Annotated in this window: 56 protein-coding genes and 1 tRNA gene (1 of these 57 only partly in view); 33 read left to right on the plus strand and 24 right to left on the minus strand. The window is 67.0% G+C overall.

Features of this window, described 5'->3' with window-relative positions:
- On the plus strand, positions 1 to 391 hold a 391-nt coding region (locus tag C472_RS17775), incomplete at its 5' end, for a tyrosine-type recombinase/integrase (protein ID WP_006628824.1).
- A gap of 83 nt (positions 392 to 474) precedes the next feature.
- Here C472_RS17775 and C472_RS17255 read toward each other — a convergent pair.
- Together C472_RS17255 and C472_RS05550 are read right to left on the minus strand one after the other, a co-directional pair.
- Positions 475 to 615: a hypothetical protein gene (locus C472_RS17255; protein ID WP_160162872.1), complete on the minus strand. Its 141-nt coding sequence runs from the start codon at positions 613 to 615 to the stop codon at positions 475 to 477.
- 265 nt (positions 616 to 880) lie between these two features.
- Positions 881 to 1,147: a hypothetical protein gene (locus C472_RS05550; RefSeq protein ID WP_006628825.1), complete on the minus strand. Its 267-nt coding sequence runs from the start codon at positions 1,145 to 1,147 to the stop codon at positions 881 to 883.
- A 250-nt stretch (positions 1,148 to 1,397) separates the two neighbouring features.
- On the opposite strand from C472_RS05550, the gene C472_RS05555 reads away from it, so the two are divergent.
- The 15 genes from C472_RS05555 (at position 1,398) to C472_RS05625 (ending at position 13,823) form a co-directional block, all read left to right on the plus strand.
- Positions 1,398 to 1,802, plus strand: a complete 405-nt coding sequence (locus C472_RS05555; RefSeq protein WP_006628826.1) for a hypothetical protein — start codon at positions 1,398 to 1,400, stop codon at positions 1,800 to 1,802.
- Positions 1,803 to 1,939: 137 nt separating this feature from the next.
- Positions 1,940 to 3,574, plus strand: a complete 1,635-nt coding sequence (locus C472_RS05560; RefSeq protein ID WP_241432952.1) for a hypothetical protein — start codon at positions 1,940 to 1,942, stop codon at positions 3,572 to 3,574.
- Complete coding sequence (locus C472_RS05565) at positions 3,575 to 3,964, plus strand: hypothetical protein (protein WP_006628828.1); 390 nt, start codon at positions 3,575 to 3,577, stop codon at positions 3,962 to 3,964.
- Between the two features lie 79 nt (positions 3,965 to 4,043).
- The gene (locus C472_RS05570) at positions 4,044 to 4,418 is read left to right on the plus strand and encodes a hypothetical protein (protein WP_006628829.1); all 375 of its coding nucleotides are present in this window, start codon (positions 4,044 to 4,046) and stop codon (positions 4,416 to 4,418) included.
- Positions 4,415 to 4,903: a hypothetical protein gene (locus C472_RS05575; RefSeq protein WP_006628830.1), complete on the plus strand. Its 489-nt coding sequence runs from the start codon at positions 4,415 to 4,417 to the stop codon at positions 4,901 to 4,903. Before C472_RS05570 ends, C472_RS05575 begins: the two co-directional genes overlap by 4 nt.
- On the plus strand, positions 4,900 to 5,166 hold the full coding sequence (locus tag C472_RS05580) for a hypothetical protein (RefSeq protein WP_006628831.1): 267 nt from the start codon (positions 4,900 to 4,902) through the stop codon (positions 5,164 to 5,166). Before C472_RS05575 ends, C472_RS05580 begins: the two co-directional genes overlap by 4 nt.
- A gap of 87 nt (positions 5,167 to 5,253) precedes the next feature.
- Complete coding sequence (locus C472_RS05585; RefSeq protein WP_241432953.1) at positions 5,254 to 5,940, plus strand: hypothetical protein; 687 nt, start codon at positions 5,254 to 5,256, stop codon at positions 5,938 to 5,940.
- The gene (locus tag C472_RS05590) at positions 5,940 to 6,158 is read left to right on the plus strand and encodes a hypothetical protein (protein ID WP_006628833.1); all 219 of its coding nucleotides are present in this window, start codon (positions 5,940 to 5,942) and stop codon (positions 6,156 to 6,158) included. The genes C472_RS05585 and C472_RS05590 overlap by 1 nt, the downstream gene beginning before the upstream one ends.
- Positions 6,155 to 6,592, plus strand: coding sequence for a hypothetical protein (locus tag C472_RS05595; RefSeq protein WP_006628834.1), 438 nt, complete (start codon positions 6,155 to 6,157; stop codon positions 6,590 to 6,592). The genes C472_RS05590 and C472_RS05595 overlap by 4 nt, the downstream gene beginning before the upstream one ends.
- Positions 6,592 to 6,759: a hypothetical protein gene (locus C472_RS17260; RefSeq protein WP_161612611.1), complete on the plus strand. Its 168-nt coding sequence runs from the start codon at positions 6,592 to 6,594 to the stop codon at positions 6,757 to 6,759. Before C472_RS05595 ends, C472_RS17260 begins: the two co-directional genes overlap by 1 nt.
- 180 nt (positions 6,760 to 6,939) lie before the next feature.
- Positions 6,940 to 8,442: a hypothetical protein gene (locus C472_RS05600; RefSeq protein ID WP_241432955.1), complete on the plus strand. Its 1,503-nt coding sequence runs from the start codon at positions 6,940 to 6,942 to the stop codon at positions 8,440 to 8,442.
- Positions 8,429 to 9,241, plus strand: a complete 813-nt coding sequence (locus C472_RS05605) for a hypothetical protein (RefSeq protein ID WP_152420603.1) — start codon at positions 8,429 to 8,431, stop codon at positions 9,239 to 9,241. The genes C472_RS05600 and C472_RS05605 overlap by 14 nt, the downstream gene beginning before the upstream one ends.
- On the plus strand, positions 9,238 to 10,359 hold the full coding sequence (locus tag C472_RS05610; protein ID WP_049906353.1) for a hypothetical protein: 1,122 nt from the start codon (positions 9,238 to 9,240) through the stop codon (positions 10,357 to 10,359). Before C472_RS05605 ends, C472_RS05610 begins: the two co-directional genes overlap by 4 nt.
- Positions 10,360 to 10,543: 184 nt before the next feature.
- Positions 10,544 to 13,501 (plus strand): hypothetical protein, encoded by a 2,958-nt coding sequence (locus C472_RS17265; protein ID WP_161612613.1) that lies wholly within the window; start codon positions 10,544 to 10,546, stop codon positions 13,499 to 13,501.
- A 7-nt stretch (positions 13,502 to 13,508) separates the two neighbouring features.
- On the plus strand, positions 13,509 to 13,823 hold the full coding sequence (locus C472_RS05625; RefSeq protein ID WP_006628840.1) for a hypothetical protein: 315 nt from the start codon (positions 13,509 to 13,511) through the stop codon (positions 13,821 to 13,823).
- A gap of 313 nt (positions 13,824 to 14,136) precedes the next feature.
- On the opposite strand, the gene C472_RS05630 is transcribed toward C472_RS05625, so the two are convergent.
- From C472_RS05630 to C472_RS05670, 9 genes are all read right to left on the minus strand, one after another.
- Positions 14,137 to 16,029, minus strand: a complete 1,893-nt coding sequence (locus tag C472_RS05630) for a DUF7845 domain-containing protein (protein ID WP_006628841.1) — start codon at positions 16,027 to 16,029, stop codon at positions 14,137 to 14,139.
- Positions 16,026 to 16,388 (minus strand): hypothetical protein, encoded by a 363-nt coding sequence (locus C472_RS05635; RefSeq protein WP_006628842.1) that lies wholly within the window; start codon positions 16,386 to 16,388, stop codon positions 16,026 to 16,028. The genes C472_RS05630 and C472_RS05635 overlap by 4 nt, the downstream gene beginning before the upstream one ends.
- Positions 16,388 to 16,870 carry a hypothetical protein gene (locus C472_RS05640; RefSeq protein ID WP_006628843.1) on the minus strand — a complete coding sequence of 161 codons (483 nt, stop codon included), beginning with the start codon at positions 16,868 to 16,870 and terminating at the stop codon, positions 16,388 to 16,390. Before C472_RS05640 ends, C472_RS05635 begins: the two co-directional genes overlap by 1 nt.
- Before the next feature lie 148 nt (positions 16,871 to 17,018).
- Positions 17,019 to 17,510 (minus strand): C2H2-type zinc finger protein, encoded by a 492-nt coding sequence (locus C472_RS05645; RefSeq protein ID WP_006628844.1) that lies wholly within the window; start codon positions 17,508 to 17,510, stop codon positions 17,019 to 17,021.
- Positions 17,497 to 17,676: a hypothetical protein gene (locus tag C472_RS05650; RefSeq protein WP_049906356.1), complete on the minus strand. Its 180-nt coding sequence runs from the start codon at positions 17,674 to 17,676 to the stop codon at positions 17,497 to 17,499. Before C472_RS05650 ends, C472_RS05645 begins: the two co-directional genes overlap by 14 nt.
- On the minus strand, positions 17,673 to 18,221 hold the full coding sequence (locus C472_RS05655) for a hypothetical protein (RefSeq protein WP_006628845.1): 549 nt from the start codon (positions 18,219 to 18,221) through the stop codon (positions 17,673 to 17,675). Before C472_RS05655 ends, C472_RS05650 begins: the two co-directional genes overlap by 4 nt.
- Positions 18,218 to 18,475 (minus strand): DUF7563 family protein, encoded by a 258-nt coding sequence (locus tag C472_RS05660; protein WP_006628846.1) that lies wholly within the window; start codon positions 18,473 to 18,475, stop codon positions 18,218 to 18,220. The genes C472_RS05655 and C472_RS05660 overlap by 4 nt, the downstream gene beginning before the upstream one ends.
- Positions 18,476 to 18,762: 287 nt before the next feature.
- A tRNA-Ala gene (locus tag C472_RS05665) sits at positions 18,763 to 18,834 on the minus strand.
- A gap of 80 nt (positions 18,835 to 18,914) precedes the next feature.
- Positions 18,915 to 19,508 carry an SRPBCC family protein gene (locus tag C472_RS05670; RefSeq protein WP_006628847.1) on the minus strand — a complete coding sequence of 198 codons (594 nt, stop codon included), beginning with the start codon at positions 19,506 to 19,508 and terminating at the stop codon, positions 18,915 to 18,917.
- Between the two features lie 501 nt (positions 19,509 to 20,009).
- On the opposite strand from C472_RS05670, the gene C472_RS05675 reads away from it, so the two are divergent.
- Positions 20,010 to 22,148 carry an ABC transporter ATP-binding protein gene (locus tag C472_RS05675; protein ID WP_006628848.1) on the plus strand — a complete coding sequence of 713 codons (2,139 nt, stop codon included), beginning with the start codon at positions 20,010 to 20,012 and terminating at the stop codon, positions 22,146 to 22,148.
- Positions 22,149 to 22,177: 29 nt separating this feature from the next.
- Here the strand turns inward: C472_RS05675 and gltB are convergent, their stop codons facing one another.
- The 3 genes from gltB to C472_RS16920 all read right to left on the minus strand — a co-directional run bounded on the left by gltB (position 22,178) and on the right by C472_RS16920 (position 28,694).
- Positions 22,178 to 26,914 carry a glutamate synthase large subunit gene (gene gltB / locus C472_RS05680; RefSeq protein WP_006628849.1) on the minus strand — a complete coding sequence of 1,579 codons (4,737 nt, stop codon included), beginning with the start codon at positions 26,912 to 26,914 and terminating at the stop codon, positions 22,178 to 22,180.
- A gap of 233 nt (positions 26,915 to 27,147) precedes the next feature.
- Positions 27,148 to 27,315, minus strand: coding sequence for an HEWD family protein (locus C472_RS17465; protein WP_162832662.1), 168 nt, complete (start codon positions 27,313 to 27,315; stop codon positions 27,148 to 27,150).
- 119 nt (positions 27,316 to 27,434) lie between these two features.
- Complete coding sequence (locus C472_RS16920) at positions 27,435 to 28,694, minus strand: PGF-CTERM sorting domain-containing protein (RefSeq protein WP_006628851.1); 1,260 nt, start codon at positions 28,692 to 28,694, stop codon at positions 27,435 to 27,437.
- Positions 28,695 to 28,701: 7 nt separating this feature from the next.
- Between C472_RS16920 and C472_RS16255 the strand changes: the two genes are divergently transcribed.
- On the plus strand, positions 28,702 to 28,929 hold the full coding sequence (locus tag C472_RS16255; protein WP_006628852.1) for a hypothetical protein: 228 nt from the start codon (positions 28,702 to 28,704) through the stop codon (positions 28,927 to 28,929).
- Positions 28,930 to 30,958: 2,029 nt separating this feature from the next.
- Here C472_RS16255 and C472_RS05690 read toward each other — a convergent pair.
- Positions 30,959 to 31,621 carry a DUF6517 family protein gene (locus tag C472_RS05690; protein ID WP_006628853.1) on the minus strand — a complete coding sequence of 221 codons (663 nt, stop codon included), beginning with the start codon at positions 31,619 to 31,621 and terminating at the stop codon, positions 30,959 to 30,961.
- A 139-nt stretch (positions 31,622 to 31,760) separates the two neighbouring features.
- Between C472_RS05690 and C472_RS05695 the strand changes: the two genes are divergently transcribed.
- Positions 31,761 to 32,501 (plus strand): hypothetical protein, encoded by a 741-nt coding sequence (locus tag C472_RS05695; protein ID WP_006628854.1) that lies wholly within the window; start codon positions 31,761 to 31,763, stop codon positions 32,499 to 32,501.
- A gap of 92 nt (positions 32,502 to 32,593) precedes the next feature.
- Here the strand turns inward: C472_RS05695 and C472_RS05700 are convergent, their stop codons facing one another.
- Together C472_RS05700 and C472_RS05705 are read right to left on the minus strand one after the other, a co-directional pair.
- Entirely contained in the window at positions 32,594 to 33,103 is a 510-nt protein-coding gene (locus C472_RS05700) for a DUF7097 family protein (protein WP_006628855.1), read from the minus strand.
- Positions 33,104 to 33,197: 94 nt separating this feature from the next.
- Positions 33,198 to 34,544 carry an alkaline phosphatase family protein gene (locus C472_RS05705; RefSeq protein WP_006628856.1) on the minus strand — a complete coding sequence of 449 codons (1,347 nt, stop codon included), beginning with the start codon at positions 34,542 to 34,544 and terminating at the stop codon, positions 33,198 to 33,200.
- Positions 34,545 to 34,693: 149 nt separating this feature from the next.
- Between C472_RS05705 and C472_RS05710 the strand changes: the two genes are divergently transcribed.
- From C472_RS05710 to C472_RS05755, 10 genes are all read left to right on the plus strand, one after another.
- The gene (locus C472_RS05710; protein WP_241432954.1) at positions 34,694 to 36,724 is read left to right on the plus strand and encodes an ATP-binding protein; all 2,031 of its coding nucleotides are present in this window, start codon (positions 34,694 to 34,696) and stop codon (positions 36,722 to 36,724) included.
- A 79-nt stretch (positions 36,725 to 36,803) separates the two neighbouring features.
- On the plus strand, positions 36,804 to 37,730 hold the full coding sequence (locus C472_RS05715) for a PhzF family phenazine biosynthesis protein (RefSeq protein WP_006628858.1): 927 nt from the start codon (positions 36,804 to 36,806) through the stop codon (positions 37,728 to 37,730).
- Between the two features lie 109 nt (positions 37,731 to 37,839).
- Complete coding sequence (locus tag C472_RS05720; RefSeq protein ID WP_006628859.1) at positions 37,840 to 38,034, plus strand: DUF7333 family protein; 195 nt, start codon at positions 37,840 to 37,842, stop codon at positions 38,032 to 38,034.
- Positions 38,035 to 38,113: 79 nt separating this feature from the next.
- A complete protein-coding gene (locus C472_RS05725) occupies positions 38,114 to 39,064 on the plus strand; it encodes a calcium/sodium antiporter (protein ID WP_006628860.1) in 951 nt (316 codons plus the stop codon).
- A 78-nt stretch (positions 39,065 to 39,142) separates the two neighbouring features.
- On the plus strand, positions 39,143 to 40,543 hold the full coding sequence (locus C472_RS05730) for a D-aminoacyl-tRNA deacylase (RefSeq protein WP_049906359.1): 1,401 nt from the start codon (positions 39,143 to 39,145) through the stop codon (positions 40,541 to 40,543).
- A gap of 146 nt (positions 40,544 to 40,689) precedes the next feature.
- Positions 40,690 to 41,847: a cell division protein FtsZ gene (ftsZ, locus tag C472_RS05735; RefSeq protein ID WP_006628862.1), complete on the plus strand. Its 1,158-nt coding sequence runs from the start codon at positions 40,690 to 40,692 to the stop codon at positions 41,845 to 41,847.
- Between the two features lie 75 nt (positions 41,848 to 41,922).
- Positions 41,923 to 42,099: a protein translocase SEC61 complex subunit gamma gene (locus C472_RS05740; protein ID WP_006628863.1), complete on the plus strand. Its 177-nt coding sequence runs from the start codon at positions 41,923 to 41,925 to the stop codon at positions 42,097 to 42,099.
- Positions 42,099 to 42,551, plus strand: coding sequence for a transcription elongation factor Spt5 (locus tag C472_RS05745; RefSeq protein ID WP_006628864.1), 453 nt, complete (start codon positions 42,099 to 42,101; stop codon positions 42,549 to 42,551). The genes C472_RS05740 and C472_RS05745 overlap by 1 nt, the downstream gene beginning before the upstream one ends.
- A gap of 133 nt (positions 42,552 to 42,684) precedes the next feature.
- On the plus strand, positions 42,685 to 43,647 hold the full coding sequence (artA, locus tag C472_RS05750) for an archaeosortase A (RefSeq protein ID WP_006628865.1): 963 nt from the start codon (positions 42,685 to 42,687) through the stop codon (positions 43,645 to 43,647).
- Between the two features lie 153 nt (positions 43,648 to 43,800).
- Positions 43,801 to 45,045, plus strand: a complete 1,245-nt coding sequence (locus tag C472_RS05755; protein WP_006628866.1) for an MgtC/SapB family protein — start codon at positions 43,801 to 43,803, stop codon at positions 45,043 to 45,045.
- Positions 45,046 to 45,109: 64 nt separating this feature from the next.
- On the opposite strand, the gene C472_RS05760 is transcribed toward C472_RS05755, so the two are convergent.
- The 3 genes from C472_RS05760 to dph5 form a co-directional block, all read right to left on the minus strand.
- Complete coding sequence (locus tag C472_RS05760) at positions 45,110 to 45,484, minus strand: CBS domain-containing protein (protein WP_006628867.1); 375 nt, start codon at positions 45,482 to 45,484, stop codon at positions 45,110 to 45,112.
- Between the two features lie 91 nt (positions 45,485 to 45,575).
- Positions 45,576 to 45,962, minus strand: coding sequence for a CBS domain-containing protein (locus C472_RS05765; RefSeq protein ID WP_006628868.1), 387 nt, complete (start codon positions 45,960 to 45,962; stop codon positions 45,576 to 45,578).
- An 86-nt stretch (positions 45,963 to 46,048) separates the two neighbouring features.
- Positions 46,049 to 46,846, minus strand: a complete 798-nt coding sequence (gene dph5 / locus C472_RS05770) for a diphthine synthase (protein ID WP_006628869.1) — start codon at positions 46,844 to 46,846, stop codon at positions 46,049 to 46,051.
- A gap of 174 nt (positions 46,847 to 47,020) precedes the next feature.
- Here dph5 and C472_RS05775 point away from each other — a divergent pair, with 174 nt between their 5' ends.
- The 3 genes from C472_RS05775 (at position 47,021) to lrpA1 (ending at position 50,370) form a co-directional block, all read left to right on the plus strand.
- Positions 47,021 to 48,916, plus strand: a complete 1,896-nt coding sequence (locus tag C472_RS05775) for a 2-oxoacid:acceptor oxidoreductase subunit alpha (RefSeq protein WP_006628870.1) — start codon at positions 47,021 to 47,023, stop codon at positions 48,914 to 48,916.
- A gap of 3 nt (positions 48,917 to 48,919) precedes the next feature.
- Entirely contained in the window at positions 48,920 to 49,858 is a 939-nt protein-coding gene (locus C472_RS05780; protein ID WP_006628871.1) for a thiamine pyrophosphate-dependent enzyme, read from the plus strand.
- A gap of 83 nt (positions 49,859 to 49,941) precedes the next feature.
- Positions 49,942 to 50,370 (plus strand): HTH-type transcriptional regulator LrpA1, encoded by a 429-nt coding sequence (gene lrpA1, locus C472_RS05785; RefSeq protein WP_006628872.1) that lies wholly within the window; start codon positions 49,942 to 49,944, stop codon positions 50,368 to 50,370.
- Between the two features lie 31 nt (positions 50,371 to 50,401).
- On the opposite strand, the gene C472_RS05790 is transcribed toward lrpA1, so the two are convergent.
- The 3 genes from C472_RS05790 to C472_RS05800 form a co-directional block, all read right to left on the minus strand.
- Positions 50,402 to 50,875, minus strand: coding sequence for a GNAT family N-acetyltransferase (locus C472_RS05790; RefSeq protein ID WP_006628873.1), 474 nt, complete (start codon positions 50,873 to 50,875; stop codon positions 50,402 to 50,404).
- 102 nt (positions 50,876 to 50,977) lie between these two features.
- On the minus strand, positions 50,978 to 54,130 hold the full coding sequence (gene ileS, locus C472_RS05795; protein WP_006628874.1) for an isoleucine--tRNA ligase: 3,153 nt from the start codon (positions 54,128 to 54,130) through the stop codon (positions 50,978 to 50,980).
- Positions 54,131 to 54,182: 52 nt separating this feature from the next.
- Positions 54,183 to 55,289 carry a pyridoxal phosphate-dependent aminotransferase gene (locus C472_RS05800; RefSeq protein WP_006628875.1) on the minus strand — a complete coding sequence of 369 codons (1,107 nt, stop codon included), beginning with the start codon at positions 55,287 to 55,289 and terminating at the stop codon, positions 54,183 to 54,185.
- A 151-nt stretch (positions 55,290 to 55,440) separates the two neighbouring features.
- On the opposite strand from C472_RS05800, the gene C472_RS05805 reads away from it, so the two are divergent.
- Positions 55,441 to 55,953, plus strand: coding sequence for a metal-dependent hydrolase (locus C472_RS05805; RefSeq protein WP_049906364.1), 513 nt, complete (start codon positions 55,441 to 55,443; stop codon positions 55,951 to 55,953).
- Between the two features lie 71 nt (positions 55,954 to 56,024).
- On the opposite strand, the gene C472_RS05810 is transcribed toward C472_RS05805, so the two are convergent.
- Positions 56,025 to 56,412: the 3' portion of a hypothetical protein gene (locus C472_RS05810; protein ID WP_049906365.1), read on the minus strand. The gene runs 47 nt beyond the window's last position; 388 of the gene's 435 nt are visible here — the last part of the coding sequence; its start codon lies beyond the right edge, outside the window; the stop codon is at positions 56,025 to 56,027.

Genomic DNA, 56,412 nt, shown 5'->3' on the forward strand with positions numbered 1-56,412 from the left:
GGTCCGAGTCTGGGAGGGGAAGGGCGACAAGTTCCGCGAGACGCCGGCGCCGAGCGATCTCGCGATGCGGATCCAGACGATCGGCGATGTCCGCGACGCACCGAGCGACGAACCGGTCCTGTCGGTCTCTTCGACGCGGTCGCTCCGACGCTGGCTCCAGGGCGCTCGCGAGCAGCTGGCCGAGCAGGAGGACGACATCGGCTGGGAGTTCCTCAGTACGCACGATCTCCGTCGAACGTGGGCGAGTGCGCTCGCGGACGCGGAGGTAGACCCACTCCTTGTTCTCGACTGGGGCGGCTGGGAGGATCTAGAGACGTTCCTCGAACACTACAACGGGACGTACAGCCCAGCGGCGCAGCGGCGGGCTCGCGAGAAGGTGGCGTGGCTGTAGGAACGAGCCAAATTCTTTAATACGATACCGATGGTACTTTCAGTTGCCTACGGGTGGAGACGCCGGCTAAGTGGCGTACTCCACTACTTCAACATCTCGACGAGCTTCGCGGCTGTCCTGATCGTTTCTAGGGTCAGCTTCAGCTCCTGAATCCGGTCGAGACGAGTCGATTCCTCTTCATCGCTGTCGGATTCGGAATCCGACTGGACGTTGTCGTCACTCATCGAGCGGGCTTCCGTGGAAAAGCCGGCTTAACCCTGCCTACGGGTGGAGACACCGGCTTTCCACAATCAAGCCTTGGGCGGGATCACCTAAAAAGGCACCCGATCGGACAGGTTGTATTTAAAAAAAGTGTTCTGAACCGTCGATCCGGTCCTCTGACAACAGTATAACACGCTGAGGACGAAGTCGCCGGGGGAGACAGAGTACTCTACTCCCACCTCATTTCTTCGCGTTTGTGTATGAGCGTGAACTCAGAACGAAGGAAATTCAGTCCGCCTGCGACACGCCCCGCCCGACACCGAGATCGAGCGCCCGCTTCGCTGCGAGCCGCTCGACGACCTCGCACTGTGCCAACTCCGGGAGGTCACCTCCCTCTTCAGGGATCCGGACTACGTAGGTCCGTCGCCCGAGCCGATCGACGTCGAGATGCTGTTCGTCCGGGAGCTCGCCCTCCTCTAAGAGGCCGTCCTTTTCGAGGTCGTCGCGCGGGAGCGTCACGACACCAGATCCGCCGTGGTCCTGTAGCTTCTGCATAGCAGCGCCGTACTGTCTGGGTCTCTTAAAGGTACCTCTGACATGGGCGAAAGGTTGCTTTGTTCCATTTGAGACGAGGGTTCAACGGAGGGGGACATTACAGCCGGTCTATCGTCCGATTCCGGACGATAGATAGAGATGAGCGTCCACGACGGGGTGAAAGAGTCCCCCGATTCCTCCAGTAATTCGGAGGCCGACCGCAGCGAAGTACAGCACTTTCAGGACTGGAAGAACATCGAGAGCGAATCTGATGTCTGACGGCGAGGTCGCCGTCCGGCAGGGCGGCCACGAACACGCCGTCGACGCGCCGCGCCTGAACGACCAGCTCCACGTCGATCTCGACCACGTAGAGGTCCCGCGGGTGAAGCTCCCGTCGGAGGTCGTCGTCGAGTATCAGGACGAAGACGACGTCGAGGGGGAGAATCTCCAGACAGACGGCGGGGAGACAGTTAACCGAACGTACGTCGAGATGGGCGGGTCACAGACCATCAGCGACGAGCTCGCCGTCTGGTCGATCATCGCGGCTGGTGTTCTGCTGATGTCGGCGGGTTACCTGTTCGGCATCGAGGCTAGCGGCTCCGGACTGATCGCAATGGTCGCCGGTGGCCTTCTCGGCTACATCGCGGTCCCCTCCTTCTGGAGTGAGGCGTCGTGACTGAGCGCGCCGACCCGTACGGCATCCACCTGAGCGAGGCTGCTCGGGACTACCTGACCGCGTTTCGGCGCCGCTTCCCGCGACAAGATCGACTCGAAAACCACGGACTCGCCGCCGGAAACGGCTCCTTTCAACCGATGACTGACACCAACGACACCGACAGCGACGCACAGAACTACACCAACGTCAACCTCGAGGCGGCCCACTACGCGGCGCCGGACTCGATCGCCTGGACGTTCCTCGTGAGGACCGACGGCAAGCTCTCCCGGGATGTCGGCCGCCGGGCGTTCATGGCGGCTGCGGGCGCAACGCTCGCCGCCGGCATGGCGGGCGGCGCGGCCGCACAGAGCGGCGGTAGCCAGCTGAACTTCGGCTACGACCTCCTGTCTGACCCGTGGATCACCGGAGACGTGACCGTCGAGACCCACGAGCCCGACTTCGATGCGTTCGACTACATCGCCGACGACGAATCGGTCCAGTCCCTCGCCGGTGCGACCCTCGCCGACCGGGAGGACGAGGACACGCCGCACAACCCCATCCGCATCCGGGGTGACCTCATCGACATCGACGACTACCGTCGCTTCCCAGCGGACCTCACGACCACGAACTCGGACGACGAGGAGGTCGACGCGTCCGCACTTGATGCGGAGTTCTGGACCACCGACGAGTCCGGGAGCACTGGGACGATCTCCGTCACCGAGGAAGACGACGCGCTCAACATCGCGGCGACCGGGCAGGCCGCAGGTGACACCGCGACCGCGACGTTCAGCGACTTCACCATCGGCGACGGAGAGCAGCGCCGCGTTCTCCAACTGGTCGCCAACGTCAACGAACTCGCGGCGGACGCGGTCGTTTCCGTCCGGGTCGTCGACGCGGCGGGCAACGAGGTCGTCGCGACCATCGACTCGTCGGCCGACTCCAGCGCCGACGACGTGATCGCGACCGCTCAGGGCTCGGGTCACATCTTCCAGACGCAGCTCGGCGACATGCCGGGCGGCCCCGACCTGGACACGATCGAGGAGGTCGTCGTCGACGTCTCCGAGGCCGACGCGGACGTGACGTTCCACGGGTTCAACCTCGAAAGCTCGTCGCGCTGGCAGTTCGGTAACCGCGAGCGCGTGAACAGCGACGAGGAGCTCGTAACCGAGACCGTGTACGAACAGACCGGCTGGTTCGGGATCACCGAGCTCTCGACGCTGTACGACACGGACCGCTTCGCGAACGCTGTCCTCGAGGAAGTTCGGTACGACGCCGCGTTCCGCGTCTCCGAGCTCCCGAGCTCGTACGTCGAGTTCGAGTTCGAGGACTCCGGCCGCGACGACTACAGCCGCCGGATGCGGTACGTCTACAACTTCAAGTTCCCGAGCGCGTACTCGCTGTCGATCACGCTCAACACGTGGTACGACGAGGTGGTCTTCCAGTACCCGTCGGACCGCTACATGGCGATGGAGGTCGCCACGGGTCTCAGCGAGCAGGTCGCGCTTGACGGCACCGACGACGTCGAGTGGACGTCGCGGACCTCGACGTACACCGGTGCCAGCGAGGGCGACGACATCGAGCTCTCGGGGACGCCGTCCTCGGACTCGGTACTCGCTCTCCACGGCGACGTGCTGTACCGCGGAAGCGAAGAGGACTCGGCGACGTCGTCCGCGGCGATGGGGCCGACCGGCCGAGAGGGCGGCGGGCTTCTCTCGACGTGGCTGGGGAAGATCGGCGCGGTGCTCTCAGCACTCGGCCTCGCCGGACTGGCAAACGCTTTCCGGGGGTCGTAGATGGCAGCTTCTGGCAGTAGCGGCGGTGGCGACACCGACTACCTAAGCCGGGCAGATGGCGAGAGCATCAACAGCGGCATCATCAAGGCGATTCTCGCTCCGGTCCTCGCGACTGGCTCGGGGATCGCGATGCTGATCGACTCCGGACTGCGGTCGTTCTCGGACATCTTCGAGATCTTCGGAGACGTTCGGACGCTCGTTGGCGCGTTCTTCACCAGCCCGACCACCGCGCTGGAGATGGCGGCCCAAGCGACTGGGGTGTCATCTCAGCAGTTCGGCATACTGGCGATACCCATCGTCATGGCGAGCATCGCACTCGGTCTTGTCCTGGTCGACGCCATCTGGGGCGGCGAGATTCCGATAGTGAGCGCGATCAACCCGCTCTCCTGACCATGATGGGAACGCCGCAGACCGTCGCGTCCGCGGCGGACGAGAGTGGAGACGCTCCTTCAAAGAGACGAGGTGACCGATGAGCGGCGACAGACAAACGAGTCTCACGTCCGACGACTTCCGGTCTGACGGACGCATCCAGTGGACCGAACTTGGGAAGACGCTTCTAACGAGCGTCTGGCTAGCATGGGGCTCGTTCCTCGCCGGTGTGAGTGAGCTTGTGTTCGGCCTGCTAGGTTCGCTCATCGAGTGGCTGTACAGCGGGTATGCGACGCTCCTCAGCCTCCCGTTCGAAGGCTGGACCGGCCTTCTCAGAGCCGCATGGAGAGGCGCCGCCCAGTCAATCGCCGGGTTCGGCCTCGGAGCGTGGTTTGTTGCGATCATCGTCATTGTCGCGTTCTTCCTGCTGGCAGAACGGGCGTTCAGGGTACTCACTGAGGGGGTCCAGCCATGAGCAGCAACGAGGAAGAGGGCAGTATCCTCCCGACTTGGGTGATTACAATCACCACCGCTGGGCTTGGAACGACTGTTGCTTCCTTCGCTCGCAACCCGGAGACCTTCATCTACGCCATCTTCGTCGATGGCGTCCTTGGCGCCTGGGGTTGGCTGCTCGATAACGTGTTCGGACGCCTGTACTGGGTTATCGAACTCGCTCTGGTTGATGGAGTTGCGGTCCCGCTCAGTCGGGCGGCCAATATGGCCGGTTCATCCCTCTACGGCGCGCTGATATCGATTCAGACGTGGGCCGAAGGGGAGATGATGAGCCTCGGTATCGCGGCGCCGTTCGCGCTCGCGATTTCGTGGCTGATCATCGCCACGATCGTCGCGATAATCTCCCAGCTGCTCTGGGGATTCATCGAGACGTACCTGCCCGTCGACTCGGTCACCGGAGCACTGCGGTCTCTCTGGTCGGCGATCGCCGGAGGTGATAACGCATGAGCAACCTCAAAGATGCGATTCTCGGAGGTGGCGCTGGTCTCGTCGCGATCGACGGACTGTGGTCCGTCGTGGACCTCGGGTTCGCGTTCGCCGATGTTGCGTATGTCCCGCTATCTGTGGCGTTCGGGACGCTCGCACCGAATGTCGACTTCATCTCGCAGGAGACGCTCCAGCCAGTGATGGTGTTCGTCGCGCTGCTGTACGTGTCGAACCTCCTGATAAAGCGGATACAGCGCTACAGAAACGGAGATTCTGATGACTAACAACACAACGGAACGAACGGAGAACTGCTCGCGGCTCCTCCTCGAGGAGCTGAACAACAGTCTACGGTCCCCTGGAGGTGGAGGACCGTGCTAGCACAGATATCGCTGTTCGGCGTCGCGATGTCGCCACTGCTATGGGGGCTACTCGGCGTCTCGGTCATCTCGCTAATCGGTCTGCGGGCTGCCCGCGAAGAGGGCTCCGACCCGAACCGGCTCGAATCGGTCGCGTGGGGGTTGACTCTCGCCATGCTTTCGTACGTCATGTACGTCTCGTACACCGCGTCCGACGTCGCCGGCGTCGCTCAGTGGATCGTCGCGGGACAGGGCCGCGTGTGGGTCGGTATCGGGTTCGTCACCTGGGCCGGCTACATCTGGCAGCAGACTGCCGGCGAGGTCGACAACCGTCGGGACATGGTCGACACCCTTCGAGAGCGCGTGACGCGTCCGATGCTGGCTATCGGGGGCATCATCTCGACGGTGCTTATCACGGCACTCGTCGGTCTCTCGACGTTCGCGGCCGTCGCCGGCGACATCCTCGGATTCGTGTTCGGTGCGTTCGCTTCCGAGCCCGGATTCGGTGCCGCGGTCGTGACGACGGTCGGCGGGTGGATATCCTTCGGAGGTTCCGTCCCGCTGATCGACCCGTTCATCCCCGCGTGGGCTCGCGGTGTCTCGCCCATCGGATGGCTCGGGTTCGCGGGTCTCGTCATCATCATCGGGCTGTCGTTCCGGTCGCAGAACTTCCGCCAGGCACTGCTGGGGAGGGCCAACTGATGACGGCACCGTACCGACTCCGGGACGGTATCGGCGACTGGCAGGCGATGAGTGCCTTCCTCGCTATGATCCTCTGCGCAGCCGCGCTGGGGCTGTTCCCATCAGTCGTGGACGACTACGGGGCTCTGACGCTGGCGTACGTCGCGTTCTTCACCGTCCTCCTGCTCGTGAACATGAACACGACTGACCGGCGCCTCCGTGAGGTGAGCGGTTCGTGAGCGCCCAGAAGTCAGTCCAGATTGATGCTCCGCCGGGCCAGTCGGTCGACTTCGACCATCTTGCTCGCGTCGTGGTCTCGGACTCGAGCGTCAACTGCCTCACCGTGAGGTACCTCAACGGTCTCACGCTCGAGCTCGCGTCAACGAAGCTGGGGACGGCGATCAACATCGCTGGCCTCGAACCAGCGTACCCGACTCGCCTTCACGCACTCGTTGAGAAGGTGTTCGGGACTCCGAAGAGTGAGAAGGCTCACGAAGACGTCGTCGCATCCGTCGAAGACGTCAGGGGCTGCTCGGTGACCGAGACCGGTCGCACGTGGGTCGAAATCGAGCCGGTGGTGCGGAACCCGGCCGACCTAGCGAAAAGCCTCAGCGATGTCGCGGAGGCACTCGACTGCCAGACAATCGTCTCGGTGTCACGGAGGTCCCTCTGATGTTCATCAACATCGACGGGACCGCGGTCGCGATCGGCGTCGTCCTCGTGCTCGCCGCACTCGTGTTGCTCTTCCCGAGCCGCGCTGGCGAGCTCGTCGAGAGTGCCCGCCTGACTCTGGGCCGCGCTCTGACTCCCGGAACCATCGTTACAGGGGTGAGCGGGTAGATGCGTCGGCGATGGGTACTCGTCGCGGTCGTCGCGATCGCCGTGATTGCCAGCGCTGGCCTCGTCGCGACCGCGCAGTCCGACGCCGAGAACGATACCGATTACACGCTCTCGGAACTCCAGCAAGACGGCACAAGCTACTCGAACTCGCCCGATTCGGTGCGTCTCTCCGGGAGCGAGATGTACTGGTTGGTCCACTGGCCGGCCGGAATCTCGGGGAATCCGGGCGACCCCAGCGACGACTACTGGCGGTACCTGTCGCCCGACACTGTCGTCGACCGGAACTCAGTGTGGCTCCGGTCGATCAACACCGACTCGGCGAAGGACCTGACCGTCACTGTGGCGACGTACGACGTCGGCGAGCGGGAGGTCGTCGACCGCGAGACGAACACGACGACCACGGAGCAGTATGCGAAGAACGTCACGACGAAGGAACACAACGTGACGATCAACCGCGGCTGGGCAATGGAGGAGATCCCGCTTGGCCAGTCTGACGGTCGCGACCAGGTCGCTGTGTGGGTTGAGACCGACCAGGGGAACCCGAGCGACGAGCTCCGGTGGACATTTGAACACGAGTCGGTCGCGACGACGCAGGAGCTGCCGTTCAGTTCCTGGGGCGGCCTGCTCCGCTGGTCGATGGTTATCTTCATGCTGCCGCTCGGCGTCGGCGGCGTGGTCTCGCTTGCCGGCTCGAAGAAACTCATCGATCGGGCGGGGAAGGGAATCGGCTGGGGATACGGCGTGTGGACTGCGATCTTCGCGCTGGTCGGTGCGATGATCGTGGCCTCGTTCTGGGGGAACATCGCCAGCCTCGTCGTTGATTACCCGTGGGTGATGGTCCTGTACATCCTGCTGTTCCTGTTCGCGCTGATGGTCGAGACGTTCGAGCAGCACACAAAGACCGTCCGATTCGAACAGGATGAGCTCGCCAGGGCGACGACCCCGGCCGACGAGGAGGGCGTCGACGTACTCGGTTCTCGCGAACGGACGCTCACAGTGATCGACCGACCGGACGAGCCGATGATGGTCGCCTCGGACGGACTACTGGCGTTCCTTTCCCGGGTCGCAACCGGCAGCGCGGCGAAACTCCGCACGGTCGATCCCGGCCACGACGACGCGGATATACACGGGGAGACCGACTCCTGGAAGGACCCACTCCGGTGTCAGGCTGCGGTCAAGGAGGGTAACGTGGACATGCGGGCCTACGTCCATCCTCTCTCACAGAGTGTAGTCGACTACAAGCCGGAAGGGTGGGAGTTCTCGCTCCCCGAGCTCAAAGATCGAGAGGACTACGGCCAGCTGGCGACGCGTGTCGGAGCCACGCTCGTCGGCGCATACATCGCCTCGCAACTGTTCGCTGGCTTCGGCGCTGCGGCCGTGTTTGTCCTCGGCGTCGGCTGGATAGGGCTGCGGCCTCGGGAGGCGTACGCACGCGTCTGGGCGGCTCCCGCACACTACAGGAGTGCCCGGGCGACCGCGCTTCACCTCGCAGAGGAGACCGACAACGCCGAGACGATCGAACAGGAGCGCGAGCAGCGCATCCGAAGCGAGATCACCACCGAGAAGGAGAAAATGGACGCGGTCGACAAGCGCGACGGCACGCTGGTAGACGAGATGTTCAGCATCGACGAGGACGAGGACGACCTTCCGGGTAGCGGAGGTGTTCCGGGTGGCGACGACTGAGTCACCGTCCGAGTTCGCCGGCGTCGACGCTGACGCCGACCTCGACGAGGGGTCGTACCGCCCGGCGCTGGTGAAGCTCGTCGAGGACGTTCGCGACAGTGAGCGCCAGCTGCTCGCGGGGTTCGACTCCCGGCGGGCGATCCTCCTGTGGACGCAGGAGCTCGCCGTGCGGACGCTCGGAGAAATGCCCCAAGACTGGTTCTACCAGATCGCCCGGCAGTTCCGTGGCGTCCCTTCGAGCGCGCACGAGAGGACGCTCGTCTCCGCGCTCTTACGGCCGGAGAATCGGACACGCGAGCTCGACGAGGCGAAGGCGCGCGAGTTCCGCCGACAGCTGTCGGCGAAGACGATCCGGCCCGCGGCCCACCGGGCGTTCCGGGAGCTGCGGGCCGACGCGGGAGAGTACGTCGACGACGGGAGCGACGACCAGCACGCTCCCGGCAAACAGCAGTACGTGGCGATGCGGCCGTCGATCCACGAGCTCCACGAGAACCAGCGGACGACGCTGGAGGAACTCCTAGACGGGTTCGAGGATCGGGAGTCGATCCTAGGCTGGGGCCACGACCTCGAACTCGCGACGCACGGCGAGATGGACGAGGAATTCGTCACGCGGTGTTACGGGGAGCGGTCGACGCGAAAGCTGCTAACGAGCACCGAGAGCGCCGACAGACGCGGCCGCGAACTGTTCGCGGCCCACTACCTGATACCAGTGTTCAACCGCGGCGTGCGCGACCTCGCGGGGCGTGCGAAGGAACAGGCAGACGAGGAACAAGAGGAGCGGAAAACATCCAAACTATGAGTTCAGACACGACGGTGCGAGCGGCGGGCAATCGAACGAAGCGGAAGGTCCTCGACCAGTTCCGCGAGCCGATATCGCTGACAAGATGGTCAGACGCACGCTCGATGCGCGAGGAGTTCGGGATGAGCGCGTGGGACCGCGATACGTTCGAGTTCCCGAGCGTGATCCCGAACTGTATCGAGCACAGCTGGGACTCGCCTGTCGATGAGAACGACGGTGGGACCGACTGGCTTGCTCGTGGCAAACCGGGGACGGGGAAGTCAACGCTGGCGAACTACCTCGTGGTCCGCCTACTGGAAGTGAACGACGAAAAAGTCGTCTGGCGCGGGTCAAGCAGCCGATCGGAGTGGCTGCCGCTCGCGCCGTGGACGACGCTATACCTACCCGCGGGGATCGACATCTCGGCGCGGTTGGAACCGAAGGATCCGACGAACGACCCGGTCGACCTCGACGTCGACGAGCTAACAGAGATCGTCCGCGAGGTGCGGCGGTACAGCGACCCGCGAGATCTGAACGAGACGCTCGACGAGGGAAGTCTCCACGTCGTGTATCCAGACCCGCGGATGCGCGGCTGTCAGGAGGTGTACGCACAGTCGCCCGAGAAACGGTACGACACGCCGGCGAAGCGCGAGACGCTGTTCGGTCCGCAGGACCCGGCGAGTCATTGGTGGTTCGCCTGGCTGCTCGCTCGTGTCGAACACGGGCCGCACCACTGGACGTCGCTCATCTTTGACGAGATCGGCGACGTGTGTCCGCAGTCGGCGAAGAAGGACTCGTTTGGGACCTACCAGAAGGTCGAGCTGCTGAAAGACACGTGGGTCGACATGCGGAAGTTCGGTGTCTCTGTCTACGCGTTCGCGCACTCGGAGACCGACGTTCATCAGATGATTCGGCGAAAGCTGCGCTGGCGCGTACAGATGCCGGGCACGGCGAACCCGACGACCGCAAGCGACGTGGTCGGCTTCGAGAGCGTCCGGCAGAACCGCGACATGACCTCGCAGTACGACATCGGCCACGGCCTGATGTACACCGAGAGCAACTACGAGGACTTCAACTGGGACGACATGCCGAGCCCCAGCTCGTACAAACTGAAGATCGCACCCGAGGACGAGCGATGATTTTTGAAAAAAACGAAAGCGACGATCGAAGCGATCGCGACGATCGAGACGGTGAGGTTCGAACAGTTTCGACGACGCTCCGCGCCGAACCGGTCGCGGCGACGAGTCGGCAGATACGCGCGCGCGTATCGCATGGGATCGCAGGGGTCCCCCCGGGTACGCGAGCGCAGACTGAGGTGCGCGCATGAAACGCTCGCTAGCGATCGCGGCCGCGACGATCGTGGTCGTCTCGATGCTCGCGATGCCGCTCGGCGCTGCTGTCGCGACGGCTCAAAGCGGGCCGAGCGGGATGGTCGCACTCGGTCCTGATCAGGTTGATGAGGACCTGCCGAGCAACGCGGATGTACCCATCCGCGCGAGCGACCTCGAAGGGAACGTGTACGCGTCCGACCACGCGGGTACGCTCCAAATCACGGTCACGACGCCCGAGCGGGCAAGCGACTACATGGGCGAGAACGCGAACGTGGTCGCGGACGACGATATCGCGATTGTGCTGGCCGACGACGAGGTCCACGAGGGACGCGATGTCGCTGTTGACCTCGGCGTCCTCGAGGCCGGCGTCGGCTACGTTCCCGACGTCGCGTACGGCGTCCACGACTCCGGCGAGGAGTGGCAGTCGCCTATCGAGCAGGAGGACGGAGTGGGGCGATTCCACGTGCCGGAGTTCTCGTCGAATAGCGTCACCTTCTCTGGTGGGATTACTCTGTCAGGGAACGCCGCTGCGGACGGGACGAACTACCAGTACGAGCTGGACAACTTGAACGGTGTCTCCGATTACGCGATCAATTTGACGGGCGTCACTAACAGCGGCTGGAGTAACGTCTCGGCTGGCGGTGTGTCTGACGGTGACACAATCTCGATTGATGTGGGCGGCAACCTCGATCCGATAGGACCGAGTAGCGGAGAACCAACTGTGACCTTTACAGGAGATCTCAAATATTATAATCAAATTGATGAATACGGGGATGGGAATGCCGATGGTGACGCGGGATTTGTTGGAGATAATGGCGCTTACAACAATCCATTAAAATCCAGCATGGAAGTCACACCTAAAAAAGACATTACATTAAACTCGTTTAAACTACACGTTGGTTCTGTTTCAGGCTCGGATTACGGTCCAACTGTCGAGGTCAGGATTGCCTCCGGGCAAGCCGATGAGACATGGGGAGACGGGACTCAAGTCGCCACATGGGAGCCTGATTGGACAACTGGTAACCAGACCGTTTCCCTCGATTCATCTGAGACACTACAAGCAGGTGAGACGTATGAATTTGAGTTCATCACCGACTCGGAAAATAATAATGGAGAGGATGACCAATTAGAGCTTTCGTATGATAGCGATTCATCATCTGTCAAATTCTTACGGGACTACGGTCAAGTAGCCGACTATGAGACATATCCCAGCCTTTTGCTCCCTAACGCAGAAAGCGCAGATCCGGCTATTGATATAGACGGGGACGGCACAGACGAAGCAAGCTATTCAGGGACTTTAACCGACGGAGAGTCTGTTACTCGGGATCTTAGCCAGCTATCGAAATCGACAGATAACGCGGATATATCTCTCACCTCGGGAGCGGTCGATGTTGATTTTAAAATCAAAGAGCGGACTCAAACGTCAGATCCCGTCGTGGAAGTTAACGGCTACGAGACTGAACATAACGGTGTCCTGAGCGAGGGTGAGACGACCTCGCTCGCAACGAACGAGGCGTGGCTCCAGGAGGGCACCAACAACGTCACCATCCGGACGAACACGCCCTCGAACGGGCCCGAGTCACTTGTCGACCTAGAGTACAGCCACGACGCCAGCGGAGTGACGAAGTCCGTCGACATCGAGGCGACCTCGTGGACCGAGTCGTTCAACGTCTCGCACACGTTCCCATCCGCGGTCGCAGACGCGGATGCGACGCTGACGTTCGATGAACAGGTCGCGGAGATCAACGACGTCGAGTACCGCATCGATGGCGGCGACTGGCAGGCACCGCCCGACTACGAGCTCAACGGAACCGACCTCCACGTCGGTCTCGGTGACGTCGAGGCGGACACGGAGATCGACGTCCGGGCGACCGGTCACAAGGTGCGCGCGTACGACGGGTCCGTGAGGGTGACCGAACCGACCGTCGAAGGCGATGACCTCTCGACCGAGGTGGAGATAACCGACATCAATCCGGACGGGATGTTCGGCTTGCGCGTCGACGAGACCGTACTCGGCGACCGACTCCACTACGCTAGCGAGGAGTCGTGGACCGGCGAGTCCGCCCACGCCGAGCTGACTTCGAGCGGCACGCAGATCCTCCGCGCCGAGGACGCAAACGAGGGGTCGACGATGCGGGTCTCGACCGCACCAGTCTCTGTGTCACCGGAGAGCGGGGCTATCGAAGCTGAAGTTGAAGACGGGAGTGAGCCGACGTTCTCGCTCCGAAAGGGCAACACGACCGGCTCCGACCGCATCAAGGTGACCTACTACGATACGGTGACGGGAGACCGGTACGCGCTCTGGTCTGAAACACGGGAGGTCGAAGTCGACGCCGACCGAGCCGAGTCGCCTGTCAGCTTCATCACTGACGGCTCCTCCGAGACGTACAGCATCCTCCAGCGGGATGCCGGACAGCAGCCCCCTGAAGACCCGCCTATCGGGCCGACCGATCAAGAAGGGACACTCTCGCTCGTACTGGCGTTCGTGGGCATCGGCGGCGTCCTCGTTGGGTCGACGTTCGTGAGCCGGAAGTTCAACATCGGTGGCTGGCTCCTCCCGGTGACCGCGACATCGCTGACCGCCGTCGCGATACAAGTCCTTTCGCCGGGTTCGCCGCTGCTCCGTGTGGCCCAGCTCGCCTCGGAGTCGAACGCGGTCACGATCGGGGCGGTCGCTGCGCTCCTGATTGGCATGTGGCAGCTCGACGAGAGAACGAGTGGGAAGGTCCCGTGGTACGTCCGCGGGGTCATCGGTGTCTTGTCGGTCGTGTGGGCACTGGAGACCATCTCGCCGGGCGTCATCCTCGGAGGGCTTCGCCAGGGCGTCGAATCGATGGGGCCGCTCATCGTGATCGTGATCGTCGGCGGCGGCGCGTACCTAGTCCGCGAGTGGATTCAGGCGCGTCGGGCGCCGGACACGGTCGTCGAGTTCAGCGCGGGGGAGCAGTAGTAGACCGATGTTCGCCGCCACGGAGTTCTTGGCGTCGCTGGGGCTCGGCTCTCAGCTCGTCATGGGCGCGTCCTTTGCGATAGCCGCGCTGTATATCTACCGGGCGGTCGGCATCGCCCGTGTCGTCGCCGGGATCGGCGGCCTGATCGCAAGCCACGCGCTCGTGATCCTAGTCGTCGCCGCGGTCGCGATCTCGCTTGGGTGGGTGGCTCCGAATGCCGGGACCGCGCTCGAGCACGCACGAATCGTATGGGAGTTCGCGACCGGTCGCGGGCTCTCGCTCGCTCGCGGTCTGCTTGAGTACGTGAGCGTGCTTGCGTAATTGCCGACGGTCGAATCTTACGCGTAGGCTCAATTTTCGCGCGCGGCGCAACCCCTGTTTCGAGTGCTTCAACTGGAGTTGTGCTGTGCGGGTGCTGAGTATTTTCCCCCGAAGGGGGTGCCCTTAGGCACACTCCCTAAGGGGTCCGTCCCAGCCTGTGGGATCGAAGCCAGCCCGGACGCGGGGCTGGCGGAGATCGCGGTCACGATCGAAGCGGCGACCAACGCCGAAAATACTTCCATCACTCACAGAATGCTACGCAAGAAAACACGAACCGGGGATCAAGGTAGTGTTGCCACTCATCTGTCGTGCGTCAGCGGGGGAGCTTCGAAGAGAAGAGCACGTCGCCGTTCCGGTTGATCGGCCGCTGACCCGTCCGACGTCCCTTCCCCTTCTCGGTGTAAGAGAACTTACCGCTGATGAACCGCCGGTAGGCCATCGACCCGGTCTCATCGGCGGCGTCGACGCCGGCGCGGATGAGCTTCACGAGCTCGACGCGCGAGAGCGGACGGCCACCGAGATCGACGACCATGCCGTCGACGGACTCCGTGATCGAGACACCGTGACGTCGGGCCCACCGCGCGAGCGACGAGTCCTGGTCGATCGTCTCCGTCTCGGCGGAGGCGAGCTGCCGCACGCCGCCGACAACCCAGTCGGTGACGTCCTCGAACGTGTTGAGCAGGTCCTGGAACTTCTTGCGGATCACCTCGTCCTCGAAGGACATCTTCGCGTTCGCGACCTCGACCAGGTCGTCGAACTTCTCCGCGGCGCGGTAAACGGTCGACCGAGATGTGTCGGACATCTCCGCCAGATTCTCGATGTCGGCTCCGTCGCCGCCGTCGGCGAGGGCTGTGAGCACGGAGCGCTCGCCCTCGGAAGCGTCGCCGCGAGCAAAGTGGGCGACTGCCTGCTCCTCCTCGCCGTCCTGGACGCTCGGCATCTTGTTCTCGACGAGGTCCAGATCGCGCTCGGACTCGGTGACCTCGAAGTAGTGGTCGGCCGTGTAGATCCGCGGGTCGGCGCGGGTCGGTAGGCCGGCCCACAAGAGGACGTTCACGAGCGACTCGTCGAGCTCCGTGCGGAGCGCCTCGACGTCGAAGGCGTCCGGATCGTCCCACGGGACAGACGCGATGTCAGAGTACTCCTTCGACCACTGGAGTTCGAGCTTGGGATCGGAGAGCGGATCGTCCTCGGCCGACGTCTCCTCCGACCGGGCGAACTCGGGATGGTAGTACTTCGCCGTCTTCCCGACTGAGTGTCGCTTCTCCGTGAGCTTCTTCCAGGTGCCAGCGTCGAGAGAGACGGCGTTTCGATGGCCGATGACCTTCTCGTTGTCCCACTTGTACTCGCCCTTCCCGCGGTGGTTCGAGCCGAAGAGCGCGAGTTGATCGAGGACGGCACCCTTCCCGGCGATGTGCTGCTCGCCGGCGTTGCGGTCGAGACGGAGGTACATCTCCATCTGGTAAGCGTTCGAGAACTCGTGGCGGCACTCGTCACGGAAGTAGTGCTCGTTGATGTTCAGCTCGTCTGCGAGCCGCCGCAGCAACGGGATCACCTCGTCGGGTTCGAGGTTGCTAGAGTTGGCCTGAACGCGGAGCCCGTACGGGAGATCCTCGGGCATCGAGTCGATCCGCTCGCCGTCAGCGGTCCGGGCGTCCGGGACCGATGGGCGGAACTGGAACGTGGCCTTCCGCTCCCCGAGACCGTCCTGCGCTCGGACGCCGATCTGGTACTCGTTGAACGTCTCGTAGGGGCGAGCCGGTGCCGCGATCCCTCCGGACCAGTACCGCGTCTTCTCCGGGTTGATCTCCCAGAGCTCGCCGTCGAAGACGAACGAGCCGATATCGACCGCGATCGTCGGCTCGTACTGCGAGACGACTGCGTCGTACGGCGACAACGAACCGGGGTGACCGTTCTGAGAGACGTCCGGCTGCGAGAACAGCAAGTGCGCCCCGAACGCGTGAACACGAGGCTCGACACACGGAATCGGCCCGTCGGTGTCGAACGTCTGGTACTCAGTCGACTCCGGGCTCTCCGGATGGACCTGACGTGACGCCTCACCGACCGCCTCGCGGAGCTCTTCGCTCTCTTCGGACTCTATCGTGCCCTCGACCGAGTCCTCGCTGTCAGAGGTCACCGGCTGGGCGTCGTCGAGCAGCTCGGCGAGGTCGCCCTGCGGGCCCGGTTCGAGGTAGTCGTCGCTCACAGGTCGACCTCCTTCGTCGGGACGATCACAGCGGCCTCCCGGCCCTCCTCGAAGTGAGCGGCGACCGGAACCCATGGCGCGTCGATGTCGTCACCGCGATCGTGGTTTGACCAGTCGTAGGTCGACACCTCGGCGTGCTCGGGAGCGATCGCGAGGACGTACGGGCCAGAGCGATACCCGCGGACAGGGACCGTCGAGTGACGGACAGCCCGAATGTGTTTCCCGGCGATCCGCCGGCGTGGGACCGGATGCGTGCCGAGCGTGTCGGCGACGACATCCTTCGTGAACGGACAGGCAGCGACACGACCGCCGCCTCGATAGCGCGCGATGGGACGCCGGAGAAGCGGTTCCGCCGACATCACTCGACCTCCGTGGGGTCGAAGATGTTGCTCCACGCGAGCTGCGCCTTCCGACCGCGGCCATCCAGTTCGTCGCGCCAGCTGGCGTTCGCGTCGACGAGGCCGCCGACGCTCCGCGCCGGGACGATCTTCATCGCGATGGGTTCCCGGGCGGGGCGGGGCTCGCAGACGAGGAAGCAGTAGACACCGCGTCGCTCGACGAGCGCCTCGTGTTGGCTCTCGCGGAGCTTGTAGCGACCGCGGCGCTGAGCGGTGGTCTGGACGACCATCGCGCTCTTGATCTCGACCGGGAGCCCGGCCTCGACGACGCAGAGGCCAGCGAACGGCAGGTCGTCACGCGGGAAGATGGCGGTCTCGGCGACAGCGTCCCAGTGTTCCTCGCCGGACGTGGGTTCGAGCTCGCCGACGGCGTCGAGGACGTGATGCTCGGCGTTGTGGCCCGCGCGCTTCGCGGCGGCGAGGGGGTCCTGACTCCCGCTCATCGGTCCAACCTCGCGGGCATGCGGATGTCGCGAGCGCTGGTCCAGGGCCGGATGCGGGCGGCACCGCCGCCGTAGGCCCAGACGGTAGCACCGAGGAGGTGCTCGCGAGCGATCGACGCACGATCGACACCGTCGGTGGATCGATCGCTCACGCGGAACCACCTGCCCACTTCGCGAGCGTATGCTGTTCTTCGGTTTCCGCCACCGCGAAGTCCATCTTGTCGTCGGTATCGATCTGGTGGACATCGGCGAGATGCCATCCGAACGCGTTCCCTGACGGGAACCTCTCGTTACAGAGGCTACATCGCTGATGTTCGGAGATCTCGATAACGACCGGCTCGGGTTCTCCGAGCTCGTCGCGCCGGACGTAGTGCCAGCCGTCGAACTGCGGGTGATCGGCGATAGCGCGGCTTAGACGGTTCCGAAGTACCTCATCGACCTGGTAGAGCCCACGTTTCCACTGTCCGAGGTCCTCGGAGTAGTGGAGGTGTTCCAACCGTCCATGCGGGCCGCGGAACAGGTAGTCGTCCGAGGTAGCCCACTCGTCGAGGACGCACACTCCGAGGTCGGCGGAGATTGTATCGAGGATCTCCGCGGTGAGCTGATCGGCTCCGTCTCCGGATCGCTCACTCGGGGGCATAGACCACCTCAACCTCGTCAATGTCTTTCTCCTCGCCGTTGTCGAGTTTGACCCACCGGTTATCGACGACAGCCACAACGCGGCCGTCTGCGATCCCCCGACCGTCGTCGGGATCCCACGCAACGATAGCACCCTGTTCAATCTCTCCGTCGGACTGATCGCTCACGGCCGGTCACCTCCGTAGAGCGCGGCCTGAGCGTCTGGATCCCAGCGGTAAACGCCCTCGTGGTCGCGGTACCACGCCACGAATTCACCGGCTCGCTTGCGCTCGACCTTGACGGATTCGACCGGGTCGAGGCGGCGGTCGACGGTCACGAACCGAACGGTCTCACCCTCTGGTTCGGCGCTGTCATACAGTGCGAGGCCGTCGACACCGAGCGCGACGCGGTTCATCCGCTCGCCGTCGACGCTGATCTGGTCGGGAACCTCGTCGATAGAGACGAAGCGCTGTCCTCGAACCGCGTACGTGTCCGGGTCGTCGACGTCGAGCGCTCGCATCTGCTCCCAGAGCTCCGGGTGCTGGTCGCAGAACCGAGCGAGGTGGAACGAGCAGAGCGCTTCGTCGCCGCCGAAGTGGGGCCACGCGACGCGGTAGACGGCGTCGTTGTCGCAGTGACCGGTCCCGCAGTCACCCTCGTCGATGGGACCGATGTCGGGTTCGAGCGGCGGCGCGCCCGAGGTCTCCCAGGCACCGCGTCCGACGCGGCTCATCGCTGCCCTCCGTCGGCTCGGGCGGCGTCGACGCGCTGCCCGCGGTTACGATTCGGTTGGTCGGCCGGGTCAGCGAGATCGACGGTCTGTCCGGCGGCGCTCCCACGACTCACTCGGCGGAAGCAGTCGCACCCGAGACAGCGGTGGACGTCGCCGCGATCGTCGCCGAACACATCGGCGAATCGGTCGGAGACGTGACGGCCGCAGTTGCGGCACTCCTGCGCCTCGCGCTCGTCGACACGGAGGCGCATCATGGCCGGCACCTCCCGTCATCGAGGGCGGGGCACTGTTCGTCCTCGTCACCTTCGTTGAGCGGAAGTCCGCAAAACTCGCAGCAGACCGGTTCGAGGACCGTATCCTCGGACGCGGTCATGCCGTCTCACCCCTCTGAGGATCGCCCGACGGCAGCGATGCGCGTTCGGGACCGGAATGAAATCCGTTCTCCGAGGGGTTCGTTTCGAAAGTCGATTCTGCTGTTACCGCCGTAGCGAAGGCTTTTGCTGTCGGTTTAGAAGCAACCGTTACGGCGGAGAAATCGGAATGGACTCGCGGGGATTTGAACCCCGGGCCTTCCCCGTGCCAGGGGGATGATCTACCACTGATCTACGAGCCCTCGACGCACTCGTTCCTTCCCCGCTGGATATATTAAGGCCTTCGACTCGGCGACGCCATCGGCGTCGCGTTCGCGCCGTCTCAGATCCGGTCCGAGTCCACGTACACGTCGAGGTCGACGTCGCGGCTCGACCCCTCCAGATCGCGCACGGCGCGCTCGACCACGCGCTCCGCCTCGCTCCTGATGAGGGGAATCGCCTTCTTCAGCACCCAGTCGAACGAGACCAACCGCGGGAGGTCGAGCGCGTCGGAACTGGCCGATCCGGGGTCGAACTCGACTTCGAGCGCGACCTCGCAGGGCGCGTCGGCGTTCGCGTCGCTGTCGGCGTTCGCGTCGCTGTCGCCGCTCGGACCGTCGTCGCTCGCCTCCTCGTCAGCGTCGTCGGTCTCGGGGGGCGTCACCCGCCAGCAGCCGCCGGCGTCGATGTCCTTCGTGATCTCCCAGTCGATCCGCTCGGGTGGCTCGACGCCGGTCACCTCCGAGCGCGCGGTGTAGGAGATCTTCCACCACGCGAAGGTGAGCGCGTAGCGGGTTCCGGGGCCGCCGTCGCCCGTCACGGTCCGGACCTCGCTGAGGTACTCGGAGTAGTTCGCGTACCGCGGGAAATCGAGCAGGAAGTCGTACACCTCCTCGGGGTCGGCGTACACCTCCGTGCTCACGACGAGTTCGTCCACGTACGGGAGTTCGAGCCGCGCTTATTAAACCGTCCGGCGATACGTGGGCAGTTTCGTCGAGAGTGGCTCCGTGACCGGGACCGCCGAAGCCCCAGCCGTACGTGGCTAACTCCGACGCGAACGACTTCGTGACCGAGGCCCACGAAGCCCCAGTCGCGAGGGCTCGGTGCGCTCGCTGCGCTCCTCAGTCGCTCGTTTCACTCGCTCCTTTCGGTGCTTACGTCGCGCGCCTTCGCCCTCGCGACTGCCCCTTCGAGTCCCGCCCCGTACCGCTCCGCACGGCACCTCACACCTCCCCAGCCTCGCCGCTCACGCCCTCCGGGCGTTCGCGGCGTCCCTCGCGCGTGCTGTTCGGCCGCGGAGCGGCCTCACAGGCACGCGCCACCGCTTCCGGTTCGCTCGTTCAGTGGTGAGGCAGGACCGGGGGTTCCCTCTCGTTCGAAACCCGGAACGAGACGCCGAAGCCGTCGGATACATGGGGTTCCCGGCGTTCGTACGCCCATGGCCGCAGACGATCGCAACGCCTTCGAAGTGTATCGCGACCGGGTCGACCGCCCGCTCGGGCGGCTGTTCCGCGAGTACGGCGCGCCCCAGGCGCACTGGCTCGTGATCGGGATGGTCGCCAACGTGATCGCCCGCGTCGCGGGGCTGATCCCCCCGGTCGTCCTCGGCGTCGCCATCGACGCCATCTTCACCGGCACGGGGCCCTACACGCTCCCGGTCGTCCCGGACGTCTGGCTGCCGACCGAGGAGGACGCGATGTTCCGGCTCTCGATGCTCCTCATCTTCGGGTCGTTCGTCGTGACCGGCGTGTTCACGTACGTCTACGGCATCGCCGCGAACAACTTCGCCCATCGCGTGATGCACGAGGTGCGAACCGACTCGTTCGACCAGATGCAGCGGCTCGACATGACGTTCTTCGACGAGAAGCAGACGGGAGAGGTCATGTCCGTGCTGAACAACGACGCGTCGAACCTGGAGGTCTTCCTCGACAACGCCTTACAGAACTCCGCCCGGCTCGGCGTGATGGTGGTTGGCATCGCGGGCGTGTTGGTGTACTACAACTACGAACTCGCGGTCGTCACCCTCGCCGCCATCCCGCTGATGATCCTCCTCACGGTCTGGTTCATGCGGGCGGTCGAGCCGCGGTACGTCGCGCAGCGCTCGGTCGTCGGCGACCTCAACACCGCCCTCGAGAACGCGCTCTCGGGCGTCGAGCTGGTGAAGACCTCCAACACGGAGGACTACGAGAGCGAGCGCGTCGCGGACGCCTCCCACTCGTACTTCCGGCGGACGATGTCGATCCTCCGACTGAACTTCGTCTACCGGCCCGGGATGGAGCTGCTCGCCGGGCTGGCGTTCGCCGTCACGTTCGCGGTCGGCGGGTACTGGCTGGAAAACGGCGCTCCCGGGCCGTTCACGACGGAGCTGACAGTTGGGACGTTCGTCACGTTCATCCTCCTCACCCAGCAGTTCGTCGCCCCGCTCGCCGAGGTGTCGAACATCATCGACCAGTACGAGAACGCGAAGGCTTCCTGCGAGCGCGTGTTCGGCCTCCGCGACATCCCGGTCCGTATCGAGGACGCGGACGACGCGATCGAACTCGGCGGCACGCGACGTGGCGACAGCTCGCGCAGCGACGGCGGTGGAGCGGGCGGCGACGGCAGCGCGCGACGCGACGGCGGCGCGACGCCCGCCGAGGGAGGCGACCACGGCGGCGTCGCCGGGGCGGTCGAGTACGACGACGTCTCCTTCGCGTATCCCGAGAACGCCCTGATGGACCCCGCCGACGCCGACGAACAGGTTCTCCGTGGCGTCTCCTTCTCGGCCGACCCCGGCGACACCGTCGCCTTGGTCGGCCCGACCGGCGCGGGGAAGTCGACGCTGCTCAAGCTCCTGCTCCGGCTCTACGACGTGACCGACGGCGCGATCTACGTCGACGGCCACGACGTCCGGGACGTGACCGTCGAGAGCCTCCGCTCGTCGGTCGGCTACGTCGCGCAAGACACCACGCTGTTCGACGGCACCATCGCCGAGAACATCCGCTACGGGCGGTTCACGCGGATCGGCGAGGACGGCGACCCCGGAGACGGCGACGGTAGAGGGAGCGACGAGGAGTCGATCCGCGAGCGCGTGATCGAGGCCGCGAAGGCCGCGGAGGCCCACGAGTTCATCTCCTCGCTGCCGAACGGCTACGAGACGCGGATCGGCGAGCGCGGCGTGAAGCTCTCCGGCGGCCAGCGCCAGCGGCTCGCGATCGCCCGGGTCGTGCTTCAGGACCCCGCAATCTTGATCTTGGACGAGGCGACCTCGGCGGTCGACACGGAGACGGAGATGCTGATCCAGCGCTCGCTCGACCGGCTCGCGGCCGACCGGACCACCTTCGTCATCGCGCACCGCCTCTCGACGGTGACCGACGCCGACACCGCGCTCGTGTTGGAGGACGGCGCGGTCGTCGAGCGGGGGAGCCACGAGGACTTACTGGCCGAGGACGGGCTGTACGCGAAGCTCTGGGGCGTCCAGGCCGGCGAGATAGACGAGCTCCCGGAGGAGTTCGTCGAGCGCGCCCGCGAGCGCCACGTTGAGCGCGCGGTCGAGCGGGCGACGGAGAGCGAGGTCGACTCCGAGACGCTGGAGTGACCGCCCGACCCGCCTGACTGCTTTTCGCGTCAGTCGTCGCTCGACGCCTGTCCGGTCGCGTCCGCGTCGCCGCCGGGGACGGCCGCGGCCGGGGCGGGCGGCTCGTCGCGCACGTCGTCGCCGATCCCCTCGGCGATGACGTCGGCGTACGCGTCCGGGAAGACCCGGACGAAGTCGTCGAGCGCGGCCTCCCAGTCGTCGAGCAGGTCGGCCGCGCGCTCGCTGTCGGTGTACGCGCGGTGGTTCTCGACGAGCCGGCGCAGCATGCGCTCGTCGGACTCGTCGAGCGTCTCGGAGACCGAGACCATGCCGCGGTTCACGCGGTCGTCGAACCGGTCGTCCGGGTCGTACACGTATGCGATACCGCCCGACATCCCGGCCGCGAAGTTCCGGCCCGTATCGCCGAGGACGGCGACGACGCCGCCGGTCATGTACTCGCAGCCGTGGTCGCCGACGCCCTCGACGACCGCCCGGACGCCGGAGTTACGGACGCCGAACCGCTCGCCTGCGACGCCGTTGACGTACAGCTCGCCCGACGTGGCACCGTACAGCGCCACGTTCCCGACGACGACGTTCTCGGTCGGGTCGTACCCCGCCTCCGCCGGCGTCTCGACCGTGATGCGACCGCCGGAGAGCCCCTTGCCGACGTAGTCGTTGGCGGCACCCGCGAGCTCCATCGTGACGCCGGACGCGAGGAACGCGCCGAAGCTCTGGCCCGCCTCGCCGTCGAACCGACAGGAGATGGTGTCGTCCGGGAGTCCCTCGCCGCCGTGTTCGGAGACGACGCGGTTCGACAGCGTCGCGCCGACCGCGCGGTCGACGTTGCGGATGTCGCGGGTGAGCGCGACCGGCGCGCCGTCCTCAATGGCGGGGGCGGCCTCGTCGATGAGGTCCCAGTCCAGCAGGTCGTCGATGCCGGCGTGGGCCTGCTCGCGGACCTTCGTGCGGGCCTCGCCCGCGGGTTCGGCGATGACCGCCGAGAGGTCGAGGTGCTTCGCCTTCTCGTGGTCCGTCTCGCGCTGGGCGAGCAGCCCGGGGCGACCGATGAACTCCTCCAGTTCGGTGTACCCCTGCTCGGCCATGATCTCCCGGAGCTCCTGCGCGATGAACGTCATGTAGTTGACGACGTGGTCCGGCTGGCCGGGGAAGCGCTGCCGGAGGTCCTCGCGCTGCGTGGCGACGCCGACCGGACAGGTGTTCTCGTGGCACTGCCGGGCCATCACGCAGCCCGAGGTGACGAGCGACGCGGTGCCGAAGATGTACTCCTCGGCCCCGAGCGCGGCCGCGACCGCCACGTCGCGCCCGGTCCGCAGCCCGCCGTCGGCCGACACGCGAATGCGGTCGCGCAGGCCGGTCGCGCGGAGCATCTGGTTCGCCTCGGCGAGGCCGAGTTCCCACGGCAGGCCGGCGTTCTTGATCGACGTCTTCGGCGACGCGCCGGTCCCGCCGTCGTGGCCCGAGACGTGGACCACGTCGGCGTTCGCCTTCGCGACGCCGGCGGCGATGGTGCCGATGCCGGCCTCCGAGACCAGCTTCACGTTGACGTCGGCCTCGGGGCTGGCTGCCTTCAGGTCGAAGATGAGCTGTTTGAGATCCTCGATCGAGTAGATGTCGTGTTGGGGCGGCGGGGAGATGAGGCCGACGCCGGGGGTCGAACACCGGACGTGCGCGATCATCTCGTTGACCTTCTCGCCGGGGAGGTGGCCGCCCTCGCCCGGCTTCGACCCCTGCGCCATCTTGATCTGGAGCTCCTCGGCGTTCGCGAGGTACTCCGAGGTGACGCCGAACCGCCCGGAGGCGACCTGCTTGACCGTACACTCCTTCTCGGTGTCGAACCGCTCCGGCGGCTCGCCGCCCTCGCCGGTGTTCGACTTCGCCCCGAGTCGGTTCATCGCGATGGCGTTGTTCTCGTGGGCCTCCGGCGAGATGCTCCCGAGGCTCATCGCGGCCGTCGAGAAGCGCTCGACGATCGACTCCACCGGCTCGACCTGTTCGATCGGGACCGGGTCGCGGTCGGAGTCGAACTCCAGCAGGCCGCGCAGCGACTGTAGCTCCTCGGTCTGGTCGTTGACCAGGTCGGCGAACTCGCGGTACTGCTCGTAGTCGCCGCCGCGGACCGCCTGCTGGAGCGTGCCGACGGTCTGGGGGTTCCAGCCGTGTTTCACGCCCGACGAGCGGTGTTCGTACTCGCCGGTCGTCTCCAGTTCTGGGTCGGCTCCGAACGCCATCGCGTGGCGGGTGCGGAGGTCGTCTTCGATCTGCTCGATCCCGATCCCCTCGGTCCGGATCTCCGTCCCCTCGAAGTACTCGGCGACGAACGCGGAGTCGAGCCCGACCGCCTCGAATATCTGGGCTCCCTGGTACGACTCCATCGTCGAGATGCCCATCTTCGCCATCGTCTTCAGGAGGCCGTCCTCCAGCGCGTGCCGGTACGCGGCGAGCGCCTCGTCCTCGTCCGCGCCGTCCGGACCGGCGACCACGTCGGCGATGGAGGCGTACGCGAGGTACGGGTCGACCGCGTCCGCCCCGTAGCCGACGAGCGTCGCGAGGTGGTGGACCTCGTGCGGCTCGCCGGACTCGACGACGACCCCCGCGCGGTTGCGGAGCCCCTTGCGGACGAGGTGGTGGTGGACCGCGCCGGTCGCGAGCAGGCTCGGCACCGCGAGCCGGTCCGGGCCGACGGCCCGGTCCGAGAGCACGACGACGTCCGCCCCGTCCTCGATGGCGGCCGCCGCGTCCCCGCGGATCCGGCTCACGGCGTCGACGAGCGAGCCGTCGCGGTCGTAGGTGACGTCGACCGTGACAGAGGAGAACGCGGGGCCGTCGGCCGCGCCGTGGCGGTCGCCCGGTGTCCGCTCGCCCGGGCCGGGGAGGTCCCGAAGGGCGGCCGTCTCGGCGTCCGTCAGGACCGGCGAGTCGGCGACGATCTGCTCGGCGTGTTCCGGCGTCTCGGCGAGCAGGTTGCGCTGGTTCCCGATGCGGGTCTCCAGCGAGGTGACCAGTTCCTCGCGGATGTAGTCGATCGGCGGGTTCGACACCTGCGCGAACAGCTGTTTGAAGTAGGTGAAGAGCGGGCGGTCGATGTCGGCGAGGACCGACAGCGGGGTGTCGTCGCCCATTGATCCGACCGGGTCCTTCCCGTCTTCCGCCATCGGCTCGACGAGGTGGTTCAGCGAGTCGGTCGTGTAGCCGAACGCGGCCTGATGCGCGCGGACGGTCGGTTCGGTCTCGTCCGGATCGGTCGCATCCGAATCGGCCGCGTCCGAGTCGATGTCATCGCCATCGCTCGCGTCCGAATCGACCGCGTCGATTCCGGCCGCAACCCCGTCTTCGTCGGCGATCGCGTCCAAGTCGACCTGCCCGCGGTCGACCCACTCCCCGTACCGGTCGTCGGTGAGATCCTCGAACACCTCGTCGTCGGGGACGATGCGGCCCGTCTCCGGGTCAGCGACGAAGATCTCGCCGGGCTGGAGGCGTCCGCGACGGCGCACGTCGGCGGGGTCGGTCGGGAGCGCGCCGACCTCGCTGCCGACGACGAGGCGGTCGTCGGTCGTCACCTCGTAGCGGCACGGCCGGAGCCCGTTGCGGTCCAGGACGCCCGCCACGCGCTCGCCGTCGAAGCCGATGACGAGGGCGGGGCCGTCCCACGGCTCGACCAGCGAGGCGTGGTAGTCGTAGAAGTCGGCGCGGTCACCGTCCATCAGGTCGTCGCCCCGGAACGCCTCCGGGATCAGCATCCGGAGGGCGTGCGGGAGGTCCCGGTCGGTCTGGAGGAGGAGTTCGAGCGCGTTGTCGACGCTCGCGGTGTCGGACTGGTTCGGGTCGTCGATCACCGGCTTGATCGTGTCGAGTTCGGCCCCGAACGCCGGGTGTTCGAGGTCGTTCTCGCGGGCCCGCATCCAGTTGACGTTGCCGCGGATCGTGTTGAACTCGCCGTTGTGGACGATGTTCCGGTACGGGTGCGCGAGGTGCCACGCGCCGAGCGTGTTCGTCGAGAAGCGCGCGTGGACCAAGGCGACGTGGCTCGCGAACCGCTCGTCGGTCAGGTCCGGGTAGTAGTCAGCGAGCTGTGACCCCTTCAGCAGGCCCTTGTAGACGACGCGCTGGCGGTCGAGCGAGCAGACGTAGAAGCGCCCGGCACCGTCGACGTCGGACACCTCGTTCTCGATCTCGCGGCGCGCGGCGTACAGCGCGCGGTCGAACCCGAGCAGGTCCGGGTCGGCGTCGTCGTCGCGCGTCTCCTCGGTCGTGAACCGCTGGGCCAGTCCCGCGCCCTCGACGGGCGCGACGAACACCTGCGACACCTCCGGCTCCGACTCGAGGGCCGTCGCACCGAGGTCGGCGTTGTCGGTCGGGACCGAGCGCCACGCGAGCACCTCCAGTCCGTAGACGGCACACACCTCGGCGATGACGTCGTGGATCTCCGCCCGAACGCCCGGCTCCGGCGGCATGAACACGGAGCCGACGGCGTACTCCTCCGGGAGGTCGGCGTCGACGACCTCTCGGAAGAACTCGTCCGGCCGGGCGACCATGATCCCCGCGCCGTCGCCGGTGTTCTCCTCAGCGCCTGTCGTCCCGCGGTGTTCGAGGTTTTCGAGCAGCGTGATCGCGTCCGAGACGGCCTCGTGAGTCGGGTCGGCGTCGAGGTCGACGACGCCGCCGATCCCGCAGTTCGACCGGTCGTCCGTCGGCGCTGCGAGCCCCCCCTCCTGACCCGAGGACTCCGAGTCGCGTACGCCCCGGGTGGTACTACGTGACTTGGTCATACACTCACATACGAGTGAACACTTAAAGGTATGACCCTGATAGGGGTAGGATCCATCGTACACACATTAGGGAATATAAGGTAATTATCCATCACGGGTGGTGAACAAATCACACACCGTTGGTTTGATCAGCTGTCCCCGCCGTCAGATTTCACTACCGATAGCTATTCTACGGGAACGGCCCGAACGTTTCACCTATTCGGAAATGACTGGCGAAACGTCCAGTCGGGGATTCACTCCTCGAGGGGGACGAACGTGCCGTTGATGTCCCACTCGTGGATACAGTAGACGTTGCCGGCGTCGTCGTCGATCCGCCACCCGTCGGCTGCGTCGTCCCAGCGCTCCTCGCGCCCGCACAGCTCGCACGTGCGCTCCTTCGGCGGCGTGATAGTCGCGCTCATGCCCGAGCGAACGAGGCGGCCGAGCAAAAGGATACCGCCGGTCGGCGAGGCCGACGGCGGCGGAACGATCGCCCGACCCCGCCGTTCCGACGCGTCGGCGGTCCGACCGCCGTCGCGGCTCACAGCCGACGGCGAGCGAGCAGCGCCGCGGACGCCACCGCCGCGAGCGAACCCACCGGCCCGAACCCGGGGAGATCGTACATGGTCGACCGGATCGGTGCCTCGTCGTACCCGAGGTCGCTCGCGGGGTCGTCGTCGGCATCACCCGGTTCGCCGGTGTCGACCGACTCGGTCTCTCCGGCCGCGGCCTCGGAGCCGCCGCCAGACTCGGCTCCGTCGCTTGCTCGACCGGTCTCCGAACCCGGCTCTCGCTCCGCGGGGCGCTCGCCATGGGTCGTCCCGTCGCCTCCGAAGAGCGCCGGCGGTCCCGCGGACGGCGGGATCTCCGACGTGCCGGGCGCGACCGTGATCCCGGTCCCGGGAGGGGCCGTCTCCCGGTCGCCGCCGGACCCGCGCGATCCGGTGGCTCCCCCCTGACCGCTCCCGTCCGAAACGCTACCCGTCGCGTCCGAACCGGACCCACCGCCGGCCGGGGCACTCGCGCCCCCGGAAGCGCCGGAAGCGCCGGAAGCGCCAGAGTTGCCGGAAGCGCCGGAGTTGCCGGAAGCACCGGAAGCGCCAGAGTTGCCGGAAGCGCCTGAAGGGCTCGAAGCGCCCGACCCGTCAGCGGAACCGGTGCCGCCGGAGTCGTCCGTCGTCCCCGCTCCGGCGGCGGTCCCGGTTCCGGCCGAACCGCCCGAACCGGTCGGAGGGGATTCGGTCGATCGCGCCGTGCCGGACCCGTTCGCGCTCCCGTTCGTCGCGGGCTCGTCGGCGGCGTCGGCGACGTACGTCAGCCGCGTCGCCACCGGGTCATCGGTGCGATTCAGTCGCTCGTCGTCGACACTGAACCCCGCTTCGAACGTCTCGCCGTCGGCCGGCGGCGTTTCGGTGCCGAACGCGGTCTCGCCGTCGGTGACGAGGAAGAGACCCTCCCGGTCGAGGTGGACCGTCGACTCGCTCGGGACCGGCCCGAGCGCGTCCTCCTCGGTGGCGGTAGTGGCCTCGCTCGCGTTCGTCCGCGTCACTCCGAAAGAGAGCCCGTCGAGGCGAGCGAGGTCCGCGCCGCGGTCCAGCGACGCGTTCGCGGCGGCCGGGAGACCGGTCAGTCCGGTCGCGTTCATCCCGTAGACCACCGTGTCGTTCGGACCTGCGGTCGTCGCCTCCGAGAGCGTGCCGTCCTCGACGGCGTCCCGGATCGCGGTCGCGTTCTCGAACTCCCCCAGAGCGGCTTCGCGCGTGGTGTACGCGGTGAGATCGCTTGTCGACCGCGGAGTCACCCTAACCGTGGCGGTGTCGTTCGCGACGGCGGTGCCGTGTTCGGACCGCAGCGTGACGTCGTACGTCCCGGGCGAAATCGAGTTGAGGTCCCCGGTGATCGACTCGACGCTGACATCGGGGCTGGTCGATACGAACTCCGACGGCGACTCCGGCGACGCGTACGTGTTGATCGTGATCGGCGTTGGGCCCGTCTCGGTCGTCGTGAGGTTGAGTGTAGTAAAATTGCCATTCTGAGCAGATAATGAGACAGAAGACTGATTGTAGGTCGAATTAATCGATAAATCAAGATAGTTGCCGTTGAATAGCTCTTGGCCGTAATTAGCAAGTATTTCTGGCTTTTTCGCCTCGGCAACATCTATATTCTGAGTATCTATCACACCTGTGTTTGGGCTGTATACTGACACGGTGTAATTCCCAGGGCGAGTAAAAGGGATATGTCTAGTAACATTAGAATTCTTATTAATTAAAATTTCATCGCGATATATTACAGAACTAGAGTTCGTTACGTTAAAAATGACTCCGCTGCTTGCTCCTTCCTGTTTGATGTTTACTGCCACTTGAGAATTTTCAACAGAATCAGTTGCCTCAATGTTGATTGTGGGTTTTGTTAGTTCAATCGTGGTATTTTGATAACGAGACCTGGAAGCTAACGAATAGAATCCTGGATCAAGCATATCCGTACCAATTTGATATATTCTGGTCTCATTTGTTGCATTGATCCTTCGGACTACACCGCCACCAGCTTTGGAAAGGACATATTGTGCCTTATTTTCTGACTGGAATCCAATATTCAAACCTTGGTTGATCGTGTGTTTTCCGTTATCAGGGGTGATTGTAGCAACACGGGTAGGCGAGTTATAGCTGCTGTTGAATGGTGTACTGCTTGAGTTGGAAATGATGTTTTTAATCCGAATATGCTCAATTGGTGAGGATATCTCTGATTGGTTAGGGAGATAGATATACAGAAAATTATCATTCACGTTGTATTTTTCGACATGGTTGTTGAGACTGACGTTTGTTGTGTTGTTATCTGAAAATCCAACACCGATCTGGCCTTGTGACTCGGATATATTTGTATTAAACTCAAATATGAGGGTACCGTTACAGTTACTCCCGCATTGAGATTTACTAGTGTAGAACGGGCCGCCCACAAGTTGAGCGGGTACTGAAATATTAATCGTTGCCGTATCCACGGCGTAGACCGTGTTGGAGCCATGCTTGTGATGCGGCGAATGTATCGCGATAAGAACGTCTGTCTCACCCTTAATGTCCGTGTCATTAACAAATATATTTTCACGAGATAGATCTACTGTTCCAATTTTTTGTCCCATACTACCATTATGATCTTGTTCCCAGATGGTCACAGAGGGGCTGAATTCTAAACTGTTATTAACTGAGTAGTCGTACAGAATAGATTCTGTTGTCTCGTCATATGCCCCATTTCCAATTTTGACAGATAATGAAGAGAATATCTTGAATTGAACTGGACTTCTTTTTCCTCCTTCCTCAGCGGTATAAGATATCTCTCGGTTTATTTTCGATCCATTCTCATCATAGAGAGTAACATTTGATGTGTCAATATTGTCGATATGGAGATCAAATAGTCCGGATTCTGGAATTACGGAGTTAGTGACGACAATCGTTGAATTTGAGCGATTCGGCCCCTCAATGTACACTCCAGAATTCTTTGTCCCTTCATCAGATGTAATGCGGTATGAGGTTGCATTGTGGTCCAGTTGCGCTCCGGAATCAACGAGCTCCCCAACATGAATTTTAACAGGACCACTTGGGTTACCTACTTCGATATTGGAAATTACTTGCTCTTCATCCGTCCCAATCTCAAGATCACTTGCGCCATCTACGTCAAATAGTACGCCAGATGTCACAATTGCCCCCAAATTTATTAGTAATACAACAGAAAGAACTAGGGAGCAAGCTACAATACCGACCGACACCCACCGAAGCGATCGCATCCGGATCATGGCGAACGGACCGCGAATGCCAGAGCGGTCGCTGGCAGGGCGATGCGGGGCCGAGAGAGCCGACCCGCTGCCCGCGAAGCGCCGCTCGTCACACCGCGGGATTTCTCACTCGGTTCGATCGCTTATAAGTGCCTTACGGAGCCGAAAGCTTCCGATCGGGGAAATAACCGCACGACTGCGGGCCGTTCGGCGGGGACACACGCGAGCCCTGTTGAGGGTGTTCGACCGCGGAGTGGGACGGAACGACGAGAAGGGGCCGCCGGGACAGTCGTCGAACCCGGTCAGTGCTCGACCGATCCCATCATCGAGAGCAGCTGTTCGGACTGGTCGATCGCCTGCGGGTGGACGCCGATCATCGCGATAACGTCGTCGTCGTGCTGAACGGTGCCGATGTAGACGAGAACGGGGATGTCGTCCACGGAACCGCTCTGGCCGTTGGCGTCGCTGACGTCCGCGCTGACGGTCGTTTCGAGGACCGAGACAGTGGTCTCCTCGCCGAGGACCGTCTGCGTCTCCTCGCCGACCTCCTCGATGTCGTCGGTCTGAATTTCCGTTCCGTTGCCGCCGATCCCCTGCTGGTCGACCTGATTGAGGAGCCGTCGGATGAGGTCCGCGCCCTCGGCGCTGACGAGCGGGTTGACCGACTGTCCGGCGACGGACTCGTTCGGAGTGCTCGCCACGAACAGCGCCGACCCGACCTCCTCGTTCGTGTACTGGGCGACCCACGTCGTCGCCGACACCTCGACGTTCACGCCGCTGGCGTTGAACTTCCGGTCGATGGAGAACGATTCCGGGTCCTGCCCGGAGAACCCCTCCGCGTACGCGCCCTCCGGGACTCGTGCCGGGTCCGCGTCGAGGTCGAGGCTCTGGTCCTGGCCGGCGCAGCCGGCGACGGCGACCGTGGTCGAGGCGGCGAGTGCCGCGAGCAGCCCGCGTCGTTTCATGGGCACAGATAGGTCAACACGCTTCTTTAACACTATCGGCGCGGATATCGGTCCCGAGAACGCGCGGCCGAAGGCACAAAGTTCACGTCGTGGGGCCCGCGACGTGAGGCAAATGGAACGTCGAGGACAAACGGGACTGGTGGAAGCCCTCTTCTTGGACGTCGTTCGCCTCCACGAGACGTGGATGGAGATCGTCTTCCCGCGACAGCTCGACCCGAGCGCGGTCCTGGGGAAGTGGAAGCCCGAGAACAGCCTCCAGTCGGTCGGGTACTACCTCTGGGCGGTGCTCGGCGCGCCGCTCGTGGCGGTCGCGTACCCCCTGCTGCTCGTCGGGTTCGCCACGCGCTACTACGCGGCGAAGCTCGACTCGGCGGTCACCCGCATCGGGGTCGCCGGTGCCGTGCTCGTCTCCGCGGTCGTCTGGGGGGCGCTGACGGTGATCACGCACCTCCAACTCCCCTTCGACGCGGTGATCGCGGTCGGCGCGGCGAGCGGGGTGGCGGTCGTCTCGGCCGCGCTCGCCGCCGGCTTCTCGAAGCTCGGCGGACGGTTCGTCAGCGTCCTCCTCGCGTACCCGTTCGCGATGTCGGCGCTGTTCCTCCCGCCCGTCGTGGCCGCGCTCGTCACGCCGACGTTGGAGGAGCTGATCCTCCCGCCGAGCTACGAGCTCGCGCGGTGGATCCTCGACACGTTCCTCTCGGTCGGCGGGATCAACGAGACGCTCCGCGGCGCGTTCGACTTGGAGACGTTCGGCGAGCAGTGGGGGCTGCCGGGGCTGGGATACGTCCTGATGTGGGTCGGCATCTCGGTGCCGCTCGGGTGGTTCCTCGGGCTGCTCGTCGCGCTGGCGAACCTGATCCGTCCGACTTCCGACGCCTGAATCGGCCGGGATCGAACTCTACGCCCGGCGTCGGACCCCGCGGCTACGGGGGCCACCCGTCGGAGTCGTCGCTCACTCGTCTAGCTCGCCACTCACTCGTCTGGGTCGTATTTCTCGCTCGCGGTCTCGAACGCCGACGCCGAGCGCTCCGTCTCGCGCCGGCGCTCCCGCTCCGCGATCGCTTCGGGGTCCGGGCTCGCGTCGTCGTCGATCCGCGCGATGGACCCGTGGACCTTCGCGTGACACCAGCGACAGAGGCCGACCGTGATCTCGTGCGCGTCGTCGCCGGCGTACGAGAGGTGGTGTTCCTCGACGAGCGGGCGGGCGTCCTCGTGCGCCAGTCGGACCTCCGCCAGTCCGCACCGGACGCACGCCTTCGCGTCGGTCGTCGACCGATAGTGGGGACACGCGCGCCACTCGCCGTCGGCACCGACGTGACAGTCGTAGCCCTCGGCACGGCGGTCGGCCGCGAACGCGGGGTCGTCGCCGGCCCGGGTCAGCGCGAACCGGCACCGGCCGTCGTCGGTGAGGTGGTCGCAGACGCCGGCGACCGCATACGGGTCGTCGACGCCGACGGGGGTTCCGTCGGGGGTGCGCTCCATGGAGACGGGTCGCGGCGGACGCACTTCAATTCGGTCCGCCGGTTCGTCGACGGAGACGCGGCTCGGGAGAGGCCGCTCGCGTCGCGAGCGCGACTCAGACGAGGCTGGCCCCGTCGAAGTCCGTGCGCCCGTAGTCGACGTCGAGCAGCTTGAGGAGGGTGGGCGCGACGTCGAGGAGGTCCGCGTCCATGACGCTCGCGTCGGGGTGGTCGACGAACAGCGCGGCGTCGCCGAAGGCGTGCATCCCGGTCCGCGGCCCGTCGGCGTCGAACACGCCGTCGTGCGACCGGAACCCGGACTTGAGGTCGAACCCGTCGTTGGGCACGACGACGAGGTCGGGCGCGATGGCGGCGTGGTCGCCGCGGAACACGGTCTCGCGGTCGACGACGCGGTCCGCGACCGGGTTCCCGTCGGGACCGGTCCACGACTCCAGCGCCGCGCGGAGCTCCGCGCGCGTCTCCTCGTACTCGTCTTCGGGGACGACGCCGTTCGGCTCGCGGCCCTCCACGTTGAGGTAGAAGCGGCCTGGGACGAGCGAGTACGCGCGGGCGTCGTCGTCGACGTCGGCGAGCGCGTCGTGGTCGTCCTCCTCGTAGGAGAGCCACCCCTCGCGTTCGAGCCACTCGTTACAGTAGACGTCGTACTCGAGTCGGGCGAACCCGTGCGTGGAGCCGACGACGAGCGTCACGTCGTTCGGGAGCGTCTCGCGGATCGAACCGATGTGCTCGTCGAGCGCGGCGTGGAAGGCGAGCAGTTCCTCGCGGTAGGTCCCCCCGTCCTCGTAGTCGCCCCACAGGAAGTGGTTGACGCGGTCGGGGGCGGTGAAGACGCCGACGAAGAGGTCCCAGTCGTCGCGCTCGACGTACCGCTCGAACGCCGCGGCCCGGGCGTCGAGGGTCTCGCGGGCGTGTTCGATGAACGCCGTTTTGTCCGCCTTGTGGCCGAGTTTCGCGTTGACCGACAGCCGGTAGTCGCTGCCGGTGAGGTACTCGCGGAGCTCCTCGGGGTGGGCGGCCGCGTCGAGGTCGGGCGAGAGGTAGCCCGAGACCATCCGCTGGACGGTCCGCTGCGGCGGGAACGTGACGGGGACGTTCAGCACGGTCGCGTCGAGTCCCGCGTCGGTCGCGCGGTCCCACACCCGCGGCGACTGGACGTCTCGGCCCATCGGGACGTACGTGTCGTAGGAGCCGACCTCGCGGTCTTGGAAGCCGTACACGCCCGTCTCGCCCGGGTTCTTCCCGGTCGTGAGGCTCGGCCAGCACGCGCTGGACTCCGCCGGGAGGATGCTGTCGATTCCGCCGCCACCGCCGGCGTCCGCGACCGCCGACAGCGTCGGAAACGTCTCCGGGTTGTCGGCGACCAGCCGGTACGAGAGGCCGTCGATCCCGATGAACGCCACCCGCGGGGTGTCACTCCCTCGCAGCCGGTCGAAGAGGCCCATACCCACCTATCCGCGGTCGGAGGCAAAAGGATTGACATCGGCGGGCGGCCCGGGGGACGGGCGGCGTCGGTTCGGTCGCGCCCGACCGATCGTTCGGCAACCGCGCGGAGACCCACATACACAAGTGTGTCCGGCGGGAGGTTTAGACGATGGCTTCGGGGCTCGTGCGGGTGCTGCTCGCGGACGGCGACGATACGTTCGCCGACGCGCTGAGCGATGCGCTCGATCGGGCTCCGGCAGCCGCGGCGGTGTCCCGCGTCCGCGACCACGCCGCCGCCGTGGCCGCCGTGGAGACCGAGCCGTACGACTGCGTCGTCACGGAGTACGACATCGACGGACCGGGGGGCGAAAGCGGGGGCGACGACCGGAACGAGTCCGAGGTCGACGACGCCGCGAGCGGACTCGACATCCTCCGTCGCGTCCGCGAGCGCGACCCGGCGCTTCCCGTCTTCCTCGTCACTGGAGCGGGCAGCGAGCGGGTCGCGGCCGCCGCCGTCGACGCCGATGCCACCGGGTACCTCCGGAAAGGGGAGTCGACCGGGGACGACGGGAGCGTCGCCGAGGCGCTCGCGGAGCGGATCGACGACGCGGTGGCGACCTACCGGTCTGGGTCGGGGACGCGCGAGGTCGGCGAGGACCGGGCCGAGATCCTCGACCGGATGGCCGACGGCTTCGTCGCCGTCGACGCGGACGACGCGATCACGCACCTCAACGCGCAGGCGGCCGCGCTCGCCGGCGCGGTGGACGGCTCCGAGAGCGCAGCAGAGGGGGCGGAGGGGGCGGAGAGGCGGGACGACGCCGCGTCGGGCAGCGAGCCGGGCGACGCGGACGCGCTCGTCGGGACGAGCCTCTGGGACGCGTTCCCGGACGCGGCCGAGACGGAGTTCGAGACCGCCTTCGAGCGCGCCCGAGCGACTGGCGAGCCGACCGAGGCGCGGACGTACTACGAACCGGCCGCCAGCTGGTTCGAGGCGCGGATCTACCCGTCCGCGAGCGGCGTCTCGGTGTACTTCCGCGACGTCACCGGGGCGGTCGAAGAGCGGGAAGAGATACAGCGCCGGGAGCGGGTGATGCGCCGGCTCTACGAGATCATCTCGGCGAAGGACGACCCGTTCGAAGGCAAAGTCGAGAAGCTGCTCGCGCTCGGACGCGACGTCCTCGGCGCGGAGTCCGGGCTGCTCTCGAACGTCCAGGGGAGCCGGTACGTCGTCGAGGTCGCGGACGACGTGACCGGGTCGTTCGGGGAGGGAGCGGTGGTCGACCTGTCGGAGACCAACTGCGAGCGCGTCGTGTCGACGGCGGCCTCGGTTCAGGTCCGCGACGTCGCGTCGGACCCGGACCTGTCGGCCCGCTCGGGGTTCGTCCAGCAAGGGATCTCCTGTTACGTCGGCGCGCCCGTGATCGTCGACGGCGACGTGTACGGGACGTTCTGCTTCTACGACCGGACGGACCGGTCTGAGCCGTTCTCCGACTGGGAGGCGACGCTGGTCGACCTGATGGCCCGCTGGGTCGGGTACGAGCTTGAGCGCCGAGAGACGCAGATCGAGATGCGACGCGAGCGCGACCGCCTCGAACAGTTCGCGAGCGTCGTGAGCCACGACCTCCGCAGCCCGCTCAACGTCGCCGCGGGCAACGTCGACCTCGTCCGGGAGTCGGTCGACGACGAGCGGCTGGCGCGGACGTCGAAGGCGCTCGACCGCATGGAGGAGCTGATCGGGGACGCGCTCTCGTTCGCCCGCCTCGGCGAGCGCGTCGTCGAGACCGAGGCCGTCGACCTCGTCCGCGTGGTCGAGGAGGCGTGGGCGACGACCGCGACGGGCGACGCGACGCTCGCGGCGGACGCGCTCGGCACCGTCGTCGGCGACGCCTCGCGGGTCCGGACGCTGTTCGAGAACCTGTTCCGGAACGCGGTGGAGCACGCGGGCGACGCCCCGACCGTCACCGTCGGCTGGGACGACGGCGTCCTCTACGTCGCCGACGACGGGCCGGGAATTCCGGAGGAAAACCGCGATCAGGTGTTCGAGACGGGGTACACGACGAGCGGCGAGGGGACGGGGTTCGGACTCGGCATCGTCAAGGCGGTGGCCGAGGCCCACGGCTGGACCGTGCGGGCCGCCGCCGCGGACGGCGGCGGCGCGCGGTTCGAGTTCGGCGACGTGGTCCGCCGCCGGGGCGACTGACGCCATAGCGGCTCGGTCGGGCCCGGCGCCGCCGACTCGCTCGGGAGGGTTTTTGTCCGTGACTCGCGGAGGGGTCGGCATGGAGACCCGACGCGCGCTGCTCGTCGACGCGTTCGCCGCGGAGCCGCTGGCCGGGAACGCCGCCGGCGTCCTCCCCGACGCCGAGGGACTGAGCGACGACCAGATGGCCGCCGTCGCCGCCGAACTCGGGGCCTCGGAGACGGCGTTCCTGACCGACGGCGACGGGACGACCGACGCGGGTGAGGGGGTCGACGACCGCCTCCGCTACTTCTCGCCGACCACGGAGGTCGACCTCTGCGGTCACGCCACGGTCGCGACGTACGGCGCGCTGTTCGCCGAGGGAGCGATCGACGGGGGCGAGCGCACGCTCCGCACGAACGTCGGCGACCTCACGGTCTCGGTCGACGACGACGGCACCGTCTGGATGCGACAGCAGGCACCGAGCGTCGAGACCGTCGAGGTCGACGCCGGTCGGCTCGGGCCGGCGCTCGGGATCGACCCCGCCGCGCTGCGCGACGTGGGCGCGGACCTCCCCGTCGCGGTCGCGTCGACCGGGCTGCCGTTCCTCGTCGTCCCCGTGAACTTCCTCGAACGGCTCGGCGAGGCCGACCCGGACGACGAGGCGATCGAACGCCTCTCCGAGGAGTTCGACGCCGCCGGCGTGTACGCGTTCACCTTCGACACGCTCGAAGGCGACTCGACGCTCCACGGCCGGGCGTTCGTGCCGTCGCTCGGGATCTCGGAGGACCCGGTCACGGGCACCGCGAGCGGGGCCGTCGGCGGGTACCTCCGGCACGTCGACGCGTTCGACGGCGACGAACCGGACGAACTCCGCTTCGAGCAGGGCCACTTCCTCGGCCGGCCGGGGCACGTCCGAGTCCGGGTAGAGGCGGACGGGGTCCGCGTCGGCGGTCGAACGTCGGTCGCGCTCGACGGCGAAGTCCAGATCCCCGACGACGACGAAGACGAGATCATCGAGGCGTGAGCCGTCGGGTCGGTCGGACTCCGGCGACCTTCGGGGCCGGAGCCAGACCGGAACCGGATCGGGATCCGGCGGACCGAACGTTTAGGATCGCTCGCGGCCTACGGACCCCATGGAGTTCGACCTTCCGCGCGCGGCAGCGATCCTCGTACTGATCGTCGCGATCGGCGCTGGCGGCCTCATCGGTGCCGGCATGATGCCCCTCCAGACGACGCTGATGATGGTCGTGCCGTCGATGCTCGTCTTCGGGGCGGTGGCGTTCGCGATCGGCGTGAAACACGGCGAGTTCCGGTCGGCGCACGCCTGACGCCGGGCCTCGAAGCCGCTACCGCCCCGTCTCGCGGGGAATCACGACCCTTTTGAAACGGCGACGCGAACCCGGAGCCGTGCTGCCCGGGTCGCCACTCGTCGAACTGCTGTTGATCGCCGGCGGCGTCGCCCTCCTGTACGCCGGTGCCGAACTGCTCGTGTCCGGCGCGAGCGACCTCGCGCTCGCCGTCGGGCTGAAGGCGTCGACGGTCGGCGTCACCGTCGTGGCGTTCGCGACGACCGCCCCGGAGCTGTTCGTCTCCCTGCTCGGCGCGGTCACGGTGTCGACCGACATCGGGCTCGGCGCGATCGTCGGCTCGAACGTCGCGAACGTCGGGCTGGTGTTGGGCGTCTCCGCGCTCATCCGCCCGCTCGACGTCTCGGACACCGTGTTCCGCCGCCACGTCCCGTTCATGGTGCTCGCCGCGCTGCTGCTCGTCGGCCTCGGCTGGGACGGCCGGATCGGGCTCGTCGACGGCGTCGTGCTGCTGGCCGCGCTCATCGGGTTCACCGCCGCGGTCCTCCGGAACGTCCAGCAGAACCAGTCTGCCATCTCCGAGGCTGAGCGCGACGAGATGCCCGACGCGAAGGCGCGCGACGTCGCGGCCGTGGTCGGCGGCATCGTCGCGCTCGTGCTCGGCTCCCGGTGGCTGATCGACGGGGGCGAGTCGCTGCTGTCGGCCGCGGGGTTCTCCGACATCTTCATCGGGCTCACGGTGCTGGCGCTCGGCACGTCGCTGCCGGAGCTGGCCGCGAGCGTCGTCGCCGCGGTCCGCGGCGAGGCTGAGTTCAGCGTGGGCAACGTCGTGGGGTCGAACATCTACAACGTCCTCGCGGTCATCGGCATCGTCGCCGTGGTGACGCCCATCGGCGTCTCCCCCGCCGTCCGCGGGTTCGAGTTCCCCGCGCTCCTCGCGTTCACGGCGGTCGCCGTCGGGATGATGGCGTACGGCGAGCGGATCACCCGCGTCGACGGCGCGGTCCTCGTGGTCGGCTACGGCGTCTTCGTGTACCTACTGCTGCCGTGACCGGGATCGATCGATAGGTCGAGGCGGAGCGGAGCGCGAACCGACGGGTATTCGGTCGCGGACGGCGGAGACGTGTGCGTGATAGCGATCGTCGTCAGCCGTGCCGACAGCGCCTCGGAACACATCGGCGAGCGGCTCTTGGAGGTCGGCGACTGGGAGGTCCGGGAGGACGACTCGCTGCCCGACGCCGAGGGCGGCGGGACCTACTACCGGACTGAGGGGTTCGAGCTCCGCGAGTTCGACGACCTCCACATCCGGCTGTCGGACCCGGTCGCCGCGTTCGACCGCGACCCCGAGTTCCTCGCGTTCGTCTCCAGACACTCGGGCGAGACCGGGGAGCTCCTGACCGCGCACGTCACCGGGAACTTCGGCGGTGCCGAGTACGGCGGCGAGCCGGAGTCGCTGGCGCGGGCCGCGCCCGGCGCGGAGAAGCGCGTCGTCGAGGCGCTCGCCCGGCGCGCGCCCGAGGGGTACGAGGTCGGCATCGAGTGTACGCACCACGGGCCGACCGACGTCTCCGTCCCGTCGCTGTTCGTCGAACTCGGGTCCGACGAGCCGCAGTGGGCGGACCCCGAGGCGGCCCGAGCGGTCGCGCGGGCGGTCCTCGACCTGCGCGGGGCGGGCGCGGATCGGATCGCCGCCGAGACCGCCGACGGCGACGCCGCGGCCCGCCCCCGTCACGTCGTCGGCTTCGGCGGCGGCCACTACGCGCCGCGGTTCACCCGGATCGTCCGCGAGACCGAGTGGGCGGTGGGCCACGTCGGGGCCGACTGGGCGCTCGGGGACCTCGGCGCGCCCGAGGCGAACCGCGACGTGATCGACGCCGCCTTCGCGCGGAGCCGGGCCGACCGCGCCGTGATCGACGGCGACCGCCCCGAGCTCGCCGCGGTCGTGGAGGATCTCGGCTACCGAGTGGTGAGCGAGACGTGGGTCCGAGAGGTCGGCGACGCGCCGCTCCCGCTCGTCGAGAGCTTGGAGGAGGCGATCGGTCCCGTCGACGACGGGCTGCGGTTCGGCGCGGTCGAGCCGGCCGGTCCGACGGCGTTCGCGGTCCGCGACCTCCCGGCCGACCTGCTCGCGCGGGCGCAGGGACTCGACGCCGACGCGGCTCGGGAGGCGGTGGAGTCGGTCGCCGTCGCGTTCGACACGGAGCAGGGCGGGACCCGCGCGGCGGGCCAGGTCGCGTTCGCGTCGGCCCCGGACGCGCCGGGGTACGGCGACCTCGTCGCGGCGCTCGCGGAGGTACTTGAGGCGGGCTACGACGCGGTTGAGGTACTGCCGGAACGGAGCGCCGTCGTCGCCCGGGAGACCGCGTTCGATCCGGGGCTGGCGGCCGAGCGAGGCGTTCCCGAGGGACCGGCGTTCGGCCGGCTCGCCGACGGCGAGGCAGTCGAGGTCGACGGCGAGGCGATCGAGCCGGACGACGTGTCGCGGGCCCGGAGCGACCGGTTCCCGATCGACGCGGCCGCGCTCGACTGATTTTTAAGCGACTCCGACGCCGCGGGTATCGGGTGTGACATCCGTACTCTCGGGGGTGGGCGGCGAACGCCGTCGATTTCGCCGTCCGACCCGCGTCAGACGATCGGGCAAAAATAAATACGTCCGGGTCGCAACGACACCACATAATGGACTCCATCGTTGAGGACGCCATCGACGAAGCCGAAGAGGCCCCCGCAGACGACGCCGGGGGAGCCGGCGAGAGCGCCGCCGGAGGGAGCGCCGGCGCGCCGCCACAGACCGGAACGATGACCGACGACGAGCTACAGGACGTCCTCCAGGACCTCCAGACGAACATCACGGTCGTCGGCTGCGGAGGTGCCGGCGGCAACACGGTCAACCGGATGACCCAGGAGGGCATCCACGGCGCGAAGCTGGTCGCCGCGAACACCGACGTCCAGCACCTCGTCAACATCGAGGCCGACACGAAGATCCTCATGGGTCAACAGAAGACGCAGGGCCGCGGGGCCGGGTCGCTGCCGCAGGTGGGCGAGGAGGCCGCCATCGAGTCCCAAGAGGAGATCCAAGACGCCATCGACGGCTCCGACATGGTGTTCGTCACCGCGGGGCTGGGCGGCGGGACGGGGACCGGCTCGGCACCGGTCGTCGCGAAGGCCGCCCGGGAGTCCGGCGCGCTCACCATCGCCATCGTCACGACACCATTCACCGCCGAGGGCGAGGTCCGCCGCACGAACGCCGAGGCCGGCCTCGAACGGCTCCGCGACGTGAGCGACACGGTCATCGTCGTCCCCAACGACCGCCTGCTCGACGCGGTCGGGAAGCTCCCGGTCCGGCAGGCGTTCAAGGTGTCCGACGAGGTGCTGATGCGCTCGGTGAAGGGAATCACGGAGCTGATCACCATGCCCGGGCTGGTCAACCTCGACTTCGCAGACGTCCGCACCGTCATGGAGAAGGGCGGCGTCGCGATGATCGGCCTCGGCGAGTCCGACTCCGACTCGAAGGCGCAGGACTCGGTGAAGTCCGCGCTGCGGTCGCCGCTTTTAGACGTCGACATCTCCGGCGCGAACTCCGCGCTGGTGAACGTCACCGGCGGGACGGACATGTCCATCGAGGAGGCGGAGGGCGTCGTCGAGGAGATCTACGACCGCATCGACCCCGACGCGCGGATCATCTGGGGGACCTCCGTCGACGACGAACTGGAAGGCGAGATGCGCACGATGATCGTCGTGACCGGCGTCGAGTCGCCGCAGATCTACGGGAACAACGGCGAGCCGCCGGAGGGCGACGCGCCCAGCGACGTCGAGGACATCGACTACGTCGAGTAGCGCCGCCGTCGCGAGTTCGACGGTCAGGGGCGCATCAAAAGGTAAAAACCGTCTCGTCTCGAATCCGCTGGTAACATGGACGTTCCGTACGATCTCAACAGTTACATTCGGGTGCTGAAGCTGGCGAGCACGCCGAGCACCGACGAGTTCCTCCAGGTGTCGAAGATCGCCGGTGCCGGAATCCTACTGATCGGGTTCATCGGGTTCCTCATGTTCGCTATCATGAGCCTCCTCCCGGGGGTCGGCGCGTAATGCCGATCTACTCGGTCAAGACGACGGCGAGCCAGGAGCGCACCGTCGCCGACATGCTCGCCGAGAAGGAGATGCCCGAGATCCAGGCCGTCATCGCCCCCGACCAGCTCACGAGCTACGTGATGGTCGAGGCCACCGACGGCACGGTGTTCGAGCGGATCCTCGACGAGATCCCGCACGCGAACGGGGTCATTCAGGGCGGCGACGGGCCCGCCGAGAGCCCCTTCTCCGAGGTCGAGCACTTCCTCTCGCCGACCCCGGACGTGGAGGGGATCGCCGAGGGCGACATCGTCGAGCTGATCGCCGGGCCGTTCAAGGGCGAGAAGGCGCGCGTCCAGCGGATCGACGAGGGGAAAGACCAGGTGACCGTCGAGCTGTACGAGGCGACCGTCCCGATTCCGGTGACGGTCCGCGGCGACCAGATCCGCGTCCTCGACAGCGAGGAACGGTAGTCCCTCGTATTGAGCGAGCGGCGTGACCGCCGCGAGCCGACGGCGAGGAGCGGTGACGCGGCGGCCGGCGCTCTGACGCCGGGCTCGCACGTAACGACAAGGGCTTTATTCGACGACGACGGAGGGTACGGACATGTTCGGCCACGGCGTGCCGGCGGTGTTGAGCGTGATCCCCGACACGTTCACGTTCGCGTGGATCGTCGCGGTCCTCTTCGCGGCGTCGTGGGTCCTCGACAGCCGCGGGCTGGACGCGGGCCGCACGCTCGCGGCCGCGACGTGGGCGCTGTTCGGGCTGTTCTGGCTGTCGACGGTGCCGTACTTCGCGCTCGAACACCAGAGCTACGTCGAGTCGATCCTCGCGCTCGTCGGCTTCCCCGCCAGCGTGTACGCGGGATACCTCCTGTACGACGGGCGGGCCTCGCTTTTCACCCTCACGCGGGCCATCGCGATCATGCTCTTCATCTACCTCCCGTTCGAGACGATTCCGGCGTTCAGCGTCGCCGGGTTCGCGGTGCCGGAGCCCCGGAAGGTCCTCATCGAGGTCGTCGCGACGCAGACGGGGATGCTCATCGACCTCCTCGGCTACGCGCCGGAGGCGGTGACGAGCAGCGAGGGGTACGACGCGGCGTACTCGTGGACGCTCGACGACGGCCACACCGTCGTCATCCACATCGTGCTGGCGTGTACCGGGCTCGGGAGCATGGCCATCTTCGGCGGCCTCGTCGCCGCCGTGAAAGCGCCGCTCTCGCGGAAGCTGCGCGCGCTCGCCGTGTCGCTCCCGCTCATCTACGTGTTGAATATCCTCCGGACGACGTTCATCTCGGTCGTGGCGGGCAACCAGTACATGCACTGGTACCCCGACCTCGTATTGACGATGTTCGGCGCGACCGACCCGTACCGCGTCTCCTTCCTCATCTCCGACCGGATCATGAGCCAGCTGCTGGCGGTCGTGGCGCTCATCGCGATCACCTTCCTCGCGGTGCGCGAGCTGCCCGAACTCGCGGTCATCTTAGAGGACGTGCTGTACCTCATCACCGGCGAGGAACACGACCTGACGGAGGCGCTCGACCTCCCGCGCGAGCCGACGAACCGGTAGGCGGCCGCCCGGTCCCGGCCGCGCCAGGAATATATAGCGCTATATAGCAAGCTATAGACGTGACCGGCGGGAACGGGCGGCCATGATCGCAAGAGGGCGGGTCGGAGCGGCGCGGTTCGGTCCGAGGACGCGGCGGCGAGGTGGTCGGGGGTGATGGAGGGGGTCGACCCGTTCGTCTACCTGGAGACGAACGTCGCCAAACTCGTGTTGGCGACCGCGCTCGGGATGTTCCTCGGGCTGGAGCGCGAGTGGTCGCAGAAGTCGGCGGGGATCCGGACGTTCGCGCTCATCAGCCTCGCGGCGGCGGTGTTCTCCGTGCTCGACGAGCCGGGGCTGCTCGTCGTCGGCGGCGTGTCGGTCGTCGCCAGCGCGGTGCTACTGGCGGTCCGGAGCTTCGTCGAGGAGACGGTCGACGGGCTCTCGCTGACGACGTCGGCGTCGATGCTCGTCGCCTACGGGGTCGGCGTCCTCGTCGCGCAGGGGCTGTTCATCGAGGCGGTGACGGTGGCGGTGCTGTCGTCGCTGCTGTTAGTGTTGAAGCGAGAGCTCCACGAGTTCGCGTGGGGGCTCTCCCGCGAGGAGGTCCGCAGCGCCGTGGAGTTCACCATCCTCGCGTTCGTCGTCTTCCCGCTGTTGCCGGCCGAGACGATCGACCCGTGGAACGCGGTCCAGCCGCGGCTCGTCTGGTCGCTCGTGGTCGCGGTCAGCGCCATCGGCTTCGTCAACTACGTCCTGGTGAAGCGGTATCAGGGGCGCGGCTACGCGGTCACCGGCTTCTTCGGCGGCCTCGTGAACTCGACGGCGGTCGTCGCGGAGATGGCGAAGCGCGCGAAGGGCCGGGCCGACCTCGGCGAGATCGCGGTCGGGTCGATCCTCCTCGCGAACGCGGCGATGGCGTTCCGGAACGCCGCGGTGGTGGCCGCCTTCGTCCCGGAGGCGGCGCTCGTGGTCGGGGCCCCGCTGGGCGCGATCACCGTCGCGGGGATCGGGGTCGCGGTGTGGCGCAGCGACTGGCGAACGACGATGGAGGCGGAGCTGACCTCTCCGTTCAGCCTGCGCAACGCCCTGACCTTCGGCGGCCTCTTCCTGATCGTGCTGCTGGTCTCCGCGGTCGCCGAGGAGACGTTCGGCGCGGGCGGGTTCGTCGCCACGTCCTTCCTCGCCGGGCTGGTCTCCTCGGGGACCTCGACGACGACGGCGGTCTCGCTGCTCGGGACCGGACAGATCGGCGTCGACACCGCGGTCGCGGGCGTGGTCGCCGGCACCGCGGCCAGCATCCTGATCAAGACCGCGTTCGCGGCGAGCATCGCGCGGGAGCTGGTCCGCCCGGTGTTCCTCTGGAACCTCCTGTTGATCGCCGTGGGCGTGGTCGCCGGGCTGCCGCTGCTGTTGCTGTGAGGCTCAGCGAGCCGGGAGCGGACCCGGTCCGGTTCGTCGGGTCCGCGCGCGGCTCCCGACCCCGTCAGGAGAGGTGTTCCGCGATGTCCGTCGAGGAGACCATCCCGACGTAGTCGTCGTCGACGACCGGGAGGTGTTTGACGCCGTACATCGTCATCATCGCGGCGACCTCCTGCATCATGAGGTCCGGCGTCACCGTCTCCACGTCCTCGGTCATCACGTCGCGGACGGCCGTCGCCGCGAGGTCGCGCTCGTCGGCCACCGCCGCGACGACGTCGCTCTGCGTGACGATACAGCCGCCGCCGGTCGTCACGACGAGCGCGCTGATCTCCTGGTCGCGCATGCGTCGGGCGGCCTCTCGAAGGGGCGCGTCCGCTCCGATCGTCTCCAGCGGCGCGGACATGACGTCCGCGACGCGCGTTCTGTCGTCGAGATCCATGCCGAGGTGTGCGTTACCGTGTCGCATTACTCTTCCGGAACGCACAACTCGGACGGCGCATCCGGGCCCCGTCCGAGGCGCGCCGGGGCCGTCACCCGGCCCGCGAGAGGTACGCGGTGAGGTCCGTCGTCGACACCATGCCGACCGGTCTGCCGTCGTCGTCGGTCACCGGGAGATGCGTGTAGCCGTGGGCGGTCGGCTCCGCCAGCTCCGCGACGGCGGCGTCGCGCCCGACGGTGACGACGTCCGTCGTCATGAACGCCTCCACCGGCGTCCGGTCCTTCGGGTCGTTGTCGCGGACGAGCGCGACGAAGTCCGTCGCGGTGATCAGCCCCGCCAGCGCGCCGTCCGGCTCGACGACGAGGATCGAACTCACGTCGGTCTCGCGCATCCGCTTTGCCGCCTCGGCCGCGGCCGCCCCGCGTTCGATGGTCGTGAGGTCGGTCGACATGAGCCGCTCGACGGGAACGTCGTTCATGGCTCGTGGTAACGCTGCCCACGATATTCAAGCGTCCGGTCGGATCGGAGCCTGCTCGGAAGCGCCGATGAGGGCTGAAAGGGAACCTATTCCTCGACGAGCGACCCCGGCGCGCCGGCGAGCCCGACGAGGGCGTCCGCCTCGACGTGGTGGAGGTCGCCGGGGATCACGAGCAGGTGGAGCGGGTCGCCGAACTCGCGGTCGGCGAGCGCGCTCAGCCGGTCGGCCGCGACGACCGCGTCGGGCGACCCCGCGCGGGCGACGACGACCCCGAGCGCGTCCTCCCACGCGTCGGCGAGCATCCCGGCGGCGACGTCCGCGGTCATGTACTCCTCGTGGTCGGGGTCCGCGCCGGTCGGGCCGGTCCCGACCTTGATGTCGAGGTAGACGACGGTGTGGAGGCCGCGCTCGCGGTTCGCCTCGACCGTCTCGATCACGCTCGCGGGCACGTCGTCGCCGCCGTGGGCGTACGGGAACGGGAGCGTCGTCGCCTTGCCGAACCGGTAGTTCTGGAGCCCCGTCAGACTCGACGACGCCGACTGCGCGGTCACGCCGTGGACCACGCGCGTGTCGATCCCGCGCTCCTCGGCGCGGAGCCGGAGGTCGGTGTGCGTCGTCGAGATCATCGTGTCGCCCGCGGTGAGGAACGCGACGTCCTCGGACTCGGCCGCGTCGAGGATCGGTTCCGGGTCCCGTTCGACGCCCGCCCGGTCGCGGACCTCGACGTCGACGCCGTGGTGCGCCTCCAGGTCGGCGACGTCGGCACCGACCAGTCGACTGGTGTAGAACTCCGCGAAGGCCCGGTCGCTCTCCCGGAGCGCCTCCCGGCCCTCCACGGTGATCGACCGCTCGTCGTAGAGGCCGAGTCCGATGAACGTGAGCATGCCCGCGTTCGGCGTGCGTCGAAGTAAAAGGGCGCGGAAGCCCCCGTCGATACCGTGTGAACGGTTGTCGCCCTAATAGACCTTCATCATTGTTCCTTGTGATTCCATAGCAAGCCCTAAGAGGGAACCAACGTAACGTCACCTCACGAGGCCCGTACGGGCTCACACACCACTATGACTGACGACGAACTCATCTGGCGGATATCGGGGGGATCCGGTGACGGGATCGCTTCGACCAGCCAGAACTTCGCGAAGGCCTTGATGCGATCGGGGCTCAACGTCTTCACGCATCGGCACTACCCGTCGCGGATCCGCGGCGGTCACACGTACACCGAGGTCCGCGCGTCGGAGGGCCCGGTCAACTCCCGCGGCGACGGCTATAACTTCCTGCTCGCGCTGGGCGACTCGTTCGCCCGCAACCCGCAGGAGGAGGCAGTCTACGGGAACGAAGAGATCAAACCGCTCTCGGAGAACTTAGACGAGCTCCGCGAAGGCGGCGTCATCGTGTACGACGAGGGGCTGCTGGACGCCTCCGAGATTCCGAACTTCGAGGAGCGCGCCGAGGAGAACGACTGGCACGTCTATCCCCTCGACCTCCGCGGGCTCGCCCGCGACCAGGGTCGCGAGGTCATGCGCAACACCGCCGGCGTCGGCGCGACCTGCGCGATCACGGGGATGGAACTCGATCACGTCCAGGACCTCATGCGCGACGCGATGCCGGAGAAGATCCTCGAACCGAACCTCGAGATCCTCCAGATCGCGTACGACCAGGTCCGCGAGGAGTACGACGTGGACGCGCCGGACGTGTCCGTCCCGACCGGCGAACACGACGAGGAACAGCTGCTCATGTCCGGGTCGGACGCCATCGCCTACGGTGCCATCGACGAGGGGTGCCGGTTCATCTCCGGCTACCCGATGACGCCGTGGACCGAGGTGTTCACCATCATGTCCAAGAACCTGCCGAAGCTCGGCGGGATCTCCGAGCAGGTCGAAGACGAGATCGCCGCGGCCGCGCTCGCGGTCGGGGCCTCCCACGCCGGCGTGAAGGCCATGTCCGGCTCCTCCGGCGGCGGGTTCGCGCTGATGTCCGAGCCGCTCGGGCTCGCGGAAATGACGGAGACGCCCGTCGTCTTAGTCGAGGCCATGCGCGCCGGCCCGTCGACCGGGATGCCGACGAAGCCGGAGCAGTCCGACCTCGAACACGTCCTCTACACCTCGCAGGGCGACTCCCAGCGCGTCGTCTTAGCGCCGGGGACCGTCGAGGAGGCGTACGAGCAGTCGCGGATCGCCTTCCGGCTCGCCTACGAGTACCAGATCCCGTCGATCCTCCTGTACGACCAGAAGCTCGGCGGGGAGCTGACGAACGTCCCGAAGAGCCACTTCGACCGCGAGCCGAACCCGACGCTCGGGAAGACGCTCTCGGAGGACGCGCTCTCCGAGCAGCCCCACAGCGCGGACGGGAAGTTCCACCGCTTCCAGCACGACGTCGACGACGGCGTCTCGCCGCGCTCGATCCCCGGGCAGAAGGGCGGTCGCTTCCTCGCGACCGGCAACGAGCACGACCCGACCGGGCACATCAGCGAGTCCCCGGACAACCGGGTCGCGCAGATAGACCGACGGGCCGAGAAGCTGGCGGCGATCCGCGACGACCTCGATCAGGTCGACACGGGCTCGTACGCCGGCCCCGAGGAGGCCGAGTACGGCATCCTCACGTTCGGCAGCCAGCAGGGGACCGTCGAGGAGGCGGTCGGCCGCCTCAACGACGCAGGCCACTCGGTGAAGTCGTACGGCGTCTCCGACATGCTCCCGTTCCCGAGCGAGCAGGTCGCCGAGTTCATCGAGAGCGTCGACGAGGTCCTCGTCGTCGAGATGACGGCGTCCGGACAGTTCCGCGGGCTCGTCCAGAAGAACCTCGGCCGCTACGGCGAGAAGCTGTCGAGCCTGCTGAAGTACAACGGGAACCCGTTCGAGCCGGCGGAGATCGTCGACGGGTTCGAGGCCGCGCTCGTCGAGGACGACGGCGACGCGTCCGGCCATCAGACCACCTTCGTCCCAGCCGCAGGTGACTAACCAATGAGCACGTTTTCAGCGATCGGAGAGGAGCGAGAGATCGACCGCGACGAGTACACCCCCGGCGTGGAGCCGCAGCCGACCTGGTGTCCGGGCTGCGGTGACTTCAGCGTCCTGAAGGCGCTCAAGCAGGCGCTCCCCGAGGTCGGGCGCACGCCCGAGGAGACGCTGCTTTGTACCGGGATCGGCTGTTCGGGCAAGCTGAACAGCTACCTCGACACGTACGGCTTCCACACGATCCACGGGCGCTCGCTGCCCGTGGCCCGCGCCGCGAAGCTCGCGAACCCCGACCTCGAAGTGATCGCCGCCGGCGGCGACGGCGACGGCTACGGGATCGGCGGGAACCACTTCATCCACACGGCCCGGGAGAACCACGACATGGCGTACATCGTCTTCAACAACGAGATCTTCGGGCTCACGAAGGGCCAGACCTCCCCGACCAGCCCGAAGGGCCACAAGTCGAAGACGCAGCCGTCGGGCAGCGCCAAGGAGCCGATCAAGCCGCTCTCGATGTCGCTGAACGCCGGTGCCTCGTACGTCGCCCGCACGGCCGCGGTCAACCCGAACCAGGCCAAGGAGATCATCACCGAGGCGATCGAACACGACGGGTTCGCGCACGTCGACTTCCTCACCCAGTGCCCGACCTGGAACAAGGACGCGCGCCAGTACGTCCCGTACATCGACGTCAACGAGTCCGACGACTACGACTTCGACAAGACGGACCGCGTCGAGGCCGCGGAGATGATGCGCGAGACCGAGGAGTCGCTCTACGAGGGCGAGGTCCTCACCGGCCGCTTCTACGTCGACGAGGACCGCCCCTCCTACGGCGAGGAGAAGCGCACGATCGGCGAGATGCCCGAGGAGCCGCTCGCCGAGCGCTACTGGGACGACGACTACGAGTGGGAGCGCTCCCACGACATGTTCCTCGACAAACACTCCTGACCGGCCGGCGCGGCCGTTCACGGCGCGGTGCGTTCGTTTTCTGATTCGGAAGGTATTTTTTCATTGGTGACAAACGGAGTGGTATGAGTACGGTATCGACGGAGGAACGGATCCTCTCTGTGTTGGAAGAGGACGCGCAGGCGTCCTGCGGAGAGATCGCCGAGCGAGCGGACGTCTCGAAGCCGACGGTGCGGAAGTACATCGACCGCCTCGAGGACCGGGGCGTGATCGTCGGCTACTCGGCGGAGGTCGACCCGAAGAAGCTCTCCTCGCAGTCCATCGCTATGGTGGGGATGGACGTGGACTCGGGCCAGTACGTCGAGGCCACCCGCGAGCTGAAGTCGCTCGACGAGGTCCAGGCGCTGTACACCTCCTCCGGCGACCACATGCTGATGGCCGAGGTGCGCGCCGGCGACGGCGACGAACTCGGCGACGTCATCTCCGAGAAGCTGCTCGGCGTCGAGGGCGTCACCGCCGCGCACCCGTCGTTCCTCCAGGAGCGGCTGAAGTAACTCGGCCCCTCCCGTCGCCGATCGCCGATCGCTACGCGAGCGTCCGCGGATCGGCGACGACGACCGATTCGTCGCCCGCCGGGCTCCGACGCGTCCCGCGGTGCGTGAACCCGTGTGCGCTGAAGAACTCCTCGGCGCTGGGGCGGTCCGAGGGGACCGTCGCGCGGAGCGTGTCGACCCCGCGGCCCGCGAGAGCGTCGCCGACGCGCGCGAGCAGTTCGTCGGCGACCCCCTCACCGGCGCGGTTCGGGTGGACCCACAGCGCCAGCAGCTCCGCCTCGGTGCCGTCCGGGTCCGGGTGGGCGATAGCCAGTCCGACCGGTCCCTCCTCGTCGTGTTCCATCAGGAAGGACCACTCGGCCTCCGCGGCGGCCTCGCGGACGCCGGCGGCGGACACGTCGAGTAAGGGAGCGCCGATGTCGTCGAACACCGTCTCCTCGCGCGCTCGCGAGACCGCGGTCCGCAGCGCTTCCGCGTCGTCGGGCCGAGCCGCCCGGACATACATGTTCAACCGTGAGTAAAGAACGCACCTATAGGTTTCGGCGGCAGCGCGATTGACGGGAGAAGACGGGGCGAACCGGTCGGGGAGGGCGGCGAGTTCCGGCCGCTACGCGACCGGTTCGACGCCGATGGTGACCGCGATGCCCTCGACCTCCCACTCCTCGACGAGGCCGCCCTCGGCGGCCGCGGCGTCGCTCGGGTCGTCGAGCCACGCGTCGGCGCGCACCTCCCCGGCGATCAGGTCGGCGTGGTCGTCGACGAAGCCCGCCACGCGGTCGTCGTCGACCGCGACGCCGACGCGGACCCGCGCCTCCACGTCCAGGTCCAGTTCCTTGCGCATCTCTTGGATCCGGCGGATCACGTCGCGGGCGTACCCCTCGGACTCGATGTCGTCGGTGAGCGAGGTGTCGACGTAGACGGCCCCGCCCTCGAAGTCGGCACCGGAGACGTGCTCCGGCGGCTCCGCGACGTACTCGACCATCTCGTCGTCGAGGTCGACCGGCTCGCCGTCGACGGTGACCTCGCCGCCCTCGACGGCGGCGCGGGTCGCGCCCCGGACCGCCTCCATCACCTTCTGCGCGTCGCCGCCGAACGCCGGGCCGATGGCGGCCATCTGCGGCTCGGCGGTCTCGACCAGCTCGTCGAACGCGTCGGTGACGACCACCTCGCGCGCGTTGACGCGGTCGGCGATGAGGTCGGAGAGGCGGTCGACCGCGGCCGCGACCGTCTCGTCGTCCGTCTCGACGACGACGCGCGGCACGGGCCAGCGGAGCTTTCGACCGGCCTGCTGGCGCGCGTTCGCGGCGGCCTCCTCGACGTCGCGGAAGGCGGCCACGTCGCGTTCGAGGTCGGGGTCGCGCAGGTCGGCGTCCGGCTCGGGGTACGACAGCGCGTGGACCGTCGTCGCCGCGCCGTCGAGCCGCTGGTACATCCGCTCGGTCAGGTACGGCGCGATCGGCGCGAGCAGCCGGATCACCTCGTCGAGGACGGTCGCGAGCGTGGCGTACGCGCCGCGCTTCGAGGCGGAATCTGCCTCCTCCCACATCCGGTCGCGGACCGCCTTCACGTAGAACCGCGAGACGTCCTGCGTGACGAACTCGATCACGGCGTTGACCGCGTCGCTGACCTGATAGTCGTCCCAGGCCTCGGCGACCTCGGCCTCGACCGACTGGAGCCGCGAGAGCACCCACTCGTCGACGAGTTCGAGCTCGCCGTCCGCGAGGTCGGCCGCGGCCGGGTCGTAGCCGTCGAGCGCCATGTACTCCAGCGGGAACCGGAACACGTTCCAGAGGATGTTGAGCTTGCCCTGGATCTCGCCGAGCCCGTCCCACTCGAACGCGAGGTCGACGCCCTGCTGGTCGTGGCTGAGGAGGTAGGTGCGGAGCGGGTCGCGCCCGGCGCGGTCGATCGCCTCTTCGGGCGTGACGATGTTCCCGACCGACTTCGACATCTTCCGACCGTCCTCGTCGTTGGCGAAGCCGTGCATCAGCACCTCCTCGTAGGGGATCTCGCCGACCGCGGCGGTCCCCATCCCGAGCTGCGACCAGAACCAGCCGCGCGTCTGGTCGTGCGCCTCGACGATGAGGTCCGCGGGCCACAGCTCGTCGTGGGCCGCCTCCTCTGACGGGTAGCCGAGCGTCGCCCACGAGGCCACCGAGGAGTCGATCCACACGTCGAACACGTCGTCGATCCGCCGGTAGGTGGTGCCGTCCTCGACGATCGTCAGGTCGTCCACCGAGGGCCGGTGGAGGTCGATCGACTCGGGGTCGACGTCCTCCTCGACGCGGTCGGCCAACTCCTCGCGGGTGCCGATCACGATCATGTCCTCGTCGAGCCGCCCGGACGCCGCGTCCTCGGGCACCCAGATCGGGATCGGGATCCCCCAGTAGCGCTGGCGGGAGACGTTCCAGTCGGGGGCGTCCTCGATGAAGTCGCGGAACCGGTTGTCCCGCGCCCAGTCCGGATGCCACTCCGAGTCCTCCATGTTGTCGAGGAGGTCGTCTTTCACGTCCGTGATCGAGATGAACCACTGGTCGGTGACCAGCTGGATGATCCCGGTGTCACAGCGCCAGCAGTGGCCGTAGCTGTGGTCGACGGTGCCGTGCGCGAGCATGTGCCCGTCGGCGACCAGATCCGCGATGATGTCGTCGTTGGCGTCGCGGACGAACTGGCCGGCGTACTCGCCGGCGGCTTCGGTGAACTCGCCGTTCGGCCCGACGGGGCAGTGGATGTCGAGTCCGAGCTCGGTGCCGCGGTGGAAGTCCTCCTCGCCGTGGCCCGGCGCGGAGTGGACGAGCCCGGTGCGGTCGGCCTCGACGTAGTCGGCGGCGTACACTCGTCCGGCACCGTCGAAGTCGGGGTACTCGGCGACGCGGTCGGCGAGCGGGTGGTCGTACGCCCAGCCGACGAGGTCGTCGCCGGAGAGCTCCGCCTCGACCTCGTAGCTCTCGTAGCGGCCCTCCTGTAACACGTCCTCGACGCACTCGGCGGCGACGTAGATCAGCTCCGCCTCGCCGTCCCGCTCGGCGCGGACCGCGTTGTAGGTCAGGTCCTCGTCGACGGCGACGAAGGTGTTCGCCGGGATCGTCCACGGCGTCGTCGTCCAGATGACGAGGCTCCCCTCGCGGTCGGCGAGCGGGAACTTCACGTAGATCGAGGGGTCCTCGACGTCCTCGTACTCGACCTCGTTGTTGGCGAGGCCGGTCTCGCAGCGCGGACACTGCGAAATCGAGCGTTTCCCCTGCTCGACGAGGCCGTTGTCGGCGACCTCGGAGAACGCCCACCACGCAGCCTCCATGTACTCGGGGTCGATCGTCTCGTAGGGGTCGTCCCAGTCCATCCAGACGCCGATGGACTTGAAGTCCTCGTCCATCGCCGCCCGGTTCTCGACGGCGAACTGCTTGCACTTGTCGATGAACGACTCCATCCCGTACTCCTCGATGTCCCGCTTGTTCTCGAAGCCGAGCTCCTCCTCGACTTTCACCTCGATCGGGAGCCCGTGCATGTCGTAGCCGGGGCGGTCGGTGACGCGGTGGCCGGTCATCCGCTTGTGTCGGATGACGGCGTCTTTCAGCGTCTTGTTCCAGGCGGTTCCGAGGTGCATCTGCCCGGAGGTGTACGGCGGGCCGTCCACGAAGAAGAACGGCGGGTCGTCGGCGTGCGCCTCCTTCGCCGCCTCGTAGGCGTCGTGGTCGTCCCAGTACTCGTCGACCGCGGCCTCGACGTCCGCGGGCGCGTACTGGTCGTCGATCTGCTCCATACCCGTTGGTCTGCGCGCGCGTATTTGAATACGGCGGAGTCGTGGGAACGCGTCAGTCGTCGGCGAAGTAGCCGGCGAGCCGCTCGGCGGCCTCGGTCGCGCGCGGCGTCACCAGCGCGAACCGGATCCACTCGTCGCGGGCGGTGCCGAACGCCTCGCCCGGCATCCCGGCGACGCCCGCCTCGTCGACGAGCCGCTTGACGTTCGCCATCGTGCCCGGGAAGCCCTCGAAGCGCGCGAGCACGTAGAAGGCCCCCTTCGGACGACTGTACTCCGCGCCCGCCGCGTCGAGCGCGCTCGTGAACGCGTCGACGCGGGCCGCGAGCAGGTCGCGGGCCTCGGCGTAGTACTCCGGGGGCGTCTCGGCGAGCGCGTGGTGGACCGCGTACTGCGAGGGGCGCGCCCCGGCGACGTTCACGAGCATGTGCCGGGTTTTGGCGTCGTCGACGTGCGCCTCCGGGAAGATCCCGTAGCCGACGCGAAAGCCCGTGATCGCCATCGACTTCGAGAAGCCGCTCGTGACGATCACCCGGTCGGAGTCGATGGCCAGCGCCGATTCGAACGAACCGGAGAGGTCGAACCGGTCGTACACCTCGTCGACGACCACGAGGGCGTCGACCGCCTCGGCGATCGAGACGACCTCGCGGACCGCGTCGAGGTCGTACACCGCGCCGGTCGGGTTGTTCGGGGTGTTGAGGACGATCAGGGCGGTGTCCTCGCTCGCGGCCGCGCGCATCGCGTCGACGTCGAGGCTCCCGTCGCGGGCGGTCGGGACCAGCGTCGGCTCGCCGCCGAGCAGGTGCGTCTTCCCCGGGTAGTAGGGATAGACGGGGTCCGTGAGCAGCGCCTCGTCGCCGGCGTCGCGATCGAGCGCGCGGGCCATCGCGAGGTAGTTCGCCTCGCCGGTGCCGTTGGTGACGACCACGCGATCGGGGTCGACGCCGTTGCGCTCGGCGACCGCCTCTCGCAGCTCGCGGAGTCCCTCGCTCGGCGGGTACTGGAAGTCGGCGGGGGGCAGATCCGCGTACTCGCGGAGCGCCTCGCGGAGCGCGGCCGGCGGCTCCCAGTCCGGGTTGCCGCTCACCATGTCGATGACGTCGCCGTCGGCGGCCGCGGCGTACTGCATCACGTGGAAGAACTTCGGCTCCTCGTACTCCATACGGGCGGGTCGGACGCGGTCGCCGTGGCTCTTTCGACCCGGGAAGAGGGCGTCCGAGCGGGAGTGATCGGGCGAGCGGGTGAAGCGCGGTCGGGACGGGACCGTCGCCGCGATCCGGTGGTTTGACCTGCCGACGCGCAGAGCGAACGATATGAACAAACGCGGCCACGTGCTCAACGGCCTGCTGCTCGCCTTGGGGCTCGGGTTCGTCCTCGAACCGGGGGTCGACGCGGCGACCGCCCGGGCGATCGCGGAGATAACCGTCCCCGTCGTGTTGGGGGCGCTGTTCCCCGACGTCGACACCGCCTTCGGACGCCACCGGAAGACGCTCCACAGCCTCCCGGTACTGGCTGTGTTCTTAGCGTACCCGATCGTCTTCGGCAACCTCCAGTACGTGTGGATCGGCGTGTTGACGCATTACATCCTCGACGTGGTCGGGAGCCGACGCGGCATCGCGCTGTTCCACCCGCTCTCCGATAAGGAGTACTCGCTGCCGACCGGCGTGACGACGAGCAGCAAGTACGCCGACCTCGTCACCGTGATCATCACCGCCGTCGAGATCGCCGCGCTCTGGGCGATCCACACCTACGTGGTCAACCTCAACCTCGACCTCTCCGCGGCCGCACAGACCGCCTCGGAGGCGGCGGCCGGATTCGGCATATAAGTCGTCAGGGTCCCCCTAATAGCTGGAGATGTCTTAATCTTCCAGCGCAGTTCCTGAGCCGTAGTAAGGAGTCACGAGAGTCCACGAAAGTCGACGAACGGATTCTCCGTCGTCTCGTCGCGGTAGATTCCGAAGTCGATCGCCTTCGTGTTCGATTCGGCGGGGTAATAGTGGGCGTGGAAGGTCTCGAACCGTCCGTTTTTCAGGAGAACCCGGACGAGATATCGTCGTTCCGGGACGACATCTGACGTTCGAGTCGTTCCCGCGGAATCGTCGGAACCGTCCGACGCTGGGACCGTGTACTCTCTGTCGAGCACCAGCGCCTCGGAGCGCGTCGGTTCGTCTTCACGGAGTAGTTCGAGTTTCAGCGGCTGTGGCTCGTCCGTGTAGTTCCGGATCTCCAGATCGATCCGCGGGCGTTGTCCCTGACCCAGACCTTGACACCCGGAGAGAGCGGTG

Origin of the sequence: Halorubrum tebenquichense DSM 14210 (assembly GCF_000337415.1) — an archaeon.
In the GTDB taxonomy this organism is placed as follows: domain Archaea; phylum Halobacteriota; class Halobacteria; order Halobacteriales; family Haloferacaceae; genus Halorubrum; species Halorubrum tebenquichense.

Bases quoted from the DNA above. Each gene is read 5' to 3' on its own strand.
- C472_RS17255 (WP_160162872.1), bottom strand. From the start codon at position 615: ATGAGTGACGACAACGTCCAGTCGGATTCCGAATCCGACAGCGATGAA.
- C472_RS05550 (WP_006628825.1), bottom strand. From the start codon at position 1,147: ATGCAGAAGCTACAGGACCACGGCGGATCTGGTGTCGTGACGCTCCCG.
- C472_RS05555 (WP_006628826.1), top strand. From the start codon at position 1,398: ATGTCTGACGGCGAGGTCGCCGTCCGGCAGGGCGGCCACGAACACGCC.
- C472_RS05560 (WP_241432952.1), top strand. From the start codon at position 1,940: ATGACTGACACCAACGACACCGACAGCGACGCACAGAACTACACCAAC.
- C472_RS05565 (WP_006628828.1), top strand. From the start codon at position 3,575: ATGGCAGCTTCTGGCAGTAGCGGCGGTGGCGACACCGACTACCTAAGC.
- C472_RS05570 (WP_006628829.1), top strand. From the start codon at position 4,044: ATGAGCGGCGACAGACAAACGAGTCTCACGTCCGACGACTTCCGGTCT.
- C472_RS05575 (WP_006628830.1), top strand. From the start codon at position 4,415: ATGAGCAGCAACGAGGAAGAGGGCAGTATCCTCCCGACTTGGGTGATT.
- C472_RS05580 (WP_006628831.1), top strand. From the start codon at position 4,900: ATGAGCAACCTCAAAGATGCGATTCTCGGAGGTGGCGCTGGTCTCGTC.
- C472_RS05590 (WP_006628833.1), top strand. From the start codon at position 5,940: ATGACGGCACCGTACCGACTCCGGGACGGTATCGGCGACTGGCAGGCG.
- C472_RS17260 (WP_161612611.1), top strand. From the start codon at position 6,592: ATGTTCATCAACATCGACGGGACCGCGGTCGCGATCGGCGTCGTCCTC.
- C472_RS05600 (WP_241432955.1), top strand. From the start codon at position 6,940: ATGTACTGGTTGGTCCACTGGCCGGCCGGAATCTCGGGGAATCCGGGC.
- C472_RS05610 (WP_049906353.1), top strand. From the start codon at position 9,238: ATGAGTTCAGACACGACGGTGCGAGCGGCGGGCAATCGAACGAAGCGG.
- C472_RS17265 (WP_161612613.1), top strand. From the start codon at position 10,544: ATGAAACGCTCGCTAGCGATCGCGGCCGCGACGATCGTGGTCGTCTCG.
- C472_RS05625 (WP_006628840.1), top strand. From the start codon at position 13,509: ATGTTCGCCGCCACGGAGTTCTTGGCGTCGCTGGGGCTCGGCTCTCAG.
- C472_RS05635 (WP_006628842.1), bottom strand. From the start codon at position 16,388: ATGTCGGCGGAACCGCTTCTCCGGCGTCCCATCGCGCGCTATCGAGGC.
- C472_RS05640 (WP_006628843.1), bottom strand. From the start codon at position 16,870: ATGAGCGGGAGTCAGGACCCCCTCGCCGCCGCGAAGCGCGCGGGCCAC.
- C472_RS05645 (WP_006628844.1), bottom strand. From the start codon at position 17,510: ATGCCCCCGAGTGAGCGATCCGGAGACGGAGCCGATCAGCTCACCGCG.
- C472_RS05655 (WP_006628845.1), bottom strand. From the start codon at position 18,221: ATGAGCCGCGTCGGACGCGGTGCCTGGGAGACCTCGGGCGCGCCGCCG.
- C472_RS05660 (WP_006628846.1), bottom strand. From the start codon at position 18,475: ATGATGCGCCTCCGTGTCGACGAGCGCGAGGCGCAGGAGTGCCGCAAC.
- C472_RS05675 (WP_006628848.1), top strand. From the start codon at position 20,010: ATGGCCGCAGACGATCGCAACGCCTTCGAAGTGTATCGCGACCGGGTC.
- gltB (WP_006628849.1), bottom strand. From the start codon at position 26,914: ATGACCAAGTCACGTAGTACCACCCGGGGCGTACGCGACTCGGAGTCC.
- C472_RS17465 (WP_162832662.1), bottom strand. From the start codon at position 27,315: ATGAGCGCGACTATCACGCCGCCGAAGGAGCGCACGTGCGAGCTGTGC.
- C472_RS05690 (WP_006628853.1), bottom strand. From the start codon at position 31,621: ATGAAACGACGCGGGCTGCTCGCGGCACTCGCCGCCTCGACCACGGTC.
- C472_RS05700 (WP_006628855.1), bottom strand. From the start codon at position 33,103: ATGGAGCGCACCCCCGACGGAACCCCCGTCGGCGTCGACGACCCGTAT.
- C472_RS05705 (WP_006628856.1), bottom strand. From the start codon at position 34,544: ATGGGCCTCTTCGACCGGCTGCGAGGGAGTGACACCCCGCGGGTGGCG.
- C472_RS05710 (WP_241432954.1), top strand. From the start codon at position 34,694: ATGGCTTCGGGGCTCGTGCGGGTGCTGCTCGCGGACGGCGACGATACG.
- C472_RS05715 (WP_006628858.1), top strand. From the start codon at position 36,804: ATGGAGACCCGACGCGCGCTGCTCGTCGACGCGTTCGCCGCGGAGCCG.
- C472_RS05720 (WP_006628859.1), top strand. From the start codon at position 37,840: ATGGAGTTCGACCTTCCGCGCGCGGCAGCGATCCTCGTACTGATCGTC.
- ftsZ (WP_006628862.1), top strand. From the start codon at position 40,690: ATGGACTCCATCGTTGAGGACGCCATCGACGAAGCCGAAGAGGCCCCC.
- C472_RS05740 (WP_006628863.1), top strand. From the start codon at position 41,923: ATGGACGTTCCGTACGATCTCAACAGTTACATTCGGGTGCTGAAGCTG.
- C472_RS05745 (WP_006628864.1), top strand. From the start codon at position 42,099: ATGCCGATCTACTCGGTCAAGACGACGGCGAGCCAGGAGCGCACCGTC.
- artA (WP_006628865.1), top strand. From the start codon at position 42,685: ATGTTCGGCCACGGCGTGCCGGCGGTGTTGAGCGTGATCCCCGACACG.
- C472_RS05755 (WP_006628866.1), top strand. From the start codon at position 43,801: ATGGAGGGGGTCGACCCGTTCGTCTACCTGGAGACGAACGTCGCCAAA.
- C472_RS05760 (WP_006628867.1), bottom strand. From the start codon at position 45,484: ATGGATCTCGACGACAGAACGCGCGTCGCGGACGTCATGTCCGCGCCG.
- C472_RS05765 (WP_006628868.1), bottom strand. From the start codon at position 45,962: ATGAACGACGTTCCCGTCGAGCGGCTCATGTCGACCGACCTCACGACC.
- dph5 (WP_006628869.1), bottom strand. From the start codon at position 46,846: ATGCTCACGTTCATCGGACTCGGCCTCTACGACGAGCGGTCGATCACC.
- C472_RS05775 (WP_006628870.1), top strand. From the start codon at position 47,021: ATGACTGACGACGAACTCATCTGGCGGATATCGGGGGGATCCGGTGAC.
- C472_RS05780 (WP_006628871.1), top strand. From the start codon at position 48,920: ATGAGCACGTTTTCAGCGATCGGAGAGGAGCGAGAGATCGACCGCGAC.
- lrpA1 (WP_006628872.1), top strand. From the start codon at position 49,942: ATGAGTACGGTATCGACGGAGGAACGGATCCTCTCTGTGTTGGAAGAG.
- C472_RS05790 (WP_006628873.1), bottom strand. From the start codon at position 50,875: ATGTATGTCCGGGCGGCTCGGCCCGACGACGCGGAAGCGCTGCGGACC.
- ileS (WP_006628874.1), bottom strand. From the start codon at position 54,130: ATGGAGCAGATCGACGACCAGTACGCGCCCGCGGACGTCGAGGCCGCG.
- C472_RS05800 (WP_006628875.1), bottom strand. From the start codon at position 55,289: ATGGAGTACGAGGAGCCGAAGTTCTTCCACGTGATGCAGTACGCCGCG.
- C472_RS05805 (WP_049906364.1), top strand. From the start codon at position 55,441: ATGAACAAACGCGGCCACGTGCTCAACGGCCTGCTGCTCGCCTTGGGG.